Raw genomic sequence first — 54,561 nt, forward strand, 5'->3', positions numbered from 1 at the left:
GCCGAGCGGCCTTCCGCGACCAGGGCCTCGAACTCGGGCGTGACGCGGGCGACGGTGCCCGGTCCCAGCACGATCTGGTACGTGTCGTCCTCGACGACGCCCATCACGGCGGGCAGGGCCTTGAGGGCCTCGTCCTGGACCAGGGAACGGTCGCGCAGCGTGATCCGCAGGCGGGTCATGCAGTGCGCGATGGAGACGATGTTGTCCGGACCGCCGACCAGGGGAAGGATCGCGGCGGCTGTGGCGCGGTTCTTGTCAGTGGACATCTGGTGTTCGCCTTGCTGCTGGGGGTCAGCGGGGGTGGGCAGGGGTGGGTCAGCGCGGGGTCTGGGTGAGGGCGGCCCGGAGGTGGCCCCGGGAGGCGGTGAGCAGTTCGGCGGCCGTGGGGCCGTCGACTCCGCCGAGGATGACGAGGATGGCCTGCTTGACCTCGCCGTCGGCGGCGGTGAGCGCGGCTTCGATCTCGGCGTCGGGGGCGCCGGTCGCCAGCGAGACGATGCGGCGGGCGCGGGCGCGCAGCTTCTCGTTGGAGGAGCGCATGTCGACCATCAGGTTTCCGTACGTCTTGCCGAGCCGGATCATCGTGAGGGTCGAGATGAGGTTGAGGACGAGCTTCTGCGCGGTGCCGGCCTTCAGCCGGGTGGACCCGGTGAGGAGTTCGGGGCCGACGACCACCTCGATGCCGTGGTCGGCGGCCGCGGCGAGCGCGGAGCCGGCGTTGCAGGACAGGCCGACGGTGAGGGCGCCGCGGTCGCGGGCGAACTCGACGGCGCCGATCGCGTACGGGGTGCGGCCGGAGGCGGAGATCCCGATGACGGTGTCGTCGGCGGTCAGGGCCAGCGCGGTCAGGTCCTCGCGGGCCAGTTCCTTGGAGTCCTCGGCGCCTTCGACGGCCTTGACCATGGCGGAGGGGCCGCCCGCGATCAGGCCGACGACCTCGGTGGGGTCGGTGTTGAAGGTGGGCGGGCACTCGCTGGCGTCCAGTACGCCCATCCGGCCGGCGGTGCCGGCGCCCGCGTAGATCAGGCGCCCGCCGCGGGCCATCCGCTCGGAGATCCCGTCGATGGCGGCGGCGATCGTCTCCAGCTCGCCGGCGACGGCGGCCGGGACGGTGGCGTCCTCGGCGTTCATCAGGCGGGCGATCTCCAGGGTGGGCAGCCGGTCGATCTCGGCCAGCTCGGGGCGGAAGGCCTCGGTGGTCAAGGTGGCGAGCTGGGCGCGGAGTTCGGCGTACGCGGTCATGGGCTTCGGCTCCTGGGCTACTGGATGCTGCTGCTAGCGGGTGGTGCTGTTGCGCTTGGCGGTGGGTACGGGGGTGTGGTGGCGGGGCGCGAGCGCCTCGTACGAGGCTGCGAGCGCGGGCGCCGCCGTCTCGTAGGTCTGCTGGGCGACGCCCACGAACAGGCAGTCCACGACGAGGAGCTGGCTGGTCCGGCTCGACATGGCCGCCGGGCGCAGCTGGGTCTCGCGCGCGGCGGAGGTGGCCAGTACGAGGTCGGCGTAGTGGACGACGGGGGAGTTGGCGCGGGCCGTGAGCGCGAGGGTGGTGGCTCCGTGCTCGAAGGCGGTCCGCAGGGGTTCGATGACGTCGCCGGTGCCGCCGGAGTGGGTGATGGCGACGGCCACGTCGCCGGGGCGCAGCAGCACGGCGGTGGTGACGGCCAGGTGCGGGTCGTTGTGCGCGTGGGCGATCAGGCCGATGCGCGACAGCTTCTGCGCGAGGTCCTGGGCGACGAGGCCGGAGGCGCCGACCCCGTAGATCTCGATGCGGCGGGCGCCCGCGAGGGCGGCGACGGCCGAGCCGAGGGCGGCGACGTCGAGTCCGGCGGCGGTGTCGGCGAGGGTCTGCGCCTCCTCCTGGGCCAGCTTGGCGACCACGTCCGCGAGGGAGTCGTCCACGGCTATGTCCACGGTGACGGCCGGGGCCGCGCCGGACTCCTGCTGGGCGGCGAGCGCGGCGAGCGCGAGGCGCAGGTCGCGGTAGCCGGGGTAGCCGAGGAGGCGGGCGGTGCGGACGACGGTGGCCTCGCTGGTGCCGGTGCGGGCGGCGAGGTCGCTGACGGTGAGCGCGGCGCAGGCCGCGGGGTCCTCGGCGACGGCCTCGGCGACGGCCTGCATGGAGCGGGTCATCGAGGGACCGAGGCTGCGGACGCGGGCCCGCAGGGCGGCGGGGGCGGGGACGGGGACGGCCGCGTCCGCCGCTCCGCTGAAGGTTTCTTTCACGTTCTGACTCACCCTTGAAACTTATTTTCAGAGGGGTGGGAACGTCAAGACGCCATAAGTCACCGGTGGAAGGGGACCTTCGCCACGGGGCCGGTCCGGGTCCACAATGTGTCCATGGACCACGCGACCCCCCTTGAACAGGCGCTGCACGCCGCACGCGCCCTGGTACTCGCCGATCTCGTCGCGGGCGAGGTCGCAGAGGCCGATGTCGTCTCGCTCGTCGAGGACGCGGTCACGCACCGCCGCTGGTGGGTGGAGGAGTGGCCGGAGGGCGTCGACTACCTCGCCGGACTCGTCGCCCAGGACGTGAAGGACGCGCTGCTGGAGAAGTACGGACGCTGGCCGCTGTGCCCGGTCTGCGGCCATGGCGAGCCGCACGCGCTGGACGTGGAGCCCGAGCTCGGACCGGACCCGATGTGGGTGTGCTCGGAGGCCGGCGTGCGGGTGGCGCCGGTGGGCGGCCTCGGACCGGTGCTCGGCGGCTCCGGCTCCGGCTCGGGCTCCGGCTCAGGCTTCGGCGAATGAGCCGACGGTGACGGTGTACATCGACCCGCCCGACTGGCCGGGTCACGGCCGCATGTGGTCGCACCTGGTCAGCGACAGCTCGTTCGAGGAACTGCACGCCTTCGCGGCGTCGATCGGCTGTCCGCCGAAGGCCTTCGAACGCGACCACTACGACGTCCCGGAGCAGCGCTACGCCGACGCGGTGGCCGCGGGCGCCGTGGAGATCGGCAGCAAGGAACTGGTCCGCAGACTCACGACGGCCGGCCTGCGGCGCCCGAAGGGGCGGCCGGCGGCTTAGCCGGCTCTGCGGTGGGATTTTGCAACGACGATTCAGTGATGTAGATCACAGAATCGGGAGGGGGTAACCCCCTGACTGCGGGACGGCGAGGTTGGCAAGCTGTCCGCACCCCGCTGCGCGGGGACGGGGACGGGGAGAGCGGGCGATGGCATTAGTCATGCTGAACGGTGCACCCTTGAACGAGGAAGGCGGCGACGCCGGCAGCGGCAAAGGCCGTGGCGCGCGTGGCAGGCGGCGTGCGCTCGGCCTGACTGCTGCCGCGGCCGTGCTGTTGGGCGGCGCGGGTCTGGCGGCGGCGCAGTTGATCAAGTCGCCGGGGGAGCGCGCTGCGGAGGCGGATCCGCCGGCGCGGTCGGTGATCACTGCGCCGGTGGAGTTACGGCGGCTCGCGGACACTGTGGTGTTGCGCGGGCAGGTATCGGCCGCACAGTCCATCGATGTCGCGCCGCAGGTCGGGGCGGGTGATCCGGACGGCGGGGGCGGCAAGCCGGTGGTGACCGCGGTTCGGGTGAAGCCGGGGGATGTGCTGGAGTCCGGGCAGGTGCTGCTGGAGGTCTCCGGCCGGCCGGTGTTCGTGCTGGCGGGTGAGGTTCCTGTGTACCGGGACCTGAAACCGGGCGCGGAGGGCCGCGATGTCGCGCAGTTGCAGAACGCGCTGGCGGGGCTGGGGCTGAAGTCCGGCACGGACGAGTCCGGCACGTACGGTCCGGGGACGCGCGAGGCGGTCGAGGACTTCTACGAGAAGATCGGCTACGAGGCGTCGAAGACGCCGGATGGGGGTGCGGGGCAGATCATTGCCGCGCAGCAGCAGGTGACCCAGGGCGAGCGGGCGGCCAAGGCGGCGAAGGACGCGTTGGCGGCGGCGCATCAGGCGAAGAAGGACGCGCTGTCCGCCGGGTCGGGCGGTGGGTCCGGCGGTGGCGGCGGGACGGCCGGTCTGGACGCCGCGGTGAAGCAGGCCGAGCAGCAACTGACGTATGCGAATGAGGACGTGGCGCAGGCGAAGAAGGGCCTCGCCGACCTTCAGGCGAAGTCGGGGGCCATGCTGCCGGCCGGTGAGGTGGTATTCCTGCGCGGGTTCCCGGGCCGGGTCGACGCGGTCGCGGCGAAGCTGGGCGGCGAGGTGAAGGAGAAGGCCCTCGCCATCTCGGCGGGTGCGCTGGTGGTCAAGGGAGCGCTGGCGCCGCACGAGAAGGACCTGGTGCGGGCCGGTATGAAGGTGAAGATCCTGTCCGAGTTATCGGGGGTGGACGCGGAGGCGACGGTCACCTCGGTGGCGGACGCACCGGCGGCCCCGACCGGGGGCGACGGGGGGCAGCCCGGCGGCGGGTCGGCCGGCGGCGGGCGGGCGTTCGAACTGGTGGTGACGCCGCTGACGCCGTTGGACCCGAAGCTGGCGGGGCAGGATGTGCGGTTGACGGTGGAGGCGGCATCGTCGGACGGCGAGGTGCTGGTGGTGCCGCTGTCGGCGGTCTCCGCGGGAGCCGACGGGCGGACCGTGGTGACAGTGCGGGCCGCCGAGGGGGTGCAGCGCCGGGTCGAGGTGCGGCCGGGGACGAGCGGTGACGGGTACGTGCAGGTCACCCCGGTCGGTGGTGGGCAACTGGCGCCGGGGGAGCAGGTGATGGTCGGAGTGGCCCGGGGCGGCAGCGGCTCCGGGGGCGATGCCGCTGCGGGAACGGCCGACCGCGGGCGTCCCCCCGTGACCGGGGGTTCGTGATGGAGCCCGCGTACGCGGGCGGGCCTGCGGCCGTGGCCGGTCCTGCGGGTTCCGGGGGCGGCGGCGTGGGCGGTGGGGCAGTCCCGGTGATCGCTTTGCGAGGTGTGGGGCTGACGTATCCGGGGCCGCCGCCCGTACGAGCGTTGAATCCGGTGGATCTGACTGTCAGTCAGGGAGAGTTCGTCACGATCGTGGGTCCGTCGGGATCGGGGAAGTCGACGTTCTTGAACGTGGCGGGCCTGCTGGACCGTCCCACCTGCGGGCGGTACGTCCTGGACGCCGTGAACACCGGTGAGCTGAAGGAGGCGCAGCGCTCCGCGTTACGCGGGACGCGGATCGGGTTCGTGTTCCAGGCGTTCCATCTCCTGCCGCATCGCAGTGCGTTGGAGAACGTCGAGCTGTCGATGCTCTACCAGGGCATCGGGCGCCGGGAGCGAACCGCGCGGGCTCGCGCGGCGCTGGTGCAGGTCGGGCTCGGCCACCGGATCCACGCCCTGCCGTCGACGCTTTCCGGTGGTGAGCGGCAACGGGTGGCGATTGCCAGGGCGTTGGCGGGGGAGCCCGCGTTGCTGTTGTGCGACGAGCCGACCGGGAACCTGGACACCGCGACCGCGGAAGGGGTGCTGGAGCTGCTGGACGAGTTGCACGGCCGGGGCATGACGATCATGCTGATCACCCACGACCCGCAGGTCGCCGCCCGCGGTACCCGCACCCTGACCATCCGCGACGGCGTCCTGACCGAACAGCCCCGCGGTGTTCGCACGGCCGGCTCGACCGGTCCCGAAGGCCTGGGCGTGGACGGCCACCGTGCCCACGGCGCAGCCCACGTCCCGTCCCGGGACGCCGGGCACGGGGCGACGTACGGCACGGACCGCGACGACGGCACCTCGGACCTTCTCCCCGACCGGCCGTCCCGGGATCTGCGCGGCGGTTCCGGATTCAGCCGCATCCGTAGCCGCAGCGGTATCCCCAGCCTCATCCGCCGCACCGTGCAGGCCCCCCGTCCGGATGCCGCACCCGCCCTGCCGCGCACGAAGTTCCGTCCCAGGGCCCTGCTCGCCGAGGCGGTCGCCGGGATGATGCAGCGCCCGGCCCGATCGGTACTGACGGCGCTGGGCACCGTCCTGGGGGTCGGTACGTTCGTCGCCGTCCTCGGCCTGACCGCGACCGCGGCCGGGCAGATCGGGGACCGGTTCAACGCGCTCACCGCGACCGAGGTCACCGTCGAGGACACCGGCGGCCCGGACGCCGACACCGTCCCGCTCTCCTTTCCGCCCGACGCGGACAGCCGTGTGCGCGCACTGAACGGGGTCACTGGCGCCGGGGTGTTCTGGCCGGTGGAACTCCCCTCGCGCGGCACGGTTCACGCCGCCCCCGTCGGCGGCCGCTCCGGTGGCCAGTCGATCCAGGTGGTCGCGGTGTCCTCCGGCCTGATCCCGGCCGTCGGTGCCACCTTCGCCGAAGGCCGCGCCTGGGACACGTTCCATGACGCGCGCGCCGAACGCGTCGCGGTCATCGGCGAGGGCGTGGCCGACCGCCTGGGCATCACCACCTTGCAGACCCAGCCCGCGGTCTTCCTCGGCGACGTCCCCTTCACCATCGTCGGGATCCTCGCCGGCACCGAGCGCAAACCCGACCTGCTGCTGTCCGTCCTGGTCCCGCGCAGCACCGCCGAGACCACGTGGGGTCCGCCCGGCGGCGGCCAGCGCGCCGCCATGCTGGTCACCACCCGTACCGGCGCCGCCGTCCAGGTCGCCGACGAAACCCCCTACGCGCTGCGCCCGGACCAGCCCGGCTACTTCAAGCCCGTCCCGCCGCCCGACCCGCGCACTCTGCGCGACAACGTCACCTCCGACCTGAGCACCCTCTTCCTCCTCCTGGCCGGCATCTGCCTGGTCATCGGGGCCGTCGGCATCGCCAACACCACGCTCGTCGCGGTCATGGAACGCACCGGTGAGATCGGCCTGCGCCGCGCCCTCGGAGCCCGCGGACGCCACATCGCCGGCCAGTTCATCGCCGAATCCGCAGCCCTCGGCGCCCTCGGTGGCCTGATCGGCACCAGCCTGGGCATCATCGCCGTCGCGGCCACCAGCGCCGCCCGCGAGTGGACGCCCGTGATCCATCCCGCCACCGTCGCCGCCGCACCCCTGGCGGGCCTGGTCACCGGACTGATCGCCGGCCTCTACCCCTCTTGGCGCGCCGCGCGCATCGAACCGGTCGAAGCACTCCGGCGATGAGCCGGCCGAATCCGGCATTCTCTGGAAAATGCGCCTGCAGCACATTCTCGCCATTCCGGTGAATTGGAATAGTGAATTCCATGCCGTGGAATCGGTCAAGTGTCTTGAATTTGATTGAGGAAGGCCTTGTGGAAACCCGGTCGAGTGGATAGCGTTGCGAGGCCAATTCGAAAATTGGATAGGCGTACGTGAAGCAAGCATCCTCGTTCTGAATCCACACGTTTCATGGAGGGGAATCATGCCCGTGCGTAAAGCAAGACTTGCTGCTGCCCTTGCGATGGCCGGCGCCCTTGTCGCGATGGTGTCCACGCCCGCGACGGCGGCGGATCAAAACGGGTCCTGCGAGACCGGAGATGTCTGCATCTACCTGGACTTCGGCTACGTGGGAGCAAAGCTGGACAGCTACTACGACATGACGAGCTACGTGAGCCGGAAGTACTACAACTCCGGCGTCTGGCTGGACAACAGTGCGTCCTCGATGAACAGCTTCGCGAAGAGGCAGACGGTCGCGTTCTATGCCGATCCGTTCTACGGCGGATACCGGCAGGCCGTGCCTGCATGGTCGAAGCGGAACGCCGAGGACGACAACTCGTACAGCTCCCACCGCTGGGAGTGATCGGCCCCCGAGGCTGATCCACTAGAACGCGGGGCAGCCCCTGCAGGCGCCACTGCATCAGGGGCTGCCCCGCGCGAACCGGCCCTCGTTTGTCATCCCTGGAGGGCGAGACTCATCGCGGGATTTGGTAGGGGGATTCCTGTGCGGTTGCACTTTCGCTGGATCGCTGTCGGTGCCGTCACGGTGACCATGCTTACGGCGGGCGCCTGTTCGTCCGAAAAGGGGCCGCGCAACGAGGTGTCGTCCCGAGGGGGTAAGTCGCATGCCGGCCCCGAGCCACAACTCGGGGTGGTGTCCACGCCCAAGAGCTTTCGCGAGGTGACGTCCCCTTTGGACGCGTACGTCAGAAACGCTCAGCAGGTGGCTCTGGTCGACCGTGCGGAGGACGGGCGCGTGCGCGCGTGCATGGCGGAATTCGGATTCGACATGCCGGTTCCGGATCGGAGTGCGGTGGTGCAGGGGCGGTGGCCCTCGGCTCGCCTCTTCACGGTGTTCGACATGGAGCATGCGGCCCAGTACGGGTACAAGCCGTCGCCGGACGAGATTCCGAACGCAGGCAGGCCGCGGGTGCCGGAGGGGCAGATTTCGGACGCCGCGATGGCCGTCTTCTCAGGGGAAGGCTCGTCTCGTGTCAACGGAAAGGATGTCCCCAAGGGAGGGTGCATCGGAAGGGCCCGGAGCGAGCTCTCCGGCGGTGCCGAGCTGGCGAACACGCCGATCGCGCACCGGTTCGGGTCATCCGCCTACCAGTGGTCCTTGCAGGACAGCAGGACGAGGGAGGTGTTCGCCCGGTGGAGCACCTGCATGCGGGAGGCGGGCCACGACTACGCGACGCCTCGGGACGCCGCCGGCGATCCCGCATGGGCGGTCGGCGCGGTGCCCGGCAGCGAGAACGGGATGCCGCCTGTGTCCGATCGGGAGACCACCGTGGCGAAGGCGGATGTCGCATGCAAGCTCCGGACCAACCTCGTGGGCATCTGGTCTGCGGTGTTCTCTGCCTACCAGAAGGAGCTGATCGAGAAGAACGCCGAGATACTGCAGGACGAGAAGAACAAGCTCGACAGCCTCCTTGCCCAAGTCGGCAAGTAGCCTGATTCAGTCCGCCCGGGACCGGGTCAGCGGCCCGAGGCGTACGTCACGAAGCCCGACCGTGCGGCCGGGGCGAGCGCGAGCTGGGGGCCGTCGGGGATGCCGGTGATCACCGACCCGGCCGAGGGCATCTTCGATGGCGAGTGACATGGCCGACCCGATCCGGTCCCCTGTGCCCGTACGCGGTGCTACGTGCCCACGGGGGCCACGGCCGGAGCGGACGCGGATGTGGACGTGGACGTGGCCACGACGCGGGTCGGGGAGCCCGTACGGCGGTCCAGGCGGAGGGCTACGAGGCCCAGGGCGATGGCGGTGACGGTCATCGCGCCGCCCGCCCAGGCGGTGGCCGAGTAGCCGTACCCGGCGTCGATGACGGTGCCGCCGAGCCAGGGGCCGCCGGTGTTGCCGAGGTTGAAGGCGGCCGTGGTGGTCGCGCCGGCCAGGGTCGGGGCGGCGCCGGCGACGTTGAACATGCGGGCGTTGAGCGCCGGGGCCGTGAAGAACGCCGAGAAGCCGAGCAGGAACGCGAGGGCGATCGCGGCCGCCGCGGTGGAGGCCAGCAGGGCCAGTGCCGCCAGGAAGACGGTGGAGGCGGTGATGCCCCACAGCATCACCCCGAACAGGTGCGCGTCGGCGATCCGCCCGCCCACCGTGGTGCCCGCCAGCGCGCCGACCCCGAAGAGCCCGAGGATCCACGGGACCCACTGCGAATCGAGCCCGGCCACGTCCGTGAGCAGCGGGGACAAGTAGCTGAAGGCGCAGAAGACCCCGCCCGCGGCGAGCGCCGTGATGCCGATCGACAGCCACACCTGCCGGTCGCGGTAGATGCGCAGCTCGCGCGCGAGCGTCGGCTTCTCGGCGGGCAGCGGGATCTTGGGGATCAGCGCGAGGATGCCGACCAGTGCGACGGCGGAGGCGGCGCCCACCGCCCAGAACGCGGACCGCCAGCCCAGGTGCTCACCCAGGAAGGCGCCCGCCGGGACGCCGAGGACGTTGGCGATGGAGAGGCCGCCGATCATGACGGCCATCGCGCGGGCCCGCTGGTGCTGCTCGACCATGGCGATGGCCACGGCGGCGCCGACCGCCCAGAAGCCGGCGCAGGCGAGCGCGGAGACGATGCGGGAGGCGAAGAGCAGCTCGTACGAGGGGGCCAGCGCGCCCGCGACCTGCCCGAGGCCGAAGAGGGTGATCAGCGAGAGCAGCGTGGTGCGCCGGGGCAGCCGCAGCGTGGCGACGGCGAGCAGGGGCGCACCGACGACCATGCCGATCGCGAAGGCGGATATGAGCAGGCCCGCCTGGGGGATGGTGACGCCCATGTCCTCGGCGATGGGTGGCAGCAGCCCGGAGAGCATGAACTCGCTGGTGCCGAGTGCGAAGACGGAGAGGCCGAGGATGTAGACGGCAACGGGCATACGGGTGCGTTCGGCTGCGGCGGGCATGAACTATCTCAACCGCGACGAACCGGATCACATTCCCGGGGGCCGGGTGGCTTCCGTCTCGTCGCTGTCGCGGGTCTCGTTGGTCCCGCCCGTCTCGCTGAGGTCCGCCAGCTCGGCGGCCAGGTTCGCGCGGGCCGGGGCCTCCCAGTGCGCAGCCCCGTAGGCGGTGCGGAAGAGGCGGGGCAGCTCCAGCAGCTGGCGCAGCACGGCGGCCCGGCCTGCGCGGAAGGCCTCGTCGGGGACGAAGCCGTACTCGGCGCGCACGGCTGCCGCGTAGGCGGCGTACTCCTCGGCCGTGCTGGCCAGGACGCCCAGGTCGGCGTCGCAGAGCAGCTCGCCGTTGGCGTCGCCGGGTGCGGGGTCGTGGGTGACGGTGAGGCGGACGAGGCGGGCCACCTCGGCGGTGCGGGCCCCGTCGATGCCGAGCTCGGGCAGGGCGCGCTCGGCGAGGGCGGCGCTGCGCTCCTCGTTCTCGGAGCGGTCGGGCCGGTAGACGGCGTCGTGGAACCAGGCGGCGAGCTCTACGGCGGCGAGGTCCGCCGCCTCTCCGCCTTCCTCCTCGCCTGCGAGTACGTCGATGCGTGCGAGTACGTCGGCCAGGTGTGCGGTGGTGTGGTACCTGCGCTGCGGCTCCGCCCAGGCGGTGAGGAGTCGGTCGGCGTAGGGGGCGGGGTCGCGGTCGGGGGCGGCTCCGGCGGCGGCGGTGGTGGCGTGCCAGCGGGCGCGGAGCTTTTGCCCGGGGTGCGTGTCGGAAGTCATGGCGGATGTCATGCGCACATTGTGGTGGTGGCGTGATTGTGCTGGTGGAGGGTGGGCGGAGGCCCGTACCCTGAATATTGGACTAGACCTATTTTCCAATGCGGGACGAAGGATGGGATTACATGAGCAACCGTGCGCTCCTGGAGGTGATCGCCCTCGACGTGGAGGACGCGGTCGCGGCCCAGGCCGGTGGGGCGGACCGACTCGAGCTGGTCACCGACATGGCCGCCGACGGGCTCACCCCGCCGCGCGAGACCTTCGCGGCGATCCGGGCGGCGGTCGACATCAGGCTGCGCGTGATGCTCCGGAAGGCCGACGGCTTCTCGGCGGGCTCCGCGCAGGACGTGGAACGCCTGGTGGCGGAGGCGCGGGCGCTGCGGGCGGAGGGGGCCGAGGAGTTCGTGCTGGGCTTCCTGAACCCGGACGGCAGCCCCGACCTCACCGCCGTCGAGGCGGTCGTGGCGGAGCTCGGCGGCTGCGGGTGGACGTTCCACCGGGCGATCGACCGTGCGGCGGACCGTGACCAGCTCCGCAAGGCGGTCGCGGACCTGCCCGGGCTCGACACCTACCTGACCGCGGGCGCGGCGGGCGGGGTCGACGAGGGGCTGCCGACGCTGCTGGCGGAGGCGGCGAAGTCCGGCACCCCCGGCTACGAGCCGCGCATCCTGGTCGGCGGCGGCCTCGCCCTCTCCCACCTGCCGGTGCTCCGCGAAGCGGGCATCGACGCCTTCCACATCGGCGGCGCGGCCCGCCCCGACGGCTGGGCCCGGCCGGTGTCCCCGGCGGCGGTGGAGTCCTGGCGGGTCTCCTTGAGCTGACCGCTTGTGCTGCGGGGGGTCGGTGCCGGGGCCGGGGTGGGGTGTCGGCCTGGACTGCATGATTTAGGCGCCCCCTGCCCTACTCCGACAGGCCGCGGCCTGTTTCCGCGCCACACATCACGCTCTACGTCCAGGCCAACACCCCACCCCGTCCCCGACCCCGCCCCGGGCGCAGCCAAACTCAGCCGTCCGGCGTTTGAGGACCGGGTCCGGGCAGCGCCCGGGGAACGGTGGAAGGGCGGGTAGGGGACTGCCCCGCAGGGCTACGCCAGAGCCTCGGGCAGCGGTGCGGCGTGCAGGACGGTGAGCCCGGAGACGGCTCGGGTGAGGCAGACGTACAGGCGGCGCAGCCCGGTCCGTTCGTCGGGCTCGCCCGAGACCACCTCCGCCGGCTCGTGCAGCACGACGTAGTCGTACTCCAGACCCTTGGCCAGCGAGGCCGGCACCAGCGTCAGCCGCGACTCCGCGGTCGTCTCCTCGCCGGGCGAGAGGTAGGGCAGGCCCGCGCCCACCAACGCCTCCCCGAGCTCCGCGATCCGCGCGTCCGGTGCGATCAGCCCGATCGACCCCTCGTGCACGAGCGAGGCCCGGCAGGCCGCGATCACCGCCGCCGGCAGGCCGGAGTCCGAGTCGACCTCGGAGATGACCAGCGAGCCCGGGGTCTCGCGGACCGAGGAGACGGGCGACAGGCCCGGCGAGATCGCCGGCAGCAGCCGCGAGGCGTAGGCGATCACCTCGCGCGGCACGCGGAAGCCCGCCGTCAGTTCCTCCAGCACCGCACCCGGCTTGCCCAGATGCCCCAGCGCCTCGTCCCAGCTGCGCGTCGCCCACGGGGTCGTGCCCTGCGCGAGGTCCCCGAGGACCGTCGCCGAACCGGTCGTGCAGCGCCGCCCGACCGCCCGGTACTGCATCGGGGACAGGTCCTGCGCTTCGTCGATGACGACGTGGCCGAGCGAGTGCGTGCGCTCCACCAGGTCCGTGGCCTCGTCGATGAGGACCAGGTCCGCCGCCGACCACTTCACCGACTTCACGCTGCGCGCCGGCTTCGCCCACCGCAGCAGTTCCTGCTCCTGCGCCGACAGGATCCCCTCCGCGTGCGCCGCGAGGAACTCCGCGTCCGAGAGCAGCCGCAGCACCAGCTTGGCCGGCTCCACGAGTGGCCACACCGTCTTGACCACGGCCTTCACGGCGGGATTGCGCGCCACCGCGTCCTGGACCCGGTCGTCGGGCGCCTCGCCCGCCTGCTCCATCCGTACGAGGACCGCGTGCGCGATCCGCTGCGGGAGGGCGTCGCGGGCGGCGCCGTAGCGGATGTCGCGGTTCTGGAGCTCGGCGACGATCTCGGCGATCTCGTACGCGGGCACCCGCCAGCGGCGCGAGCCGCGGACCACCATCAGCGGTTCGACGGGCTCCGACACGTGCGAGTGGACCGCGCGGCGCAGTACCTCCGCCATCCGGGCGTCGCCCTTGATCACGGCGGTTTCGGCGGCGTCCGCGCCGCGTACCTCCAGGTCCGCGCGGGCGACCAGGTCGTCGACCGTGGCCTGCTTGACCTCCAGCTCGCCGAGGGCGGGCAGGACCTGCTCGATGTAGTGCAGGAAGGAACGGTTCGGCCCGATGACCAGGGTGCCGGTACGGGCGAGGCGGTCGCGGTGTGCGTAGAGGAGGTACGCGACACGGTGCAGGCCGACGGCCGTCTTTCCGGTGCCGGGGCCGCCCTGGACGCAGACGGAGCCCGACAGGCCGGAACGGACGATCTCGTCCTGCTCGGGCTGGATCGTCGCCACGATGTCGCGCATGGGACCCACGCGCGGGCGCTCGATCTCCTGCTGGAGCAGCTTGCTGACGGCCGCGGCCTCGGCGGGGTCGGAGAGGTGCTCGTCCTCGTACGCGGTCAGCTCGCCGCCCGTGTAACCGAAGCGGCGGCGCAGCCCGATGTCCTGCGGGTCGTTCTTGGAGGCCCGGTAGAAGGGCTGGGAGACCGGGGCGCGCCAGTCGATGACCATCGGATCGCCGCCGGCGTCGTGGACGTGGCGGCGGCCGATGTAGAACTGCTCGCCCTCCGCGCCCTCGGCGAGCTCCGCGCCGGGCGAGTGCAGGTAGTTGAGGCGGCCGAAGAAGAGGGGGGTGTGGGCGAGGTCCGCGAGGGCCTTGATCCGGTCGTCGATCTGGGCTTGCAGGACGACCGCGTTGACCCAGTTCGCGGTGACGTCGCGGATGTCGAGGTTCTCGACGTCCTCGCGCATCGCGCGGAGCGCGGACCGGGAGGCGGCGAGGTGGGCCCGCTCGCGGCCCAGGGGGTCGGTGGCGGCTGCGTCGGCGTAAGGGTCGGCGTCGGGGTCGGTGACGTGGGCGTGCGCGGGCACGGAACTGCCTCCATCTGCTGAGGACCTGCGTGATGCGGGCGGACGGGCCCGCCGGTTTCCGAGCGGCGGGCGGCGCTCCCGGTGACGCGGCGGGAGGCGGCAAGAGCGGAGATTCTAGTCATCGCGAAGGCACAGCGCGAATGGATAAGGGACGGATGAAGGAAGGGATGAAGGAAGGGATGGAGGGATGAAGGGGGGGGACGAAAGTCCTTTGGGGCGGTGGCCCCGTACGGGGGGTGTTCGGTCCGTGTCCTCCTTCGGACAGAGCCCGTAGGGGGAGGCATGGGCCGGGAGGAGGATGCCGGAGAGCCCGAGGTTCAGCCCTCAGGGCGATGTGACAACCCGGTCGAAAACCGACCATGGATACATGAGCACCGCAACCTACACCCCGGTCCAGGGTCGCCGCCCTCGCGGCGCCACCGCCACCTCCGAGTCCCGCCGCCCGCGCCACAGCGCCGGCAGCGTCCTGCGCGCCGCCAAGGTCTTCGCGGCGACCGCCGTGAGCGTCGTCGTCCTGGGTGAATACGCCGAGGACGCGGGCGTCATACGCCGCTGAGCCACCTCCGCGCGGGTGCCGGGGCGTTGATCCACTAGGGTCGCGCCGTGACCCGGAGTTCCGAGCCCAGCCGCTCTCCGTCGCCCCGCGCCGGTGTGCTGCTCGCGGGCCTGCTGCTCGTGCTCGGCGTGCTCTGCGTCGCCCTGCGCATCCCGGTGGCCGATGCCCTCGCCCCCGGTCTCTCCGCCGCCGAGTGGAGCCCGCCCGCCGCGTATCCGCCCTTCGCGGCCATCCTCTTCGCCCCGGCCGCCTGGCTGCCGACGGGCGTACTGAAGGCCGTCCTGGTGGGGGGCAGCGCGGGCCTGTTCGCCCTGCTGATCCTGCTGTCGTGCCGGCTGGCGGGACTGCGGGCCCGGCCGGGCGCGGTGCTGGCCGCCACCGTCGCCGGGGTGTGGCTGGAGCCGCTGTTCCAGAGCCCGCTGTCCGGCCAGATCGCCCTGGCGCTGGCCTGCCTCGTCCTGTGGGACCTGCACCGGCCGCGCGGCGCGCTCGGCAAGGGCTTCGCGCTGGGCACGGCCGCCGGGATCACCCTGACCCCGGCGCTGCTGATCCCGTACCTCCTGCTGACCGGCCGGGTCCGGGCCGGGCTGACCGCGCTGGGTGCCTTCGCGGGCAGCGGCCTGCTCGGGCTGCTGGTCCTCCCCGGGGCCTCTGCCGAGTTCTGGTCCCGGCACCCGCCCACGGGCGGCCGCTCGCTCCTGCTCGACTGGCCCCACCTGTGGGTCTGGACGGTCCCCCTGCTCACGGCCCTGCTGGCCGCCGCCCTGCGCCGCCGGTCACCCTTCGGGCAGCAAGATGTCCGCGTCGTCGAAGACCCGCAGCACCACGAGCAGCAGCCGCCCGCGCGACACCATGTACTCGGCCACGATCTGTGAGGTGAGCCGGATCTCGCGGTCCTGCTCGCCCGCTCCTATCGGCCGGGACAGCTCCGTGTACGGATCGCGGGCCAGGATTTCGAGCGCCTTGTCGAAGGAGGCGCGGCGCACGGGTTCCAGCCGGTCCCGGTCGCGGCCCGCCGACTCCGTGAAGAGGACCTCGTAGATCTCCTGGTGCGTCATACGACCAGCGTAGTGCTCGCCACCCCGTCCGTCAGTCCCCGGCCAGCAGCTCGTCGGCGTCCATGATCCGGTAGGCGTAGCCCTGTTCGGCCAGGAAGCGCTGGCGGTGCGCGGCGAAGTCCTGGTCGATGGTGTCGCGGGCGACGACCGAATAGAAGCGCGCCTCGTGGCCGTCCGCCTTCGGGCGCAGCACGCGGCCCAGTCGCTGTGCTTCCTCCTGGCGGGAGCCGAAGGTGCCGGACACCTGGATGGCGACCGTGGCCTCGGGCAGGTCGATGGAGAAGTTGGCGACCTTCGAGACGACCAGCACGCTGATCTCGCCCTCGCGGAAGGCGTTGAAGAGCTTCTCGCGCTGCGCGTTGGAGGTCTCGCCCTTGATGACGGGCGCGTCCAGGTGCTCGCCGAGCTCGTCGAGCTGGTCGATGTACTGCCCGATGACCAGCGTCTGCTCGCCCGCGTGCTTGGCGACCAGAGCCTCGGTGACCTTCCGCTTGGTGGCGGTGGTCGCGCAGAAGCGGTACTTCTCCTCCGTCTCGGCGGTCGCGTAGGCGAGCCGCTCCGACTCGGTCAGGTTGACCCGTACCTCGACGCAGTCGGCCGGCGCGATGTAGCCCTGCGCCTCGATCTCCTTCCACGGGGCGTCGAACCGCTTGGGCCCGATCAGCGAGAACACGTCCGACTCGCGCCCGTCCTCGCGCACCAGCGTCGCCGTCAGCCCGAGCCGCCGCCGCGCTTGCAGATCCGCGGTGAACTTGAACACCGGAGCCGGCAGCAGGTGCACCTCGTCGTAGAGGATCAGGCCCCAGTCCCGGGAGTCGAAGAGCTCCAGGTGCGGGTAGATGCCCTTCCGCTTCGTCGTCAGGACCTGGTACGTGGCGATCGTGACGGGCCGGATCTCCTTGCGCGTACCGGAGTACTCGCCGATCTCCTCCTCCGTCAGCGAGGTCCGCTTGATCAGCTCGTGCTTCCACTGGCGGGCGGAGACGGTGTTCGTGACGAGGATCAGCGTGGTCGCCTTGGCCTTCGCCATCGCGCCCGCGCCGACCAGCGTCTTGCCGGCGCCGCAGGGCAGGACGACCACGCCGGAGCCGCCGTGCCAGAAGCCCTCGACGGCCTGCTGCTGGTAGGGGCGCAGCGCCCAGCCGGTCTCGTCGAGCTCGATCGGGTGCGCTTCGCCGTCCACGTACCCGGCGAGGTCCTCGGCGGGCCAGCCCAGCTTGAGCAGGGTCTGCTTGATCTGCCCGCGCTCGGAGGGGTGCACGGCGACGGTGTCGGCGTCGAGGCGCGCGCCGACCAGCGGGGCGACCCGCTTCGACCGCAGGATCTCCTCCAGCACCGGCCGGTCGGTGCTGGTCAGGACCAGCCCGTGGACGGGGTGCTTGGAGAGGGTGAGCCGGCCGTAGCGGGCCATGGTCTCGGCGACGTCGACGAGCAGCGCGTGCGGGACGGGGTAGCGGGAGAACTCCACGAGCGCGTCGACGACCTGCTCGGCGTCGTGCCCGGCGGCCCGGGCGTTCCACAGCCCGAGCGGCGTGATCCGGTAGGTGTGGATGTGCTCGGGAGCACGCTCCAGCTCGGCGAAGGGCGCGATGGCGCGCCGCGCGGCCGCGGAGAGCTCGTGGTCGATTTCGAGGAGGAGTGTTTTGTCGCTCTGGACGATCAATGGACCATTCACGCGCAGCGCCCCGTTTCACTCTGGCCAAACCTCCAGTGTGCCGTATCGCCGCATGTTCAGGAACATGGCGCTCGGAGAGCCCCGGGCGGCGCCGGGTCCCCGTGGTCAGGGCGTTTCCCCGACGCGGGTGGTGAGGCGGCCGGCTGCTTCGCGTCGGGACAGGCGGTCGTGTTCCCGGTCGGCCCAGCGCCGGACCCGGTCGGGTTCCAGGGGGGAGCCGTGGCCGACGTGGAGGCGCGTGGGGTTCAGGGCGAGCATCTCGCGGAGGCTGGTGAGGTTGCGCCGCGGGTCGTCGTGGAACGGCGGATTGGCCGGCTTGCCCGGGATGAGGCCCATGAAGGAGTTGGCCACCAGGTCGCCCGCGACGAGGTCTCCGCCATCCGTGAGGACGGAGACCGATCCGGCGGTGTGTCCGGGGGTGGGCATGATGCGGGCGGCGATCCCGAAGTCCTCCAGGGGGGTCTCGCCGCGGATCAGGACATCGGGTTCGAGGGGTTCGGCCTGGGCGTGCAGGTCCTTGCTCCGGTCCATGACGCGGCCCATCGGGCCGGTGGGCAGGTACGGCTCGCGGACCCGGCCGGAGCGGTACGGCCCGAGGTCCGCGATGTGGCCGGCGACGGGCGCACCGGTGAGCCGGTGCAGTTCGGCGGCGGAGCCGAAGTGGTCGATGTGCCCGTGGGTGATGACGATCAGCGAGACGTCGCGGGGGTCCACGCCGTGCTCGGTGATCCGGTCGTAGATCTTCTGGCCGCTGCCGGGTGTCCCGGCGTCGACGATCACGGGCCGGCGGCCCAGGAGCAGGTACGCGTTGATGGCCGTGCGGCCCATGACGGGGATCGGGATGACCTTCGTACGGGACATGGCGTCCTCCATGAAGTGACGGACATGAGGTGACGGCCGGCTGCTGCCCGTGCGGGCATGCCGGGGATCCGCCGGGCTGCCGGCGGATGGGCGGGGTGCGGGTCGGGATGCGTTGGGCAGGGCCGGGCCGGGCAGGGCTTAGCGGAACCGGCGGCGGTATTCGGCGGGAGTGGTCCCGAGCCGTCGCTGGAAGGAGCGGTGCAGGGTTTCCACGGAGCCGAGGCCGCTGGCCGCGGCGATGTCCGGCAGGCTGCCGTCGCCCTCCTCCAGCAGCCGGCGGGCGGCTTCGAGGCGGGCGGACTCCACGTAGGCGGCGGGCGTGCCGTGGGTGCGCAGCCGGAACAGCCGGGAGAAGTGGCGCACGCTCAGGTGCAGCCGTGCGGCCAGGGCCTCCGCGGTGAGGTCCTCGGTGAGGTGGTCGGCGATCCACACGCGCAGGTCGTCGATCCGGTCGCCCGACGTGGCCGGGGCGGAGAGCGGAACGCTGAACTGGCTCTGCCCGCCGGAGCGCTTGACGTACATGACCATCATCCGCGCGGTGGCCAGGGCAAGGGCCTGGCCGTGGTCCTCGGCGACCATCGCCAGCGCCATGTCCAGCCCCGAGGTGACACCGGCGCAGGTCCACACGCTCCCGGACCGGATGAAGATCGGGTCCGGATCGACGGCGACCCGGGGATGGTCGGCCGCCAGCCGGGCGGCCGTGAGCCAGTGGGTGGTGGCGGAACGGCCGTCCAGCAGGCCCGCCGCGGCCAGCAGGTGCGCTCCCGCGCAGATCGACCCGGTCCTGCGCGCCACCGGCGCCGCTTCGCGCAGCCAGCGGGTGACCTCGCCGTCGATGACGGGCTCCACCCCGTCGCCGGCCAACTCGACGGCGCCGGCCACGAGCAGGGTGTCGACCCGGCCCCGCACCTCGTCGAGGGCCAGGTCCGCCAGCAGCCGGACGCCGCTGGAGGTGGCCACCGGCCCGCCGTCGGCCGTGGCGATCCGGACGAGGTAGCCGGGGTGGCCGACGTGGCCGGCGTGGCTCGTCCCGGCGACCCGGGTGGCGACCGAGAACACCTCGGCCGGGCCGGTGACGTCGAGCAGTTCCACACCGGAGAAGGCCACGATGACGACCCGGTGCGGCGCGGGCGCGGGTCCTGCTGCGGCTGCGGGCATACGCAGATCATTTCGCCCCGCCGACATGGCCGCAATGACGAGGTTCTGTCAGATCCGGCCACCCCGGGAGCCCGGCCTGAACGGCAAGACGCCCCCTACGCCCGCCCGGTGGTGAAGGCGAGGATTTCGGGGGCGGCCTCGGCGAGGGTGGGGAAGTGGCGGTGGGCTTCGGGGTGGGGTGCGGGGGTGTTGACCGTCCAGACCGTCATGCCCGCCGCGAGGCCCGAGCGGACGCCCGAGGGGGCGTCCTCGATGACCAGGCAGTGGGCGGGGTCGGCGCCGAGGAGGGCCGCGCCGCGCAGGTACGGGACCGGCGAGGGCTTGCCCTCCGTGACGGCGGCGGCGTCCACGAGCACCCGCGGCACGGGCAGCCCGGTGCGGTCGAAGCGGCCGCGCACCCGGTGTTCGTAGTTGGAGGTGACCAGGCCCCAGCTCCCCGCGGGCAGGGCGGCCAACAGCCCGGCCGCGCCGGCGAAGGCGGCGTAGGTGCCGGAGCGCACGTCCTCGTCCTCCAGCTCGTGCAGCGCGGCCAGGCACGCGTGCGGGTCCCGGTCCGGGGCGACGGCCGCGAAGGTTTCCATCGGGCGGGTCCGCAGGGCCACGGCGTGGACGGCGTCCGGGTCCAGCCCGTGGCGGGCGGCCCAGGTCGCCCAGACCCGGCGCTGGTTGGCGACGGCGTCGACGAGGGTGCCGTCTACGTCGAACAGGACGTGGCGGGCGGGCGGCACGGGCGGCGGGGGCGGGACGGGAGCGGTGGCCGTGGTGGCTGCGGTGGTCACCGGCGGATCATGCCAGGCCGCGCAGGAGCAGCGTCAGGCCGCCCTCGAACTCCCGGTCCGGGGTGACCGCGCGGGCGTCGCGGGCGGTGGCCGACATGTACGGGAACTCGTGCGGGGGGAGACCGGCGATGGCGGTGGTTCCGGGGCCGGCCAGCGGGCCGAGGTGTTCCAGCTGGGTGGCGCCGATCACGTAGGCGACGAGTGCGCGCAGCGCGATCACCCGCTCCTCGGCCTCGACGCCGGCCTCGGTGAGGACGCCGAGCACGGTTTCCGACCAGCGCAGCCCGCTCGGCGAGCGGTGCCGGTGCGTCAGGGAGAGGGGCAGGGCGGCCGGGTGGGCGCCCATGGTGTCGCGCAGGCGGCGGGCCAGGACGGTGATCCGGCCGGGCCAGGGGCCCGGGGGCGGTGGGGTGGTGTCGACGCGGCTGAGGACGAGTTCGACGACGAGCGCTTCGAGTTCCTCGCGGCCCGGGACGTAGCGGTACAGGGCCATGGGGCTGGTGCCGAGCTCGGTGGCGACGGCGCGCATGGAGAGGCCGGGGAGCCCGTCGCGGTCGATGACGGCGAGGGCGGCGGCGGCCAGTTGGTCCGGGGTGTGCGAGCGGGGGCGCGGCATGACGGTTGACAGCGTACGCCATACGCCTACGCTGGGGAGGTAGGCGTACGTCATACGCTTACGCCTGTCGAGGGAGGGTTTCCCATGTTCGAACCCGGTTCCGTGGTGCCCGCACGCCTGCTCACACCCGTCACGTCCGTCGCATCCGCCGCCGCGTCCGTCACGTCCGTCGCATCCGCCGCCGCATCCGCCGCCGCGTCCGCCGCGTCCGCCGCGTCCGCCGCGGGAGGGCCCGTCCCCGTGCCCGACCCCGAGCGGCTCGTCCATCTGCAGTTCCGGCGCTTCGCCGGCTGCCCCGTCTGCCACCTCCACCTGCGCTCCGTCGTCCGGCGGCACGCGGAGATCGAGGCCGCCGGGGTCCGCGAGGTCGTGCTCTTCCACTCCTCCGCGGAGGAACTGCGCCCGCACACAGCCGACTTCCCCTTCGCCGTGATCGCCGATCCGTGGCAGCGGCTGTACCGGGAGTTCGGCGTCGAGTCCTCCCCGCGCTCCCTCCTGGACCCGCGCGCCTGGGGCCCGGTGCTGTGGGCGGTTGCCCGGTCGGCCGTCGAGGTGGCGCGCGGGCGGGAGCGGCTGCCCGCGCCGCGGCAGCCGGGTGGCCGGCTCGGGCTGCCCGCCGACCTGCTGATCGGGCCGGACGGGAGGGTGCTGGCCGCCAAGTACGGGGAACACGTCTACGACCAGTGGTCCGTCGACGAGTTGCTCCGGCTGGCGGCGGCCGCCCGAAATCCCGTGGGCGGCCGGGTGGCGCCTGCGTAGGGTCGCGGTATGACCAGTGATCAGCAGACCTTCGTACCGCCGGCGGACGTCTTCGAAGTGCCCGTCCGGCTCGTCGGGGAGGGTTTCCGGCTGGAGCCCCTCGGGCCCGAGCACAACGAGGGGGACCTCGCCGCCTGGAGCGGGAGCATCGAGCACGTGCGCGCGACGCCCGGCTTCCTGGGCGACTGGCCCCCGGAGGAGGGGATGAGCCCGGAAGCCAACCTCGCCGACCTCGTGCGCCACGCGCGGGACTTCGCCGAGCGGCGCGGATTCACGTACAGCGTCCTGGACGGGGAGCGGGACGGTACGGGCGAGGTCATCGGGTGCCTCTACATCTATCCCGCGAAGGCGGACCCGGGGCGCGTGCACGTCACCTCCTGGGTGCGCGCCGACCGGGCCGCGTTCGACAAGACGGTGTACGAGGCCGTCATGCGCTGGTTCGCCGAGGTCTGGCCGTTCGACGCGGAGCGGATCGCCTACGCGGCGAGGTGAGCAACGCCGGAGGGGCCCGGCCCACGCAGTGCGTGGAACGGGCCCCTCCGGGTCGTCGTGCGGGGTGACTAGCCGCGGACGGTGCGCCGACGGCGGGCGAACCAGGCGGCCGCGCCGCCGAGGCCGATGAGGACGGCGGCCAGGCCGGAGTACAGGGCGGTGTTGGAGTCCGAGCCGGTGTGCGCGAGGGAGCCGGTCGGCTTGGGGCTGTTGCCCGTGGCCGGGGTCGTCGCGGTCACCGGAGCGGTGGTCGCGGAGCCGGTCGGGGCCGGGGCGGTGGGCGCCGGGGTGGTCGGCGCGGGCGAGGTCGGGGCCGGCGGGGTGGGCGTCGGGTAGGTGGGCGGGGTGGTGGCGGTCTTCGGGCCGAGCTCGAAGTGCTGCTCGCTCCCCTCGAAGGGGTAGGTGTTGCCCTCGGCCAGCCCGATCATCGTGGTCGCCTTGACCCCGGTGAGCTTCTTCAGCTGCGACTTGGGGCCGAGCTTGACCTGCACGTGCGTGATGACGTCGCCGGAGGCGGCGCCGAAGCCCTTCGCGATGACCGGCAGCTTGCGCTCGCCGTTGCCGCCCGTCAGGTCCTTCCACTCGCCGCCGACCTTGACGCGGGTCTGGATGTCGGCCTCGGCCCCGCCGTCCACGTCGATGTCGAGGAAGGTGTTGAGCGCGGTGTTGAACTCGCCGTCACCGGTGACCCGGTAGCGCACGTTCATCTCGTGGCAGTCGGGAGCCTCGCTGCCCGCGCAGGGCCCCACCATGTCGAACCAGGTCTCCAGCGCACCGGGCTTGGCGGCGGGGCTGGTCTTGAAGGCCAGGGAGCCCTCGCCGCCCTCGGCGATCTCGTTCGCGAAGGTCGACGCCCGCAGGGTGAAGTCGCCGTTGAGGGTCGGGTAGCTCTTGCCGAGGCCGATGGTGATCTTCCAGACCATCTTGCCGCCGGCCGGGATCTGGAAGCCGTCCGAGGCCTTGTCGCCCGCCGGGTGGAACAGGCCCTGCCACTCGCCGTCCTGCTGACCGATCGCGAACTCGGTCGCCGGGGCGTTCACCGCTTCGACCTTGTAGACCACGTCGCTCTGCTGGAGCGGGCTGGCGCCGGTGTGGTCGAGGAGCATCCACGGGTGGTACGAGGAGGACTTGTCCGTCGTGTTCGTCACCGTCAGGTCGAAGGTCTCCGTCGCACCACCGCGGGTCAGCGGGCCGCTCGGGACCGGCGCGCTCATCGTGGTCTTCAGCGCCTTCGGGTTGCCCTCGTCGGCGGAGGCCGTCATCGGCATCAGGACCGTACCGGCGATGGCGGCGGCGACGACGGCGGCGGAGGCGGTGCGGAGGGCGGCGGTGCGAGCGGACATGGTGGACTCCCCCAGGAATCAAAGATCAGACGGCAGCGGCGGCCGAGTGGCCGAGAGGTGGTGCAGAGGTCGAGCAGAGGTCGAGCAGCCGAGCGAGGCGGTGGCCGGCGTCGAACGCCGGTCCGGTGGTGCTTTGTTCTCGCCGGCGACCCGGTGTGTGTTTCCCCCGGTCGCTGCTGCGATGAACTGATCTTCACACGGGCCGCATCCCCAATCAGTCGCCGGAATGTCACCGCCGTGCAACAGGCAAAAAAGGGCCTCCGACTACGGCCTGACCTGCGGAGATAGCGGAATGCTCCTGACCTGTTTCACGCCGGCCGCTACGCGCCCAAGTGCTCCAGCGGTCCCGCCGGATAGGGGGTCTCCACCGGGAGCAGGGCCCGCGCCGCCTCCGGTTCGCCGGAGCGCAGCAGGCCGTGGATCTCCCGGGCCAGCGGGGTCACATCGCGGATGGCGACCGTCCACTCGTCGGCGTAGGCGCGCGACGCCGTTCCGGCCAGGCCCAGTTGGAGCGAGCGGTACGGCAGCGGGTTCAGGTGCAGGTCGCGCTCCGGGTCCCACTGCACCCGGGCCGGAGCGGTGCGCAGCGCCTGCGTCCAGGCCTCGCGGTCGGCGTGCACGCCGGGGACGTAGTGCGACAGGAAGGCGCCGCTCAGCGCCCGGTCGAAGCCGGCGCGGGTGATCTCGACGGCGAGGACCGTTTCCTGATCGGCCTTGGTGGCCCAGCCGCAGCGGTACATCATCCACAGGAACGAGGGCTTGACCCAGGTCATCCGCTCCCGCTTCCAGGCGGGCGGGAAGCGGCCCTCACGGGCCGCCGGCACCCCGATCCGGGGGTGGTAGGCCTGGTACACGGTGACGGTGTCGGCGGTGTGCGCGGCGCGGATCTGATGGCGCGGGACCTGGGGTGTGTCGGACATGGCCCCAGGGTGCGGGCCCGCACCCCGTGCGGGCCAGGGGATTTCCCTCCGGCTAGATCTGGTCCTCCGCCAGTTCCGCGACGCCCGTGATCCGGTGCAGGGCGAACGTCCGTACCTCGTCCGCCGTGTGGTCGTAGCCGGTGACGAAGCCGCCCTCCACCCGCACCGGGGCGATGACCCGCTGGCTGGCCGCCCCGTCGGCGTTGACGTAGCCGATCCACACCGCCGACCCGGTGAGGGCGGCCGCCTGCACGGTCGCCAGGGTCTCCGCCGCGCTGGTGCGCGGGAGTTCGCCCGGGCCCGCGGGGCCGCCGCCCGTCGCGGCGGAGCCGCCGGCCGGCTCCTTGCGGACCGCCGTCGCCGCCAGGTCGCCCGCGCGGATGGCCCGTACGGCCGCCCCCAGCAGCGTCGCGTCCGGTACCGGCGGCCCGTCCGGGACCGGTACGGGCAGCGCCCGGGCCGGGGTGCGGTGGGCGTCGGCGCGGGAGACCAGGACGTCCCCCGTACGGGATTCCGCGGCCGGGGCGTAGCCCATGGCCCGCAACCCGTCGAGCAGCGAGTTCGGTTCGGCCTGCGCGGCCAGAACGGTCGGGGCGAGGCGGCGCAGCCCGAGGCCCGCCGAGCGCTTGTCGGCGAGGATCTCGTTCAGCATGCCGTCGTCGTCGCAGCGCACGTACGAGGAGGCCGCGCCGACCCGGAGGTGTCCGTGCCGCCGGGCCACGTCGTCGATGAGGTACGACAGCGGCTGCGGTACCGGGGTCCGGCTGTGCTCGGTGAGGAAGGACTGCAGGTCGACGGCGGTGTGGCCGGCGTCCAGGGCGCGGCGTACCGACCCGGGCGTGAAGCGGTACACGGTGGCCCCGCCCTTGGACTCCACCTCCGCCAGCACGGCCAGCACCTCGGCGAGCGCCCGCCGCAGCGGCCCCGGAGCCACCGCCGTCAGGTCGGCCTGGAGCAGTACGTGGTCCACGGGCTCGGGCAGCAGCGGCGCGAGCAGCGGCGCGGGGTCGCGCCCCTCCAGCAGGGCCCGGCCGGGCGCGGCGAGCGCACCCCGGCCGGTGACGCCGAGGACCTCCGCCTCGGTCAGGGTCCAGCGGGCGAGGCGCCCGCGCAGTTCGCTCGTACCGCGCACCGGCCGCTCCCAGTCCAGGCGGGCGAGGAGCGCGGCCGGGTCGGGGGAGCCGCCTTCGGGGAGGGCGGCGAGCAGGCCGAGGATGCGGCGGCGGACCTCGGGGGCGGCGGAGCGGTCCAGTTCCGCGCCGAGCGCCGACAGGGTGCGGCCCTTCGCGTCCTGTTCGCCGACCAGGCCCGGGGTGCGGGTGGCGGTGAGCCAGGCCGCCGCCAGCACCGACCAGCGCTCGGCGGGCGGGAGTTCGAGCCAGCCGTCGAAGGCGGGGGTCGGGGCGTACCGCTCGTCGGCCTCGCCGTCGCTGGCCAGCAGGCCGGCCGCGTAGGACAGTTCGATCCAGAACGCCGCCGACGGCTCGTCGGTGTCGAGGGTGGCCGCCGTCCGCTTCAGGTCGCGTACGGAGAGCCCGCCCGCCCGGAGCACGGCCGGACCGGCGTGCTCCCAGGACTTCACCAGCTCCTCGACCGTCGACAGCGCCGCCAGTGCCTGGCCGGCCGCGTTCGCGTCCACAAGGTGTGGACGGTGCTCGCGGTGTACGGGAACCTCCGGGGCCAGCGGCTCCGTCAGCCGGTGCGCGAGCCCGCCGCGCAGGTACAGCGCCACCTCGCGCGGCAGCAGCACCGTGCGCGCCGAGGCCGGCAGCAGCAGGCCGCGGTCGCGCAGCCAGCGCACCGGAGGCGTCGGATGGGGCGTCACTTCCCCGTACGGAGGACCCCACACGAGCCGGCCCAGCACCTGGTGGGCCTCCGCCGGAGCCTCGTCGAGCAGCGCCGACATCCGTTCCGGGTCGGTGAACAGGCCCGTCAGCGCGGTCACCGCCGACACCGGGTCGTGCGTCGCGGGCAGCCCGACGGCCGCCACGATCTCCTGGATCCGGGTCGGCGACATGCCGGCGGTGGCCTCGGCGACGGTGGGGCCGAGCCCGGTGGGGGAGGGCCGCGTGGCGGAGGGGGCGAGCAGTTCGCGGGCGGTGCGCACCAGGCGCAGCCGCTCGTCGTCGCCCCAGACGAGGGCCTGCTCGCGCAGGGTGGCCAGGGCCCGGGGGAGTTCGGCGCGGGCCCCGTTGTCGACGCCGGAGGTGGTGCCGGTGTCACCGCTGAGCAGGGACTCCAGCACCGCGTACGGGCAGGGCTCCGGGCCCACCGCGAGGGCCTCGGCGGCCTGCAGGGCGAACCGGTCCAGGCGGTCCAGCGCGCGCACCACCGAAGCCCGCGTCCCGGCCCGCGTGGCGAGCTGCGTCACGTCTCCGGGGACCGGGCTCAGCAGGTCCGGCCGGGCGCGCAGCAGGGCGCCGAGCCCGTCGTCGTCGCGGGCGCGCAGCGCTTCGGCGAGGGAGCGCGGAGCGCTTCCCGAGGTGCTCGGGTCAGGCACGGTCGTCGCCTCCTGGTCGCGTCGGCCGGTCAGTCGGCCGGTCCCCATCCGGTCAACGGTATCCGCTGCGCCCCCGGCCGCTCCACGGGCGCACGCGCTACCTTCGCTGGAGGTGGCACGGGAGGAGCCGGGGCGTGGGGATCGAGAGCGACCATCTGGTCTACGAATATCTGAGCCGGGTCGGGGACTTGGCGCACCGCAGGCACCTGTCGTCGGGGGACCGGATGCGGCTGGTCGCGGGGTTGCGGGACGAGATCGACCGGCGGCGGGCCAAGTACGAACCGGAGACGCCGGCGGCGGTGCGGCGCATTCTGGAGCGGATCGGTACGCCGGAGGAGGTCCTGGATACGTTGCCGGCGGCGGGCGCGTCTGATGCTCCCGCCTCTGCGTCCGGTCCCTCCGGTTCCGCGGTGCCGGTGCAGCGGGGGGCGGCGCCGCCGCATCTCGCGGGGCTCGACGAACTGGGGGCGGGTGAGCGGCTGGAGCCCGACTGGTGGACGGTCGGGGCGGGGCCGACGGTGGAGGGCTTCGCGGGTGGCATCGAGATCCCGGAGCTCCTGAAGGGGCCGGGCCGGGGGGACCCGGAGTCGAAGTCGAAGTCGGATTCGGACCCGGAGTCGGAGTCGGAGTCGGAGGGGTCCGCGGGTTCCGCCGGTGCCCCGGCGGGGGGCAAGCGCACGCTCCTGGGCTACCTGCGGGAGCGGCGGCGCCTGGCGAAGGCGGAGGCGGCGGCCGCCACCGCCGCTCCGGTGGCTGCCGCCCCGGCCAGGCCGAAGCCGTACGCCTTCCTGCTGCTCGCGGCGGTGGCCCTGTTCGCGGGGGCCGTCTCCGGGTACTGGATGCTGCTCGCCGCGGGCTGGCTGCTCGCGTATGCCTCGCGCGTACTGGGTCCTGCGGAGCGGAAGTGGGTGGTCTTCGGGCTGCCCGGGGCGGTTTTCGCGGGGGCGGTGGTGTGGCTGTGGGGGCGCCTGAACGGGCGCTGGGGTGCTCCGCTGGTGGACGGGGCCCTGAGTGGTGCCTTCCAGGACCTGCTGCCCTGGCTGGTGCGGGCCGCGGCGGTGTCCTCGGCGCTCTATCTCCTCTGGCGCTCCCGCCGCCGCTGATCCCCTCCGGCGCCGTTCCTGGGGCTCCGCCCCAGACCCCTGCGCCTCAAACGCCGGCGGGGCTGTGTTGTGGCCGGCGTCGGCCTGTGCGTGGCGGGTCGTGTCGGGTGGCTGCGGGGGGTCGGTGCCGGGGCCGGGGTGGGGTGTTGGCCTGGACTGCATGATTTAGGCGCCCTGTGCCTTACTCCGACAGGCCGCGGCCTGTTTCCGCGCCACACATCACGCTCTACGTCCAGGCCAACACCCCACCCCGTCCCCGACCCCGCCCCGGCCGCCTCCACGTTCCCCGCCCAACTCCAGCCGCCCACGCCAATTCAGCCGCCCGCGCCAATTCAGCCGTCCGGCGTTTGAGGACCGGGGTCTGGGGCGGAGCCCCAGGGGGCCCGGGCGCAGCCCGGCACCCCTCCCCAGCCCGTCCGGCGCTTGAGGACCGGGTCAGGGCAGAGCCCTGGGAACGGTGGAAGGGCGGGTAGGGGAATTCCGCCCCGTGCAGCGGTAAGGGTTGCAGCGGGGACTTCGCCCGCAGGGCAGCCCACCTGTAGCCGCCCACGGGGCCCCGCGCCGGGACGGCGGTGGCGCTGCGCTGCGCGAGGGGTGCGTCAAGAAGGGGGCGGGGCCGTCCACGGCGACGTCGGGACGATCAGGGGGGAGCCCGTCACCGGGTCGGGGATGACGAGGGAGTCGAGGCCGAAGACCTCGCGGACCAGGTCGGCCGTGACGACCTCCGCCGGAGGGCCCTCCGCCACCACCCGGCCCGATTTCATCGCCACGAGGTGGTCCGCGTACCGCGCGGCCTGGTTGAGGTCGTGGAGGACGGCGACGACCGTGCGGCCCCGTTCGTGGTTCAGGCGCCGGACCAGGTCCAGCACCTCCACCTGGTGGGCGATGTCCAGGAAGGTCGTCGGCTCGTCCAGGAGCAGGATGTCGGTGTCCTGGGCGAGGGCCATCGCGATCCAGACCCGCTGCCGCTGCCCGCCGGACAGCGCGTCGACGGGCCGGTCCGCGAGGTCCGCGACCGAGGTTCGGGCCATCGCGTCGACGACCGCCCGCTCGTCCGCCTCCGACCACTGCTGCCACCAGTGCTGGTGCGGCTGCCGCCCCCGCGCCACCAGGTCCGCGACGGTGATCGCCTCCGGGGCCGAGGGGGACTGCGGGAGCAGCCCGACGGCCTGGGCGATCCGCCGGGTGGGGAGGGAGGAGAGGGCTTCGCCGTCCAGGACCACCGATCCGGACCGGGGACGGAGCAGCCGGCCCAGGGCCCGTAGCGTCGTCGACTTGCCGCAGGCGTTCGGGCCGACGATCACCGTGACCTTGCCGTCCGGGACGGACAGGTCCAGGTCGTCCACGACGACCCGGTCTTCGTAGGCCAAGGTCAGTTCCCGCGCGGCCAGACGGCTCACGGCTTGCCTCCACTACGGCTGCGCATGATCAGCCAGATCAGGTACGGGGCTCCGACGGCGGCCGTCAGGACGCCCACCGGGAGTTCGGTCGGGGAGAGGAGTTTGCGGGCGAGGAGGTCGCCCAGGACGACGATCACCGCACCCGTCAGGGCGGAGCAGAGCAGGGGGATCTGGGCGGTGCGGGTCATCCGGCGGGCGATCTGGGGGGCGAGCAGCGCCACGAAGTCGACCGGGCCGGCCGCGCCCGTGGCCACGGAGGCGAGGATCACGCCGAGGGCGACGAGGCCGAGGCGGACCCGGCCGAGCCGGATGCCCAGGGCGGTGGCCGTGTCGTCGTCGAGGGAGACCGTGCGCTGGGCGCGGGCCGCCCACAGGGTGGCGGGGAGGAGGGCGAGCAGGACCCAGGCGAGGGGGGTCGCCACGTCCCAGCCGCGGCCGTTGAGGGAGCCCGTCATCCAGATCTGCGCCTGCTGGGCGACCAGGTAGTCGCCCTTGGTCATCAGGAGGGTGGTCACCGAGCGCAGGGCGATGGCGAAGCCGATGCCGATGAGGACGAAGCGGGTGGCGTGCAGGCCGCCCCGCCAGGCGAAGACGTAGACGAGCGCCGCCGCGGTCATCCCGCCGAGCACCGAGAGGTACGGGAGGACCGTGTACGAGGTGACGCCGAAGGTCAGGGCCGCCACCGTGACGGCGCTCGCGCCCTGGCTGATGCCGATGATGTCGGGGGAGGCGAGCGGGTTGCGGGCGACGGTCTGGATCAGTGCGCCGGCCACCCCGAAGGCCAGGCCGACGAGCAGGCCCACCGTCATGCGGGGCAGCCGGAGGGTGCCGACGACCAGGTCGTCGGGGGAGGGCTGTCCGAGGAGGACCTTCACCACCTCGGCGGGGGCCACGAAGGACTCGCCGATGGAGAGGTACGCGACGCAGACCGCGGTGAGGAGTGCGGCCAGGCCGAGTGCCACGGCCGCCGCCCGGCGGTGCAGGAGGAAGGAGCCCCGGCCCGAGCGGGGGCGGAGGAGTGCGTAGCCGGCCGGGAGGACCCGGGTGTCGCCGCTCATGCCGCCACCGTCTTGCGGCGGACCAGCGTGACCAGGAAGGGCACGCCGATCAGTGCGGTCATGACTCCGGCCGGGACCTCGCCGGGCGGCACCACGATGCGGCCGAGCACGTCGGCGACGAGCAGCATCACCGGCCCGATCAGGGCCGCCATCGGCAGCACCCAGCGGTGGTCGCTGCCGACGAGGGCCCGCGCGAGGTGCGGTACGGCCAGCCCGATGAAGGCGATCGGCCCGGCCGCGGCGACGGCGGCGCCCGTGAGGACGGTGGCGCCGAGGCCGCCGACGATCCGTACGGCCGCGACGTTCTGCCCGAGCCCCTTCGCGAGGTCCTCGCCCAGCGCGAGCGCGTCCAGGCCGCGGGCCACGGAGACCACCAGGACGGCGCCGACGAGGAGGAACGGCCAGATCTGGTGGACGACGGAGGCGTCGCGCCCGGCGATCGAGCCGACCTGCCAGAAGCGGAACTCGTCCAGCGCCGAGGCCTTCGTCGTGAGGACGCCCATGGTGACCGACACCAGCAGGGCGTTGATCGCGGCCCCGGCCAGCGCCAGCTTGACGGGGGTCGCCCCGCCGCGGCCGCCGGAGGCGACGGCGTACACGGCCACCGAGGCGATCCCGGCGCCCGCGAAGGCGAACCACACGTAGCCGCTCAGGGTGTGCACCCCGGCGAAAGCGATGGCGCAGACGACCGCGACCCCGGCTCCCTGGCTGATGCCGAGGATGCCGGGGTCGGCGATCGGGTTGCGGGTGATGCCCTGGAGGGCGGTCCCGGCGAGGGCGAGGCCCGCGCCGACCATCACGGCTATGAGGGTGCGCGGTACGCGCAGCGTGCGGACGACCTCGGCGTTCGGCCCGGTCGCGCCCCGGAAGAGCGCGTCGAAGACCTCTCCGGGAGGGACGGCGCGGGCGCCGACGGCGAGGCTGAGGAGCACCGCGCACAGCAGCGCGGCGAGGCCGGCCGCCGTCCAGGCGATGCGACGGGTCGTCAGGGCGCGCCGGACCACGGCGGGGGCCGCGGGGAGGGGATGCGCGGGAGCCGCGGGGGCGGGGGCTGACATGTCACCAAATTTCACTGTCTGGTAAGGCGAGGATCAGTCTACGTTCCCGGTCACGGTGCCCGGATCGGCACAATGGGGGCATGAGCCCCGAGACGCAGCTGACCGTCGGATTCGACCTCGACATGACCCTCATCGACTCCCGGCCGGGCATCAAGGCGGCCTTCGAGGCGCTGTCGGCCGAGACGGGGACGTACATCGACACCGCGCAGACCGTTTCGCGCCTCGGGCCGCCGCTGGACCAGGAGCTCGCGTACTGGTTCCCGGAGGCGGAGATCCCCGCCATGGCCGACCGCTACCGGGAGATGTATCCCACATACGCCATCGGCCCGACCCCGGCGATGCCCGGCGCCCGCGAGGCGGTCGAAGCCGTCCGGGCCCTCGGCGGCCGCGCGATCGTCGTCACCGCCAAGCACGAGCCCAACGCCCGCCTGCACCTGGACCACCTGGGCATCGAGCCCGACGCGGTCGTCGGCTCGCTGTGGGCGGAGGCCAAGGCGGTCGCCCTGCGCGAGTACGCCGCCCAGGTCTACGTCGGCGACCACGTCGGCGACGTCCGCGGCGCCCGTACCGCCGGAGCGGTGTCGGTGACGGTCCCGACCGGCCCGTGCCCGGAGCGGGAACTGCGCGAGGCGGGCGCGGACGTGGTCCTGAAGGACCTCACGGAGCTGCCGGCCTGGCTCGCGGAGTACGAGCGCACGCGGACCGCGTAACCGGGCGGGCCGCAGGACGTACTACGCCTGCGAGGCGCGGGCCGCCGTGCGCTGCGCGGCGGCCGAGCGCAGCACGCCCGCCGCCGAGATCATGAAGCCGACGCCCATGAGCATGCACACGGCCCACGCGTACGAGGGGAACGGGTCCATGTCGAGGAAGAGCGGGGCCATCGTGGCGAGCGTGGCGACGGCGCCGACGATGAAGACGATGCCGCCGGCCTTGACGAGCGCGTCGCCGGGGCGGGCGTCGTCGTCGGCAGCGTGGTCGGCAGCGTGGTCGGGCTGAGGAGTAACAGTCACCGGACCAGGGTAGTTCCCTCACCCCTCACCCCTCACGTAGCGGGCATCCTCGTGGGCGAAGCGCGAGGACGGCCTGCGATCGCCCTCGAAATCAGCGGGAGAAGGAGCGCGATCGATACCGGCCAGTGCCACTGGCCGGTATGGGTGGAGCGGCTTGACGAGGGGTAGATAGACGGAGAGGCTTCGGGCAATGGCAGGCAAGAGTAAGCGCTGGATAGCCTGACCTGCGGGAACAGTGGTTTGGCTGACTGGTGGAATGGGGTGCTCGCTTTGCCTACCGGCAAGGTCAAATGGTTCAACAGTGAGAAGGGCTTCGGCTTCCTCTCCCGCGACGACGGCGGCGACGTCTTCGTCCACTCGTCGGTGCTCCCCGACGGGTTGGACGCGCTCAAGCCCGGCCAGCGCGTCGAGTTCGGTGTCGTCGCAGGACAACGCGGCGACCAGGCGCTTTCGGTGATCGTCCTGGAACCTGCCCCCTCCGTCGCGGCCGCGCAGCGGCGCAAGCCGGACGAGCTCGCGTCCATCGTGCAGGACCTCACGACCCTGCTGGAGAACGTCACGCAGCAACTGGAGCGGGGCCGTTACCCCGACAAGGCGCACGGCGGGAAGATCGCCGGCATGCTGCGCGCGGTGGCCGACCAGCTCGACGTCTGATCCTTGCGCATGACCGTGCCCCGCCGCCCGTCAGGGCCGCGGGGCACGGTCATGCCTGTGGGGAAGGGTCTACGGGAAGGCCAGCGCGTCGGCTGCGATGGCCGGAACGAGACCCTCCGCGGCCGCCCGGGTCAGCAGCCCGCGCACCGCCGCGTAGCCGGCTTCGCCGAGGTCGGCGGTGAACTCGTTGACGTACAGCCCGATGTGCTGGTCGGCGACGGCCGGGTCCAGCTCCTGCGCGTGCGCCCGTACGTAGGGGCGGGACGCCTCCGGGTCCTCCCAGGCCATCCGGACGGAGGTGCGGGCGGACTCGGCGAGGGCGCGCAGCGCGTCCGCGCCCAGGGAGCGCTTGGCGATGATCGCGCCGAGCGGGATCGGCAGACCGGTCGTGGACTCCCAGTGCTCGCCCATGTCGGCCAGGCAGTGCAGTCCGTAGTCCCGGTAGGTGAACCGGGCCTCGTGGATGACCAGTCCGGCGTCCACCCGGCCGTCGCGCACGGCGGGCATGATCTCGTGGAAGGGGAGCACGACCACCTTGCCGACGCCCTCGGGCAGCACGTCCGCGGCCCACAGGCGGAACAGCAGGTAGGCGGTGGAGCGTTCGCTGGGGACCGCGACCGTCTTGCCGGTCAGGTCCAGGCCCGGCTCCCGCGTCAGCACGAGCGGTCCGCAGCCCCGACCCAGCGCGCCGCCGCAGGGGAGCAGCGCGTACTCCTCCAGGACCCACGGCAGGACGGCGTAGGACACCTTCAGCACGTCGAGCTCGCCGCGCTCGGCCATGCCGTTGGTGAGGTCGATGTCGGCGAAGGTGACGTCGAGGGCGGGCGCGCCGGGGATCCGGCCGTGGGCCCAGGCGTCGAAGACGAAGGTGTCGTTCGGGCAGGGCGAGTACGCGATCCGCACGGGCGGCACGGGCGTCCGTGCACGGGCGGCGTCGGTTCCGGTCATGAGGGTCCTCCCCAGGAAGCGAGTACGGGTCCCAGTGCCCGGAAGCCGTCGGCCAGCGCGGTCAGCGCCTCGCCGATCCGCCAGGCGTCGCGGTCCCGCGGGCCCACGGCGTTGGAGACGGCACGGACCTCCAGCACGGGCAGCCCGTGGGCGGCGGCGGCCTCCGCGACCCCGAAGCCCTCCATCGCCTCGGCCCCGGCGAGCGGGTGCCGGGCGGCGAGGGCGGTCGTACGGGCGGCGGTGCCGGTGACGGTGGAGACGGTCAGGACGGGCGCGAGCAGCGCCCCGGTCGCCTCGGCGGCGCGCGCGGCGAGCTCTGCGGGAGGCAGGTGCACGCTGCGGCCGAAGCCCAGTTCGGTGACGGTCAGGAACCCCTGCGGGGTCTCGGCGCCCAGGTCGGCGGCGACGATCGCGTCGGCGACCACGAGGGAGCCGATCGGGGCGGCGGGCGCGAACCCGCCGCCGATGCCGGCGGAGACGACGAGGCCGTAGCCGTCCGGGGCGGGCGCGAGCGCCAGGGCGGTCGCCGTACCGGCGGCCGCGGCGGCCGGGCCGACACCGGCGACCAGCACGTCGAAGGCTCCCCGGCGGTGGATGAGGTAACCGCCGGGGAGGGTGCGCGGCCCGGGAGCGTGATCGGGACCGGGGGCGTGGTCCGGGGCGTGGTCCGGGCCGGGGGTGTGGTCCGGATGAGGGACCGGACCGGACAGGCCTCGGACGACGGAGTCGGCCTCCGCCGTCACCGCGGTCACGATGAGCGCGCGCATGGTGGGGACGTGACTACTTGAGCTTGACGTTGAAGGCCCAGACGGCGAGGGGCTTGCCGTCCTCGGAGACCTGGACGATGTTCAGCTTCTTGGAGGCCGGGGCCTCGCCCTGGCCGCCGGTGGCGAACAGGTCGGCGCCGGGGAAGCTGCGGTAGGTGTTCGAGGAGGGCTCGGTGATCGGCTGTCCGTCGAGGACCGCCTGCCACTTCTTGCCGTCCTCGACGACGTCCGGCTCGACACCGAGGCGCAGCGTGTCGCCGCGGCCGTAGTCGATGTTCTTGGCGTGCTTGAGGTCGGCGAAGCACTCCTGGACCTTGTCGGCCGTGAGCTCCTTGCCGTCGCTGCAGGCGGCTTCGGCGGACACCGACGAGGTGCCGACCGTCACGGTCGCCAGCGGCGTCGGCTTGTCACAGGCGGAGAGGAGGAGGAGGCCGGCGGAAACGGCTCCGAGGGCCGCGACGCTGCGGCGGGCCCTACCCGAGAAAAGCGGTGCGGTCATGAGCCGAAGGCTATCGGGCGGGTGGCGTGCCTTGCTGCACGGGGTCCTGTGGTGCGGCGCCGTGGCGCAAGCGCCCCCGGCTGCGCCGGGCCTTCCGGGGCTCCGCCCCGGACCCCGCTCCTCAAACGCCGGAAGGGCTGGATTTTCCAACCCCGGGCGTTCACGTGCAGGCCGGCGCCGGCCAAACCCAGCCTCGCCGGCGTTGGAGGCGCGGGTCCGGGCAGCGCCCTGGGAACGGTGGAAGGGCGGGTAGGGGACGGCCCCGCAGGGCAGCGGCTACGCCACCCGTGGGCGTGACGACGTGTGCTGTTGGTGCCGAGGGGACGTCAGGAACCCGCGCAGGGCCATCGCCGTGCCCAGGGCGACCACCGTCGCGGCCACCGACATGCCGAGGGCGCCGTTCAGGGGGAGGGCGATGCCGATCGAGCCGCCCAGGACCCAGGCCACCTGGAGGACGGTCTCCGAGCGGGCGAAGGCCGACGTACGGACGGCCTCGGGCACGTCGCGCTGGATCATCGCGTCCAGCGAGAGCTTCGCGAGGGCCTGGCAGAAGCCGGCCGTCGCGCCCAGGACGGCCATGAACACCCCGCTGAAGAAGACCGCCGCGAGGACGGCCACCGCGAGGGTCAGGGACAGGACGGCGGCGATGATCGCCTCGGGCGCGCGGGCCCGGAGCCAGGCCCCGACGGCGGTCCCGCAGGCGTTGCCGACGCCCGCCGAGACGCCGACGATGCCCAGTGACACCGCCGCGCTCTGCCCGGCGAGCGGGTGCTCGCGCAGCAGGAACGCCAGGAAGAAGATCAGGAACCCGGACAGCCCGCGCATGGAGGCGTTCGCCAGCAGCCCGCAGAGCACCGGCCGGCTGACCGTCCGCAGCCCCGGCCGCTTCGAGTGCGCCTCGTGGGTGGAGAGCCGGGCCCGGCGCTCGCCCTTCGCCTCGTCGACCTTGTGCGGCAGCGTGAACGCCGCGAAGGTGCCCCAGATGAAGATCGCGCACGCCCCGTAGAGCGGCCACGGCGGACCGATCGTGTGCAGGGCGGCACCCACGGGCGCGGCGGCGCCGGTGGCCAGCAGACCGGCCAGGGTGACCCGGGAGTTCGCCTTGACCAGGGAGAACCCCGGTGGGAGGAGTCGGGGGACCACCGCGCTGCGGACCACCCCGTAGGCCTTGGAGGCGACGAGGACCCCGAGGGCGGCCGGGTACAGCTCCAGGCCGCCCGTGGCCACCGCGCCCGACATCATCACGGCCAGCAGGGCCCGGGTGAGCATCGCGCCGGCCATCGCGGCCCGCCGCCCGTGCGGCAGCCGGTCCAGCAGGGGGCCGATCACCGGGGCCAGCAGGGTGAAGGGGGCCATCGTGATGGCGAGGTACAGGGCCACTCGGCCGCGTGCCTCGTCCGTGGGGACGGAGAAGAAGACGGTGGAGGCCAGCGCGACTGTGATCATCACATCACCGGCGCCGTTGATCGCGTGCAGCTCGATCAGCTTGCCGAGGCCCGATTCGCCCGCGCCGTGCGCGTGCGTGGCCCGCCGGATTCCGCGCGCCGTACCGGTGAACGGCAGGTGCAGGGCACGCCCGATGGCCCGGCCGGCCCGCCTGGCCGGTCCCGAGCCGTCATCGGACGACCGTACGGGTGCCACGTGGCCATAGTGCCCCACTCGGCCCCCCGGGACCCTTCCCGGCGCGTCGCGGGGACCCGGCCGGGGCACGCGTCGGCCGTGGGTGTCCGCGAATCGGACCTTGCATGTGGGCCGAAGGCGCCGGAGGAGGTAGCGTGCGTAGCGCGCCACCGGCGGTTGCTCCTGGCCGCGCGCCTCTTCGCGATCCCTCAGAATGGATCGCAGGTAGGTGCGCCCTGGAACCCGATCGGGCGCGGACGTCGACGCGGCCCCCTGGTCCGCTCCGCCCGCGCTACGTAGGGACAGCCGACGGGTCGTTGTGGACGACAAGTACGGACGGCGCACTCGTGAGACGGCGTAGGAGAGAACGAGACCTGTGAGTGCTGCGACGACGCGAAGCCGTACCCCCGACCGCCTGTGCGTCGAGGCGGTAGACCTCGCCCGAGCGGCGGCCGAAGAGGCCGCCTTCCCCGGAGTGGTGGGCGAGCACACCGCCGCCATCGCGGAAGGTGACCGGGTCGTCACGCACTTCTTCGAGTGCAAGGACCCCGGCTACCGCGGCTGGCGCTGGGCCGTGACGGTGACGCGTGCGTCCCGTGCGAAGAACGTCACCCTCGACGAAACGGTGCTGCTTCCGGGCGAGGACGCACTGCTCGCGCCCGAGTGGGTGCCGTGGAGCGAGCGGCTGCGGCCGGGCGACATGGGGCCGGGCGACCTGCTCCCCACGGACGCCGAGGACCTGCGCCTGGAGGCCGGCTGGTCGGGCGAGGACGCCCCGCCGCCGAACTCGGTGGTGTCCACCGAGATGGCCGAACTGGTCGAGGCGGAGGACGCCGACGTCACCGACCGCGCGGTCGTCCCCGTACGCGGCTCCATCACCTCCGTCGCGGAGGAACTGGGCATGCGCCGGGCGCGCGTCCTCTCCCGCTACGGGCTGCACAGCGCGGCCGACCGCTGGGACGAGTCCTTCGGCGCGAAGACCCCGATGGCGCAGGCGGCCCCGGCCTCGTGCGTCTCCTGCGGCTTCCTCGTCGCGATCGGCGGCTCGCTGGGCCAGGCCTTCGGCATCTGCGCGAACGAGTTCGGACCGGCCGACGGCCGGCTGGTCTCCCTGTCCTACGGCTGCGGCGGCCACTCGGAAGCCGCGGTCATGCCGAAGCCCCCGCGGCCGGCGCCGCCCGTCCTGGACTCGATGGCCTCGGACGAGTTCCACCTCCGCCCGTCCGCGGACACGGGTTCGGTCCCGACGGCGGACGAGCTGGCCCCGGACCTCGGCCACTCGTAGCGGGCCGGCCGCGGCCGATCCAGCCGCGGCCACATCCAGCCCCTCCGGCGTTTGCGGAGCGGGGTCTGGGGCTGAGCCCCAGGGAACGGGCGAAGGGCGGGTAGGGGACAGCCCCGCAGGGCACGTCCCCGCCGGTCCGGTCCGGCCCCGTGACCTCGCCCGGTTGGGTGGCCCGGAGGGCGACGGGCCGTCAGGCGTGATCCGCTGGGCGGGATGAAGACCTCCGCGCGCCCCGAGACCCACACCGGCCAGGCGGCCCCCACCCGTACCCGCCTGTCCTGGGTGGACTTCGCCGTGGCGGCGGCCTTCCTCGTGCTCGGGTACGCGATCCTCCAGGTCGGCAAGGGCACCACGGTCAACTTCGACCCCGCCGACGTCCCCGACGTGGACACGGACCCGGCGAAGCTCCCGTACTACGCCGCCCGCAGCGTCCTGCGGATGTTCATCGCGCTGATCGCCTCCGTGGTCTTCACCTTCGGCTACGCCTACGCCGCCGCGCGCAGCCGCCGCCTGGAACGGGTGCTGATCCCGGCCCTGGACATCCTCCAGTCCGTCCCCGTCCTCGGCTTCCTCTCGGTCCTCGTCACCTTCTTCGTCGCCCTGTTCCCCGGCTCGCTCCTCGGCCTCGAATGCGCCGTCATCTTCGCCATCTTCACCTCGCAGGCCTGGAACATGACCTTCGGGTTCTACGCCACCCTGACCTCCCTGCCCCGCGAACTCGACGAGGTCTCCCGCTCGTTCGGCTTCACCCGCTGGATGCGCTTCTGGCGCGTGGAGGTCCCCGCCGGGGTCATCGACCTGGTGTGGAACGGCATGATGAGCTTCGCCGGCGGCTGGTTCATGCTCGTCGCCTCCGAGGCCGTCTCCGTCTCCGGGCAGGAGTACGCCGTCCCCGGCCTCGGCTCGTACGCGGGCACGGCGATCGGCGAGGGGGACCTCGGGAAGGTCGGCTGGGTCATCCTCGCGATGACCGTCACCATCGTCACCGTCAACTTCTTCTTCTGGCGGCCCCTCACCGCCTGGGCGGAGAAGTACAAGAACGAGCAGTCGGAGTCCACCGACATCCAGCGCAGCTACGTACTGGACTTCCTGCGCCGCTCCCACTGGCCCCGGCTGCTCGGCCGCGCCACCGCCCCCGCCCGCGACGCCACCGGCCGGGCCGCCCGCGTACTGGGCCGTGACGACATGGCGCTGTCCGTGGACCCGGCCCGCCGCCGGACCGGCGACGTGGTCTTCACCGTCGTCGCCGGAGCCGTCATCCTGTGGGGCCTGTACGACCTGGTGCGCTACCTCCAGCGCGAAACCGGACTCGGGGTGTTCGGGGAGCCGCTGCTGCTCGGGCTGATCACCTTCGTCCGGGTGATCGTGCTCGTCGCCGCCGCCACCGTCGTGTGGGTGCCCGTGGGCGTGTGGATCGGCTCCTCGCCCCGGCTCACGAAGATCGCCCAGCCGGTGGTGCAGGTCCTGGCGAGCTTCCCCGCCAACCTGCTCTTCCCGGTGGCCGTCTGGTTCTTCCTCAGGACCGGGCTGAACATCAACATCGGCTGCATCCTGCTGATGGCCCTGGGCGCGCAGTGGTACATCCTCTTCAACGCCATCGCCGGAGCCATGGCCATCCCCTCGGACCTCAAGGAGGCCATGGACGACCTCGGCGTCCGCGGGCTCCAACGCTGGAAGCGCCTGATCATCCCGGCCGTGTTCCCCTCGTACGTCACCGGCGGCATCACCGCCTCGGGCGGCGCCTGGAACGCCTCCATCGTCGGCGAGGTCGTCACCTTCGCCGGGACGACCCTGTCCGCGACCGGCCTGGGCGCGTACATCTTCCACGCCACCGAGGCCGGGGACTTCCCGAAGCTGATCGCCGGCATCGCCGTCATGAGCATGTACGTCGTCGGCCTCAACCGGCTGTTCTGGCGGCCCCTGTACCGGCTCGCGGAGCGCCGCTACTCCCTCTGAAGCCCGCCCGCCCGACCGATCCGAGGAGCCCGCCCCGATGACCGCGATCCCGACCGCGACCACGATCCTCCAGGCAGCCGCCCTCACCAAGTCCTACGCCGGCGCCGACGGGGAACTGCCCGTGCTCGGCGGCATCGACCTGGAGATCCGCGAGGGCGAGATCGTCGCCCTCCTCGGGAAGTCCGGCAGCGGCAAGTCCACCCTGCTGCGCTGCCTCGCCGGGCTGATCCCCGCCAGCTCCGGCTCGGTCACCTACCGGGGCGAGGAGCTGCGCGGGGCGAACCCGGGCACCGCGATGGTGTTCCAGACCTTCGCGCTGCTGCCCTGGCTGACGGTGCAGCAGAACGTGGAACTGGGCCTGGAGGCCAAGGGCATGGACCGCGAGGCGCGGGCCCGGCAGGCGGTGGAGGCCATCGACCTGATCGGCCTGGACGGCTTCGAGTCGGCCTACCCGAAGGAGCTCAGCGGCGGGATGCGCCAGCGCGTCGGCTTCGCCCGGGCCCTGGTCGTGGAGCCGGACGTGCTGATGATGGACGAGCCGTTCTCCGCCCTGGACGTGCTCACCGCCGAGAACCTGCGCGGTGAGCTGATGGAGCTGTGGGCCTCCGACCGCTTCCCCGCCAAGGCGGTGGTGCTGGTCACGCACAACATCGAGGAGGCGGTGCTGATGGCCGACCGGGTGGTGGTGCTGGGCTCGCGGCCCTACGGAACCATCAAGGAGACCTTCGCGGTGGACCTGGCCCGCCCCCGGGACCGCAGCGCCGCCGACTTCGAGCGGATCGTGGACGCCGTGTACGCGGTGATGACCGGCCGCACCGCCAAGACCCCGGCCGCGGCCCCGCCGGCCAAGCGCACCCCGGCCAACACTCCGCTCCCGGCGGCCAGCGTCGACGGGATGGCGGGCCTCGCCGAGATCGTGCTCCAGCGGGGCACCGGCGACGGCAGCGTGGACCTCGCCGACCTCGCCGAGGAACTGGGCCTGGAGGTGGACGACGTACTGCCCCAGGTGGACGGGCTGGAACTGCTGGGCCTGGCCGAGGTACGGGACCTGCACCTGGTGCTGACCGCGCGCGGCACCGCCTTCGCGGGGGCCGACGTACAGGAGTCGAAGGAGCTGTTCGCGCAGGGGGCCATGGAGGTTCCGCTGGTCCACCTGATCCACACCACCCTGCAGCGCTCGCGGGGCGGCACGCAGCGGGCCGGATTCTTCCGCGACCTGCTCTCGCACCACTACACGAGCGAGCAGCTGGAGCAGCAGCTGGAGACGGCGACGGACTGGGGCCGCTACGGGGAGCTGTACGGCTATCACGCGGACGGCGAGGAATACCGGCTCGACGAGGATCCCGCACGGGGATAGCCCCGTACGCTCGGTGCATGGGGGAATCGGACATGGTGGGACTGGACGGCCGGGTCACCGGAACGGTCGGGCCGGGGCTGGTCGGCGAGGTCATCGTGCGCATCCGGGGCGGAGCCGAGCACTTCCTCGCGCACCCGGCGCCGGGGACGGGCCGGCTGGCGGTCGGGACGGTGGTCACGGTGGTCGAGTACCTGCCGCCGCGGACGGTCTACGTGATGGCCGCGTACGGCGACTGACCAGGGGCCGCGCCCTCTCGTATCAAGATGGCGACAAGATGCGGCAGCCGTCTTCACGCCGCCTTGACGCGGGCGCACACTCGCCTTCCCGGTGGCGAACGCCGCCGCGTACGAGGGGGAGTTGCCGATGTCTGTCGGCGTACTGGCAGGGATTGTCGTGGGTGCGATCGCGGCCGTGATCGGCCTGTTCAAGCTCATGTGGCGGGTGGCCGAGCCCAACGAGGCGCTGGTCATCTCCGGCTCCGCGCACAAGACCGAGGGCATCGCGGAGGGCATGGGCTTCCGCATCGTCACCGGGCGGGGAACGATGGTGATGCCCGGCGTACAGGCCGTGCGCAAGCTGTCGCTGGACCTCAACGAGACCCAGCTGAACGTGGACTGCGTGACCCACCAGGGCATTCCGCTGCGGGTCAAGGGCGTGGTCATCTTCAAGATCGGCGACGACTTCGTGTCCATCGCCAACGCGGCCCGCCGCTTCCTGGACCAGCAGAAGATGATGCCCGAGCGGGTGCACATCGTCTTCGCCGGTCATCTGCGGTCCATCGTCGGCGGCCTGACGGTCGAGGACATGATCCGCGACCGGGAGAAGCTGACCGGGCAGACCCGGGCGGCGTGCGGCACGGAGATGGAGAAGCTCGGCCTGATCGTCGACTCCCTCCAGATCCACGAGATCGAGGACCCGACGGGCTACATCAAGAACCTGGCGATGCCGCACGCGGCGGCCGTCCAGCGGGACGCGCGGATCGCCCAGGCGGACGCCAACCTGCGGGCCACCGAGGCCGAACAGGCTGCCTTCGCGCGGATGTCGGAGGCCACCCGGGACAGCGAGATCCTCCAGGCCGGCTACCAGGCCGAACGGGACAAGGCGGCCGCGACGGCCCGGCAGGCGGGACCGCTGTCGGAGGCGGCGGCGCGGCAGGAGGTCGTGGTCCAGGAGACCCGGGTGGCGGAGCTGGAGGCGCAGCGGCGCGAGCAGCAGCTCCAGGCGGACGTGCGCAAGCCGGCGGACGCGGCGGCGTACGAGACCCGGACCCGGGCCGAGGCGGACCGCGACGCGCGGATCTCGGCGGCGCAGGCCAAGGCGAAGGAGACGGAGCTGGCGGCCGCGGCCGAGGCGACCCGGGTGACGACGGCCGCGGCGGCCGACGCGAAGGCCACGGAGGCACGGGGCCTGGCCGCGGCGACGGCCACCCGCGCGACCGGTGAGGCGGAGGCGGCGGCGACCCAGGCCAAGGGCCTCGCGGAGGCGGCGTCGGCCCAGGCGAACGGTCTGGCGCAGGCGGAGTCCGCCAAGGCGAAGGGCCTCGCGGAGGCGACGGCCATCAAGGCGCGGGCCGCCGCGCTGGCGGAGAACCAGGAGGCGGTGGTCGCGCAGCAGCTCGCCGAGAACTGGCCGGCGATCGTGGAGGCGGGGGCGGGTGCCTTCGGCAACGTCGAGCACATGATCCTCCTCAACGGGGCGGAGGGCATGTCGGAGATGTTCGCGAAGGCTCTGACGATGGGCGGCACGGGCCTGGGCCTGGCCCGCCAACTCCTGTCGACGATGTCCCAGCCGACACCTCCGGCGGAAGCCCCGGCCAATGGATCCTCTCCCGCGACCTCCCACCAGATCCCGATCCAGGGAGCCTGATCGCAGCGACGCGGCGCCGTTCCCGGGTCCGGTGTGGGCTGGATGGCGCGGAGCGCCATTTCAGCCGTCCGGCGTTTGAGGACCGGGGTCTGGGGCGGAGCCCCAGGACGGGTCCGGGCGGAGCCCGGCTGGGGGTCCCCCCGGACGGAGTCCGGGGGATGGTGGAAGGGCGGGTAGGGGACCCAGCCCCGCAGGGCCCACCCACGCGCACCCGGACCCGGGCCCCGACCCGGAGGGTCAGGCCTTGGGGCGGCGGCGGAGGAGCCGCTTCGCGGCCAGGGTGAGGGCGAGGGCAGCGACCAGGACGAGCGCGCCCTTCGTGAAGCTCCCGCCCTCGGGGGCACCGGGCGCGCCCGGCGAAGGCGCGGGAGCGGCGGAGCCGGGGCCGGAGGCCGAGGTCGAGGCCGAGGGCTTCGCGGCGCCCGCCACCGGGACGGCGACGACCCGGCTGTCGGCCCCCTCCGCCCCGAACATCAGCGTCGACCCGTCCGCCGTGTACGTCACGGACTCCGCCTGCCCCTGCCACGGCGCGGCCACCGCCTCCCCGTCCCCGGCCGGCCGCCCGTCCTTCCACGGGTACGTCTTCGCCCACAAGTAGCCCCGCAGCGCGAGCCGCCCCCCGTCCGGGGAGAACGCCCCGTCCGTGACCCAGGGGACGTCCCCGATCCGCCGGAAGGTGTTCGTGCCGGAGGCGGACAGCGCCTCCGGGCCCTCGTAGAGCCCGCCGGCCTTTTCGTCCTTGCTGGCGATGTACACCCGCCCCGTCACCGGATGCACCATCAGCGCCTCCGCGTTCCGCGGCCCGTCGGCGTACTTCACGGTGAACTGCTCGGCCTTGAGCGTGGCGTCCCCGAGCGTCTTGGGCTCGGCGAAGCGGTAGATCCACACGTGGTTCCAGGAGCCGTTCAGGTTGTCCCCGATGTCGCCGACGTAGAGCCGCCCGTCCGGGCCCAGCGAGATCCCCTCGATGTCCCGGGGTTTGCCGATGCCGGTCAGGGTGATCCGCGCGACGGTCTTCCCGGTCGCGGAGTCCACGGCGTACACGTACGGGCCGTCGTCGCTGTCGTTGTGCGTCCAGTAGACGCCGGGGTGGATCCGGCTGGCCGCGAGCCCGCTCGACTCCGTGATCCGCGGGTCGGTGATCGTGAACCCGGACGCGGCGGACGCGGCGGCGGCGGACCCGGCGGCGGCCACCGAGGGCATCAGCACGAGGGCAGCGGCGGCGGCGGCGGTCAGGGGCAGCAGGTGCGGGCGCATCCCCCTACCCTGCCAGCCCGCCCCGCGTGTCCGGCATCACAGGGGCCGCGGCCCGGTGATCCGCGAAGATGACCGGATGCATTTCATGTTCGTCGGGGATTCCATGACCGTCGGATGCGCCGGCGACTACACCTGGCGCTATCGGATGTGGCAGCACCTCGACACCACCTTCGGCGGCCCGTACGAGATCGTCGGCCCGCGCAGCGGCCTCTACGACGCCCTCGCGGACGCGCCGACCAGCGAGGCCTACGCCGACCCGGGCTTCCCCGCCGACGCCCGCCGCCACCTGGCCGGCTGGGGCGAGGGCTGGCAGCACATGGCCCCGCTCATCGGGCCCGCCGTCCGCTCCTGCGGGGCCGACGTGCTGCTGGTCTCCCTCGGGCTGATCGACCTGGGCTTCTACACCGCCGCCGAGGGCACCGCCGAGAACGCCCGCCGGTTCATCGCGGAGGCCCGCGCCGCCCGGCCCGGGATACGGATGGTCCTGCTGCCCGTCATACCCAACGTCCGGGCCCGGGACGACGCGCCCTTCGCACAACAGGTCGAGCTCTTCAACGAGCTGCTCGCCAAGGCCGTGGCCGACCTGTCGACCCCGGCCTCGCCGATCCTGCTGGCCGCGCGCCCGGAGGCGTACGAGATCGACCGGGACACCTACGACGGCACGCACCCCAACGCCTCCGGCGAGCACCGCCTCGCGGGTGAGTTCGCGGCGGTGCTCCACCAGGCCTGGGGCCTGGGCGGCCCCTACCGGCCCCGACAGGACACGTAACACGCCCTTCACGAGCGGGTCTTGCTTCGAGCGCACTCCAGGCAGTTGGCTAGTGGCCCATGGAGTACACGCAGCTCGGACGCACCGGTCTCAAGGTCAGCCGACTTGTCCTCGGCACCATGAACTTCGGCCCCCAGACGGGCGAGCCGGAGAGCCACGCCCTCATGGACACGGCCCTCGACGCCGGTATCAACTACTTCGACACGGCCAACGTGTACGGGTGGGGCGCGAACAAGGGCCGTACCGAGGAGATCATCGGTACCTGGTTCGGCCAGGGCGGCGGCCGCCGGGAGAAGACGGTCCTCGCCACCAAGGTCTACGGGAGCATGGCCGCCGAGGGTGACCCGTGGCCCAACTACGACCGCCTGTCGGCGCTGAACATCCGGCGGGCCGTCGACGCCAGCCTCAAGCGCCTGAACACCGACTACATCGACATCTACCAGTTCCACCACGTGGACCGGCTGACGCCCTTCGAGGAGATCTGGCAGGCCGTCGAGGTCCTGATCCAGCAGGGCAAGGTCCTCTACGCCGGCTCCTCGAACTTCCCCGGCTGGAAGATCGCGCAGGCCAACGAGGCCGCGGCGCGCTCGGGCCGGCTCGGCCTGGTCAGCGAGCAGTGCCTCTACAACCTCGCCGAGCGGCGGGCGGAGCTGGAGATCATCCCGGCGGCCGAGGCGTACGGGCTCGGCGTCATCCCGTGGTCCCCGCTGCACGGCGGGCTGCTGGGCGGGGCCATCCGCAAGGCGTCGGAGTCGGGGCGCACGGCGACCGGCCGCTCGGCGGACGCGCTCGCGAACAGTTCCGTACGGGCGCAGGTGCAGGCGTACGAGGACCTGCTGGACAAGCACGGCCTGGAGCCCGGCGAGGTGGCCCTGGCCTGGCTGCTGACGCGTCCCGGGGTCACGGGCCCGATCGTCGGACCGCGTACGCCGGAGCAGCTCGCGTCCGCGCTGCGGGCGGTGGAGCTGGAGCTGTCGCCGGAGGTGCTGGCGGGACTGGACGAGGTCTTCCCGGGGCCGGGGCCGGCTCCGGAGGCGTTCGCCTGGTAGGCCGCCGCGCTACGGGGCCGGGGGCCTGCGGGCCTACTGGCCCACTGCGGCGGCCACCGCCACCACGACGAACATCAGTACGAGCACACCGGCCATGACGCGGTTTCTGGTCTTGGGATCCACCCGTCGAGCCTAACGCGAACGGGCCCGCCCTTCGGACGGAGGGGCGGGCTCTCCCAGTTCCCAGGAGCCGACGACCTCGTAGCGGGGCTGTTCGCCGGGGACGCCGGAGTCGGGCAGGTTGCTGCGGACCAGGCTGAGCTCGCCGACCTGCCAGCCGGTGCCCTCGAAGGAGGCGAGGGCCGCGCAGTACGGGCGGACGTCGTCCCGCTCGTCGCGGAGCCGGCCCAGGGTGAGGTGGGGGGTGTAGCGGTGGTGCTGGTCCATCGGCACCCCGGAGCGCCGGGCGGCGGCGTCGGCGCGCTCGGCGAGCATGCGCAGGGCGTCGAGGTCCCCGGCGGCACCGGCCCACAGGGCGCGGTGGCCGAAGTGGCCGGAGCCGTGGATCCGGAGCGGGAAGGGCGCGCTCCGCGCCGCGGCGCGGGCCAGCCGCGCGTGGAGCTCGGGGAGCAGCTCCTCCCGCACCTCGCCCATGAAGGCGAGCGTGAAGTGCCAGCCCGCTTCCGCGGTCCAGCGCAGGCGGTCGTCGTGGAGGCCGCGGACGGCCCCGGCCAGTTCCGAGATGGCCGCCTCGGGCGGGATGACGGCTGCGAACAGTCTCATGGTGCCGAGCCTAGCCAGGGAGCGGCCGTGCGGCGCCGTTGCCGGGGACCAGTCCCCGGGCCCCCTGCTCCTCAAACGCCGGAGGGGCTGGATTCGGGCGGCGCCGGCCCGCACGTGAACGCCGGCGGAGCTGAAATTGCCCTCCGGGCAATCCAGCTCCGCCGGCGTGTGAGGCGTTACGCCGCCGCGACCAGCTGGCGGCGGCGGTCCGAGGGGACGAAGGTGACGCCGTGGCGGTTCACGCTGAGGCGGAGGTTGCCGATGCGCGAGAGGACGAGGCCGATCGTGACGGCGGCGGCCAGCGAGACGATCCCGCCCGCGGCCATGCCGATCCGTGCGCCGTAGGTGTCCGTGACCCATCCGACCAGCGGGGCCCCGATCGGGGTGCCGCCGGTGAAGACCATCATGAACAGGGCCATCACCCGGCCCCGCATCTCGGGGTCGGTGGCCATCTGGACGCTGGAGTTGGCGGTGACGTTCACCGTCAGGCCGAAGACCCCGATGGGCACGAGGAGGGCCGCGAACAGCCAGAAGCTCGGTGCGAAGGCCGTCACCAGCAGGAGGACGGAGAAGAGCACCGCCGCCGCGACCAGCAGCCGCAGGCGGGAGAGGCCCCGGCGGGCCGCCAGCAGCGCGCCCACCAGGGAGCCCGCCGCGATCAGGGTGTTGAAGAGCCCGTAGGTGCCCGCGTCGCCGTGGAAGACCTTGCTGACGAAGGCCGACAGCCAGATCGGGAAGTTGAAGCCGAAGGTGCCGATGAATCCGACGAGCACGATCGGCCAGATCAGCTCGGGCCGTCCGGCGACGTACCGCAGGCCTTCCCGGAGCTGGCCCTTGGCGCGGGGCTGGACCTCGACCTGGTGCAGGTCGCGGGTCCGCATCAGCAGCAGGGCCGCGATCGGCGCCGCGAAGGACAGGCCGTTGAGAAGGAAGGCCCAGCCGGAGCCGACGGCGGTGATGAGGACGCCGGCGATGGCCGGGCCGACCAGTCGCGCGGACTGGAAGTTGGCGGAGTTCAGGCTGACCGCGTTGGCGACCTGGTCCTTGCCGACCATCTCGGAGACGAAGGTCTGGCGGGCCGGGTTGTCCACGACGGTGACCAGGCCGAGGAGGAAGGCGGCGAGGTAGACGTGCCAGACGTTGACGTGACCGGCGAGGGTGAGGACACCGAGCGCGAGGCCGGTGAGGCCCATGGCGGCCTGCGTGCAGAGCAGCAGCGGCCGCTTGGGGAGCCGGTCGGCGAGTACGCCGCCGTAGAGCCCGAACAGCATCATCGGCAGGAACTGCAGCGCGATGGTGATGCCGACCGCGGAGGCGGATCCGGTCAGCGACAGGACGAGCCAGTCCTGGGCGATGCGCTGCATCCAGGTGCCGGTGTTCGAGACGGCCTGGCCCGAGGCGAAGAGCCGGTAGTTCCGGATCTTCAGCGAGCTGAACATCGAGTTCTTGGAGTTCTTGGAGTTCTTGACGTTCTTGGCGTTCTTTGTGCCCGGCGTGCGCGTAGTGGTGGGTGTGTGGCCGGGGGCGGAGTCTGCTCCGGGTCCCGTACTCAAAAGGGTTCGCCTCCTGGCGTCGTTCCTATAGGTGCGCGAGCTTGTCCAGGACGGGCGCGGCTTCGCGCAGCTTCGCCCATTCGTCCTCGGTCAGCTCGGCCGCGAGCCCGGCGAGGAAGGCGTTGCGCTTGCGACGGCTCTCTTCGAGCATCGCTTCGGCCTCCTCCGTCTGGCGGACCACCTTTTGGCGGCGGTCGTCGGGGTGCGGTTCCAGCGTGACCAGTCCCTTGGCTTCCAGCAACGCGACGATGCGCGTCATGGACGGCGGCTGCACGTGCTCGCGGCGGGCCAGCTCACCGGGGGTGGCCTGGCCGCAGCGGGCGAGGGTGCCCAGGACCGACATCTCGGTCGGGCTCAGCGATTCGTCGACGCGCTGGTGCTTGAGGCGCCGGCCCAGCCGCATGACGGCGGAGCGGAGGTCGTTCACGGCGGCTGCGTCGTCACCATGGGAAAGGTCATGCATGTCTTTAGAGTAACTCATTACTCTGCCTAAGGAACACCACTTAACTGGTGTCACTCGTACGGGTGAGTCGGCTCCGGAAAGTGACACGCGTCCATGCCCTGTGCCCCGACTCTTTCGGCATGGGGACACATGTGCTGAGCATGCGCATAGACGGGGAGCTCCTCGACAGGCTCCGGACTCATGCCGCCAAACGCGGAATGAGCGTCCAGGACTATGTGGTCCGGACGCTCATTCGCGACGATTTCGACGAACGCTTCAAGGCGGCCGTCGACGAGACGGAGAAGTTCTACGGCCTGACGTGAGGCCGCCTTACGTGAGGCCGCCTTACGTGAGGCCCAGGGCAGGCATCGCGTAGTAGAAGACGAAGACCGCCGACACGACGTACATGGCCACCGGGACCTCGCGGCCCCGGCCGGTCGCCAGCCGCAGCACGGAGAAGGCCACGAAGCCGATGCCGATGCCGTTGGTGATCGAGTACGTGAACGGCATCATCACCATGGCCAGGAAGGCCGGGACGGCGATGGTGAAGTCGTTCCAGTCGATGTCCCTGACCGAGCCGGCCATGATCAGGAAGCCGACCGCGACGAGAGCCGGGGTGGCCGCCTGCGAGGGGACCATCGTGGCGAGCGGCGTGAGGAACAGCGACACGGTGAACAGGCCGCCCGTCACGATGTTCGCCAGGCCCGTCCTGGCCCCCTCGCCGACGCCCGCCGTGGACTCCACGAAGCAGGTGGTGGCAGAGGAGGAGGAGGCGCCGCCCGCGGCGACGGCCATGCCGTCCACGAACAGCACCCGGTTGATGCCGGGGAAGGAGCCGTCGGGCTTCGTCAGCTTCGCCTCGTCGCCGACGCCGAGGATGGTGCCCATCGCGTCGAAGAAGCAGGACAGCAGCACGGTGAAGACGAACAGGATGCCGGTCAGCATGCCGACCTTGCCGAAGCCGCCGAACAGGCTGACCTGACCGATGAGGCCGAAGTCGGGGGCGGCCACCGGGTTGCCCGGCCACTCCGGGACGGTCAGGCCCCAGGCGGCGTCCGGGAGCTTGGTGATCAGCTGGATCACCAGGGCGGCGACCGTCATGGCCACGATGGAGATCAGGATCGCGCCGGGGGTCTTGCGGATGATCAGGGTCAGCGTCAGCAGGACGCCCACCACGAAGATCAGGACGGGCCAGCCGTGCAGGTGGCCGTTGCTGCCGAGCTGGATCGGGACCGTGGTGTGCGCGAGGTCCGGGATGCGGGTGACGAAGCCCGAGTCGACCAGGCCGATCAGCAGGATGAACAGGCCGATGCCGATCGCGATGCCCTTGCGCAGGCCGAGCGGCACGGCGTTCATGACCCGCTCGCGCAGGCCGGTGGCGACCAGCAGCATCACCACGAAGCCGGCCAGGACCACCATGCCCATGGCGTCGGGCCAGCTCATGCGCGGGGCGAGCTGGAGGGCGACGACGGTGTTGACGCCGAGCCCGGCCGCGAGCGCGATCGGGACGTTGCCGATCACGCCCATGAGGAGGGTGGTGAAGGCGGCGGTCAGCACGGTGGCGGTGACCAGCTGGCCGCCGTCGAGCTGGTTCCCGTACATGTCCTTCGCGCTGCCCAGGATGATCGGGTTCAGCACGATGATGTAGGCCATCGCGAAGAAGGTGGCGAAGCCGCCGCGGACCTCGCGGCCGATGGTCGAGCCGCGCTCGGAGATCTTGAAATAGCGGTCCACAGGGGCCGTCGTGCTCATGGGGGTCCTGGTCCTCAGTGGTGGTTTCATACAGCGAAAACGGGCCAAGCCCAAACCGTTTCAGTATGAACACATGAACGAGAGGCCGTCTATCTCCGCGCGTAGACCCTCCGCCGACCGGCCTAGACTTGTCCCCATGGCGAAATGGACTGCGCAGCACGAGGCCCCCGAGCCCCTCGAGGGTCCGATCGTCGGCACCGTCGCGGGCGGCACGATCATCTGGTTCGCCCTCTTCCTCTTCCAGCTCCCCTTCTACGGGTGGTTCGCCGACCGGGGCATGCTGTGGTGGGTCTGGACCTGCGCGGTCGGCGGCGTCCTCGGCCTGATCGGCCTCTGGTACGTCCGCGGCCGCGATGCCGCTCTGAAGCGGCATGCGGCCGAGCTGGCCGCGGCTGCGCCGAACGGATCCGACCGGTCGGGCCCGTCCGCCCAGGCGGGCTAGACCGCGCGGCGCCGTTGCCGGGGGCTCCGCCCCCGGGCCCCCGCGCCTCAAACGCCGGCGGGGCTGGACGAGGCGAACGCCGACGAGGCCGGATTTCTCCTGCGGAAGGGCTACCAGGGGAGGATTCGGCTCATCCCGAAGTCGGATCTTCGGACTTTTCGGCGGGTGAACCGTTGGATCCCCCTTTACCGTCGAAACCATGACGGAGCGGGCACAGATCGAATCAGAGGGACCGGAGCCGCGCGCCAGCGCCGCCCCCGCCGGGACCGCCATCGACGCGGGGGCCGAGCTCGATCCCGTACACCCGGTCCGGCCGCCCGCACCCCGGTTCAAGCCGGCCGGGCTGACCACGGCCGAAGTCGCCGAGCGCGTCGCCCGCGGAGCCGTCAACGACGTCCCCGTCCGCAGCAGCCGCTCCACGTCCGAGATCGTCCGCGGCAACGTCTTCACCCGCTTCAACGCCATCATCGGCGTCCTCTGGGTGATCATGTTCTTCGTCGCGCCGATCCAGGACAGCCTCTTCGGCTTCGTGATCATCGCGAACACCGGCATCGGCATCATCCAGGAGATGCGCGCCAAGAAGACCCTCGACGGCCTCGCCGTCATCGGCGAGGCCAAACCCAGCGTCCGCCGCGACGGCCGCACCGCCGAGATCTCCACCTCCGAGATCGTCCTCGACGACGTCATCGAGCTCGGCCCCGGCGACAAGGTCGTCGTGGACGGGCTCGTCGGCGAGGCCGACGGCCTGGAGATCGACGAATCCCTCCTCACCGGCGAGGCCGACCCCGTCCTGAAGAAGCCCGGCGACCCGGTCATGTCCGGCTCGTTCGTCGTCGCCGGCGGCGGCGCCTTCACCGCCACCAAGGTCGGCCGCGAGGCCTACGCCGCCCAGCTCGCCGAAGAGGCCTCCCGCTTCACGCTCGTCCACTCCGAGCTGCGCTCCGGCATCTCCACCATCCTCAAGTACGTCACCTGGATGATGATCCCGACCTCCGTCGGCCTGATCATCAGCCAGCTGATCGTCAAGGACAACAACCTCAAGGACGCCATCGCCCGCACCGTCGGCGGCATCGTCCCGATGATCCCCGAAGGCCTCGTCCTCCTGACCTCCGTCGCCTTCGCCATCGGCGTCATCCGGCTCGGCCGCAAGCAGTGCCTGGTCCAGGAGCTGCCCGCCATCGAGGGGCTCGCCCGCGTGGACGTGGTCTGCCTCGACAAGACCGGCACCCTCACCGAGGGCGGCATGGACGTCACCGAGTGCCGCCCGCTCGGCGGCGCGGACGCCGCGTACGTCAAGAAGGTGCTCGGCGCGCTCGGCGAGAGCGACCCGCGCCCCAACGCCAGCCTCCAGGCGATCATCGACGCCTACCCCGACAGCGCCGAGTGGCGCTGCACCGAATCGCTGCCGTTCTCCTCCGCCCGCAAGTACAGCGGCGCCAGCTTCAGCGAGGGAGACGGCGAGAACAACACCTGGCTGCTCGGCGCCCCCGACGTGCTGCTCCCGGCCGGGGACCCGGCCCTGGAGGAGATCAACGAGCTCAACGAGCAGGGCCTGCGGGTCCTCCTGCTGGGGCGGGCCGCCGGTGAACTCGACGACCCGGCCGTGGCCACCGGGGTCAAGCCGACCGCCCTCGTCGTCCTGGAGCAGCGGCTGCGCCCCGACGCCGCCGACACCCTGCGCTACTTCGAGGACCAGGACGTCAAGGCCAAGGTCATCTCCGGGGACAACGCCGTCTCGGTCGGCGCGGTCGCCGGGAAGCTGGGCCTGCCCGGCGCCGAGAACACCGTGGACGCGCGCACGCTCCCCACCGATCAGGGGGAGATGGCCGAGGTCCTCGACGGGAACGCCGTCTTCGGGCGGGTCACCCCGCAGCAGAAGCGCGACATGGTCGCCGCCCTCCAGTCCCGGGGCCACACGGTCGCGATGACCGGCGACGGGGTCAACGACGTGCTCGCGCTCAAGGACGCCGACATCGGCGTCAGCATGGGCTCCGGCTCGGAGGCCACCCGGGCGGTCGCGCAGATCGTCCTGCTCAACAACAGCTTCTCCACCCTGCCCTCGGTGGTCGCCGAAGGCCGCCGGGTCATCGGCAACATCACCCGCGTCGCCACCCTCTTCCTCACGAAGACGGTCTACTCGGTGCTGCTGGCCGTCCTGGTGGTCTGCTCCCAGGTCGAGTACCCGTTCCTGCCGCGCCACCTGACGCTGCTGTCCACGCTGACCATCGGCATCCCGGCCTTCTTCCTGGCGCTGGCGCCCAACAAGGAGCGGGCCAAGCCGCACTTCGTGAAACGCGTGATGCGGTACGCGATCCCGGGCGGGGTCATCGCCGCCGTCGCCTGCTTCGTCACGTACGTGATCGCCCGCCACTACTACTCCGGCCCCGACGCCCTCAAGGCCGAGACCAGCGCCGCGACGCTCGCGCTGTTCCTGACCTCGATGTGGGTGCTGGCGATCATCGCCCGTCCCTACACCTGGTGGCGGGTCGGCCTGGTCGGCGCGATGGGCGGGGCGTTCCTGATCGTGCTCGTCGTGCCCTGGCTCCAGGACTTCTTCCAGCTGAAGCTGGAGGGCGCCGTGATGCCGTGGACCGCCGTGGGCATCGCGGCCGTCGCGGCCACCCTCATCGAGTTCACCTTCCGGTGGGTGGACCGGAGGTTCCCGGCGTAGCAGTTTGACCCTTGTGGGTGATGACAGCGCCCGCGAGCCGTGGCCATACTCGGTTTATGGCAACTAAGAAGGTCACGATCACCTTGCCTGACGAGGTGCTGGAATACATCAAGGCGTCGGTGGACGAGCGCGGCGTTTCCGCGTACGTGACCGCCGCTGTGGAGCACAAGGTGGCCATGGACAAGCTGCGCGGGCTGTCGGACCTCTTGGACGAGGAGTACGGGCCGCTCACCGATGAGGAGCTCCGTGCCGCGGACGCCCGTCTGGATGCCATGGACGCCTGGCACGCAGGTAGAGGCGAAGGTGGACACGAGGGCGAGGTGGACCCGCTCGAGAGGAAGGCGGCCGCATGACGCCGCGCACCGCACCGGGGTCGATTTCGCAGCCACGGATCCTCGTACTCGACGCCGAAGCGCTGTCAAAGGCCGCCCGAGGTGATCGCGAGGTACGGGGCATGATCAGGCGAGCGCCCCACCGCGAGATGCGCGTGGTCACCTCGTCGCTCACGACGCTGGAGGCGTGGGACCCCCGGGCCG

The 54,561-nt window shown here is 72.6% G+C and carries 54 protein-coding genes and 1 pseudogene (2 of these 55 running past the window's edge); 27 read left to right on the forward strand and 28 right to left on the reverse strand.

The features are described from left to right. The 3 genes in view from AC3IX6_RS20505 to AC3IX6_RS20515 are tightly spaced (at most 49 nt apart) and all read right to left on the reverse strand, a layout consistent with a single transcriptional unit that may run on beyond the window. Positions 1-266 carry the 5' end (the start) of a PTS transporter subunit EIIC gene (locus AC3IX6_RS20505; RefSeq protein WP_489363376.1) on the reverse strand. 1,273 nt of this gene lie to the left of the window's left edge, so 266 of the gene's 1,539 nt are visible here — the first part of the coding sequence; the start codon lies at positions 264-266; its stop codon lies beyond the left edge, outside the window. A gap of 49 nt (positions 267-315) precedes the next feature. After that, a complete protein-coding gene (murQ, locus tag AC3IX6_RS20510; RefSeq protein WP_489363378.1) occupies positions 316-1,242 on the reverse strand; it encodes an N-acetylmuramic acid 6-phosphate etherase in 927 nt (308 codons plus the stop codon). 33 nt (positions 1,243-1,275) lie between these two features. Continuing rightward, entirely contained in the window at positions 1,276-2,235 is a 960-nt protein-coding gene (locus AC3IX6_RS20515; RefSeq protein WP_489363380.1) for a MurR/RpiR family transcriptional regulator, read from the reverse strand. Between the two features lie 102 nt (positions 2,236-2,337). Between AC3IX6_RS20515 and AC3IX6_RS20520 the strand changes: the two genes are divergently transcribed. The 7 genes and pseudogenes from AC3IX6_RS20520 (at position 2,338) to AC3IX6_RS20550 (ending at position 8,687) form a co-directional block, all read left to right on the forward strand. Beyond that, on the forward strand, positions 2,338-2,748 hold the full coding sequence (locus AC3IX6_RS20520) for a DUF8819 family protein (protein ID WP_489363381.1): 411 nt from the start codon (positions 2,338-2,340) through the stop codon (positions 2,746-2,748). 7 nt (positions 2,749-2,755) lie between these two features. After that, on the forward strand, positions 2,756-3,025 hold the full coding sequence (locus AC3IX6_RS20525) for a DUF4031 domain-containing protein (protein WP_489363383.1): 270 nt from the start codon (positions 2,756-2,758) through the stop codon (positions 3,023-3,025). Between the two features lie 145 nt (positions 3,026-3,170). Further along, a complete protein-coding gene (locus tag AC3IX6_RS20530) occupies positions 3,171-4,745 on the forward strand; it encodes a peptidoglycan-binding protein (protein ID WP_489363385.1) in 1,575 nt (524 codons plus the stop codon). Continuing rightward, a pseudogene (locus tag AC3IX6_RS20535) lies at positions 4,745-5,491 on the forward strand (ABC transporter ATP-binding protein); the annotation flags it as partial. The gene AC3IX6_RS20530 and the pseudogene AC3IX6_RS20535, both read left to right, overlap by 1 nt. A gap of 219 nt (positions 5,492-5,710) precedes the next feature. Then, entirely contained in the window at positions 5,711-6,982 is a 1,272-nt protein-coding gene (locus AC3IX6_RS20540; protein WP_489371506.1) for an ABC transporter permease, read from the forward strand. 238 nt (positions 6,983-7,220) lie between these two features. After that, positions 7,221-7,598, forward strand: coding sequence for a peptidase inhibitor family I36 protein (locus tag AC3IX6_RS20545; RefSeq protein ID WP_489363387.1), 378 nt, complete (start codon positions 7,221-7,223; stop codon positions 7,596-7,598). 360 nt (positions 7,599-7,958) lie between these two features. Next, positions 7,959-8,687 (forward strand): hypothetical protein, encoded by a 729-nt coding sequence (locus AC3IX6_RS20550; RefSeq protein WP_489363389.1) that lies wholly within the window; start codon positions 7,959-7,961, stop codon positions 8,685-8,687. A gap of 188 nt (positions 8,688-8,875) precedes the next feature. Here AC3IX6_RS20550 and AC3IX6_RS20555 read toward each other — a convergent pair whose 3' ends face one another. Together AC3IX6_RS20555 and AC3IX6_RS20560 are read right to left on the reverse strand one after the other, a co-directional pair. Then, a complete protein-coding gene (locus AC3IX6_RS20555) occupies positions 8,876-10,099 on the reverse strand; it encodes a Cmx/CmrA family chloramphenicol efflux MFS transporter (RefSeq protein WP_489371507.1) in 1,224 nt (407 codons plus the stop codon). Between the two features lie 54 nt (positions 10,100-10,153). Further along, the gene (locus AC3IX6_RS20560; RefSeq protein ID WP_489363391.1) at positions 10,154-10,897 is read right to left on the reverse strand and encodes an HD domain-containing protein; all 744 of its coding nucleotides are present in this window, start codon (positions 10,895-10,897) and stop codon (positions 10,154-10,156) included. Positions 10,898-11,007: 110 nt separating this feature from the next. Here AC3IX6_RS20560 and AC3IX6_RS20565 point away from each other — a divergent pair, with 110 nt between their 5' ends. Beyond that, complete coding sequence (locus tag AC3IX6_RS20565; RefSeq protein WP_489363392.1) at positions 11,008-11,703, forward strand: copper homeostasis protein CutC; 696 nt, start codon at positions 11,008-11,010, stop codon at positions 11,701-11,703. 263 nt (positions 11,704-11,966) lie between these two features. On the opposite strand, the gene AC3IX6_RS20570 is transcribed toward AC3IX6_RS20565, so the two are convergent. Further along, positions 11,967-14,069 carry a HelD family protein gene (locus tag AC3IX6_RS20570; RefSeq protein ID WP_489363394.1) on the reverse strand — a complete coding sequence of 701 codons (2,103 nt, stop codon included), beginning with the start codon at positions 14,067-14,069 and terminating at the stop codon, positions 11,967-11,969. Positions 14,070-14,436: 367 nt separating this feature from the next. On the opposite strand from AC3IX6_RS20570, the gene AC3IX6_RS20575 reads away from it, so the two are divergent. Together AC3IX6_RS20575 and AC3IX6_RS20580 are read left to right on the forward strand one after the other, a co-directional pair. Continuing rightward, positions 14,437-14,625: a hypothetical protein gene (locus AC3IX6_RS20575; protein ID WP_489363396.1), complete on the forward strand. Its 189-nt coding sequence runs from the start codon at positions 14,437-14,439 to the stop codon at positions 14,623-14,625. Between the two features lie 47 nt (positions 14,626-14,672). Continuing rightward, a complete protein-coding gene (locus AC3IX6_RS20580) occupies positions 14,673-15,500 on the forward strand; it encodes a glycosyltransferase family 87 protein (protein ID WP_489363398.1) in 828 nt (275 codons plus the stop codon). Here the strand turns inward: AC3IX6_RS20580 and AC3IX6_RS20585 are convergent. From AC3IX6_RS20585 to AC3IX6_RS20610, 6 genes are all read right to left on the reverse strand, one after another. Then, positions 15,402-15,683, reverse strand: a complete 282-nt coding sequence (locus tag AC3IX6_RS20585) for a hypothetical protein (protein ID WP_351595494.1) — start codon at positions 15,681-15,683, stop codon at positions 15,402-15,404. The genes AC3IX6_RS20580 and AC3IX6_RS20585 overlap by 99 nt on opposite strands. Positions 15,684-15,714: 31 nt before the next feature. After that, on the reverse strand, positions 15,715-17,358 hold the full coding sequence (locus AC3IX6_RS20590) for a DNA repair helicase XPB (protein WP_489363400.1): 1,644 nt from the start codon (positions 17,356-17,358) through the stop codon (positions 15,715-15,717). 105 nt (positions 17,359-17,463) lie between these two features. Further along, positions 17,464-18,219, reverse strand: a complete 756-nt coding sequence (locus AC3IX6_RS20595) for an MBL fold metallo-hydrolase (protein WP_489363401.1) — start codon at positions 18,217-18,219, stop codon at positions 17,464-17,466. A 138-nt stretch (positions 18,220-18,357) separates the two neighbouring features. Continuing rightward, a complete protein-coding gene (locus AC3IX6_RS20600) occupies positions 18,358-19,377 on the reverse strand; it encodes a GlxA family transcriptional regulator (RefSeq protein WP_489363402.1) in 1,020 nt (339 codons plus the stop codon). Positions 19,378-19,472: 95 nt separating this feature from the next. Then, positions 19,473-20,105, reverse strand: a complete 633-nt coding sequence (locus AC3IX6_RS20605) for an HAD-IA family hydrolase (RefSeq protein ID WP_489371508.1) — start codon at positions 20,103-20,105, stop codon at positions 19,473-19,475. 58 nt (positions 20,106-20,163) lie between these two features. Then, the gene (locus AC3IX6_RS20610) at positions 20,164-20,772 is read right to left on the reverse strand and encodes a TetR/AcrR family transcriptional regulator (protein ID WP_489363404.1); all 609 of its coding nucleotides are present in this window, start codon (positions 20,770-20,772) and stop codon (positions 20,164-20,166) included. A gap of 84 nt (positions 20,773-20,856) precedes the next feature. On the opposite strand from AC3IX6_RS20610, the gene AC3IX6_RS20615 reads away from it, so the two are divergent. Beyond that, entirely contained in the window at positions 20,857-21,531 is a 675-nt protein-coding gene (locus tag AC3IX6_RS20615) for a peroxiredoxin-like family protein (protein WP_489363406.1), read from the forward strand. Positions 21,532-21,540: 9 nt separating this feature from the next. Beyond that, entirely contained in the window at positions 21,541-22,023 is a 483-nt protein-coding gene (locus tag AC3IX6_RS20620) for a GNAT family N-acetyltransferase (RefSeq protein ID WP_489363407.1), read from the forward strand. Positions 22,024-22,091: 68 nt separating this feature from the next. On the opposite strand, the gene AC3IX6_RS20625 is transcribed toward AC3IX6_RS20620, so the two are convergent. The 3 genes from AC3IX6_RS20625 to AC3IX6_RS20635 all read right to left on the reverse strand — a co-directional run bounded on the left by AC3IX6_RS20625 (position 22,092) and on the right by AC3IX6_RS20635 (position 26,834). Next, positions 22,092-23,366 carry an LAETG motif-containing sortase-dependent surface protein gene (locus AC3IX6_RS20625; protein WP_489363409.1) on the reverse strand — a complete coding sequence of 425 codons (1,275 nt, stop codon included), beginning with the start codon at positions 23,364-23,366 and terminating at the stop codon, positions 22,092-22,094. Between the two features lie 320 nt (positions 23,367-23,686). Then, a complete protein-coding gene (locus AC3IX6_RS20630; RefSeq protein ID WP_489363411.1) occupies positions 23,687-24,286 on the reverse strand; it encodes a DUF4291 domain-containing protein in 600 nt (199 codons plus the stop codon). Positions 24,287-24,338: 52 nt separating this feature from the next. After that, a complete protein-coding gene (locus AC3IX6_RS20635) occupies positions 24,339-26,834 on the reverse strand; it encodes a helicase C-terminal domain-containing protein (RefSeq protein WP_489363412.1) in 2,496 nt (831 codons plus the stop codon). Between the two features lie 86 nt (positions 26,835-26,920). Between AC3IX6_RS20635 and AC3IX6_RS20640 the strand changes: the two genes are divergently transcribed. Further along, positions 26,921-27,889 carry a hypothetical protein gene (locus AC3IX6_RS20640; RefSeq protein ID WP_489363414.1) on the forward strand — a complete coding sequence of 323 codons (969 nt, stop codon included), beginning with the start codon at positions 26,921-26,923 and terminating at the stop codon, positions 27,887-27,889. Positions 27,890-28,488: 599 nt separating this feature from the next. Here AC3IX6_RS20640 and AC3IX6_RS20645 read toward each other — a convergent pair. The 3 genes from AC3IX6_RS20645 to AC3IX6_RS20655 are packed head-to-tail and all read right to left on the reverse strand — an operon-like array spanning position 28,489 to position 31,405. Beyond that, the gene (locus tag AC3IX6_RS20645; protein WP_489363415.1) at positions 28,489-29,289 is read right to left on the reverse strand and encodes an ABC transporter ATP-binding protein; all 801 of its coding nucleotides are present in this window, start codon (positions 29,287-29,289) and stop codon (positions 28,489-28,491) included. Further along, the gene (locus AC3IX6_RS20650; RefSeq protein ID WP_489363416.1) at positions 29,286-30,347 is read right to left on the reverse strand and encodes a FecCD family ABC transporter permease; all 1,062 of its coding nucleotides are present in this window, start codon (positions 30,345-30,347) and stop codon (positions 29,286-29,288) included. The genes AC3IX6_RS20645 and AC3IX6_RS20650 overlap by 4 nt, the downstream gene beginning before the upstream one ends. Next, positions 30,344-31,405, reverse strand: coding sequence for a FecCD family ABC transporter permease (locus tag AC3IX6_RS20655; RefSeq protein ID WP_489363418.1), 1,062 nt, complete (start codon positions 31,403-31,405; stop codon positions 30,344-30,346). Before AC3IX6_RS20655 ends, AC3IX6_RS20650 begins: the two co-directional genes overlap by 4 nt. A gap of 80 nt (positions 31,406-31,485) precedes the next feature. Here AC3IX6_RS20655 and AC3IX6_RS20660 point away from each other — a divergent pair, with 80 nt between their 5' ends. Continuing rightward, positions 31,486-32,115, forward strand: coding sequence for an HAD family hydrolase (locus AC3IX6_RS20660; RefSeq protein WP_489363419.1), 630 nt, complete (start codon positions 31,486-31,488; stop codon positions 32,113-32,115). Between the two features lie 21 nt (positions 32,116-32,136). On the opposite strand, the gene AC3IX6_RS20665 is transcribed toward AC3IX6_RS20660, so the two are convergent. After that, on the reverse strand, positions 32,137-32,415 hold the full coding sequence (locus AC3IX6_RS20665) for a hypothetical protein (RefSeq protein ID WP_489363421.1): 279 nt from the start codon (positions 32,413-32,415) through the stop codon (positions 32,137-32,139). Between the two features lie 270 nt (positions 32,416-32,685). Here AC3IX6_RS20665 and AC3IX6_RS20670 point away from each other — a divergent pair, with 270 nt between their 5' ends. Further along, positions 32,686-33,069, forward strand: a complete 384-nt coding sequence (locus AC3IX6_RS20670) for a cold-shock protein (protein WP_274548238.1) — start codon at positions 32,686-32,688, stop codon at positions 33,067-33,069. Between the two features lie 69 nt (positions 33,070-33,138). Here the strand turns inward: AC3IX6_RS20670 and AC3IX6_RS20675 are convergent, their stop codons facing one another. The 4 genes from AC3IX6_RS20675 to AC3IX6_RS20690 all read right to left on the reverse strand — a co-directional run bounded on the left by AC3IX6_RS20675 (position 33,139) and on the right by AC3IX6_RS20690 (position 36,942). Continuing rightward, positions 33,139-34,017, reverse strand: a complete 879-nt coding sequence (locus tag AC3IX6_RS20675; RefSeq protein ID WP_489363423.1) for a 1,4-dihydroxy-6-naphtoate synthase — start codon at positions 34,015-34,017, stop codon at positions 33,139-33,141. Next, complete coding sequence (locus AC3IX6_RS20680; protein ID WP_489363424.1) at positions 34,014-34,784, reverse strand: futalosine hydrolase; 771 nt, start codon at positions 34,782-34,784, stop codon at positions 34,014-34,016. Before AC3IX6_RS20680 ends, AC3IX6_RS20675 begins: the two co-directional genes overlap by 4 nt. A 13-nt stretch (positions 34,785-34,797) precedes the next feature. After that, positions 34,798-35,283 carry a DUF2771 domain-containing protein gene (locus AC3IX6_RS20685; protein WP_399384704.1) on the reverse strand — a complete coding sequence of 162 codons (486 nt, stop codon included), beginning with the start codon at positions 35,281-35,283 and terminating at the stop codon, positions 34,798-34,800. Between the two features lie 276 nt (positions 35,284-35,559). Next, a complete protein-coding gene (locus AC3IX6_RS20690) occupies positions 35,560-36,942 on the reverse strand; it encodes an MFS transporter (RefSeq protein WP_489363426.1) in 1,383 nt (460 codons plus the stop codon). 337 nt (positions 36,943-37,279) lie between these two features. Between AC3IX6_RS20690 and AC3IX6_RS20695 the strand changes: the two genes are divergently transcribed. The 5 genes from AC3IX6_RS20695 to AC3IX6_RS20715 all read left to right on the forward strand — a co-directional run bounded on the left by AC3IX6_RS20695 (position 37,280) and on the right by AC3IX6_RS20715 (position 43,367). Further along, positions 37,280-38,188: a DUF3027 domain-containing protein gene (locus tag AC3IX6_RS20695; protein ID WP_489363427.1), complete on the forward strand. Its 909-nt coding sequence runs from the start codon at positions 37,280-37,282 to the stop codon at positions 38,186-38,188. A 213-nt stretch (positions 38,189-38,401) separates the two neighbouring features. Continuing rightward, the gene (locus AC3IX6_RS20700) at positions 38,402-40,144 is read left to right on the forward strand and encodes an ABC transporter permease (protein ID WP_489363428.1); all 1,743 of its coding nucleotides are present in this window, start codon (positions 38,402-38,404) and stop codon (positions 40,142-40,144) included. A gap of 37 nt (positions 40,145-40,181) precedes the next feature. Continuing rightward, the gene (locus AC3IX6_RS20705; RefSeq protein WP_489363430.1) at positions 40,182-41,501 is read left to right on the forward strand and encodes an ABC transporter ATP-binding protein; all 1,320 of its coding nucleotides are present in this window, start codon (positions 40,182-40,184) and stop codon (positions 41,499-41,501) included. A 17-nt stretch (positions 41,502-41,518) separates the two neighbouring features. Continuing rightward, complete coding sequence (locus tag AC3IX6_RS20710; protein WP_266878693.1) at positions 41,519-41,737, forward strand: hypothetical protein; 219 nt, start codon at positions 41,519-41,521, stop codon at positions 41,735-41,737. Positions 41,738-41,864: 127 nt separating this feature from the next. Then, positions 41,865-43,367, forward strand: a complete 1,503-nt coding sequence (locus AC3IX6_RS20715; RefSeq protein ID WP_489363432.1) for an SPFH domain-containing protein — start codon at positions 41,865-41,867, stop codon at positions 43,365-43,367. A gap of 237 nt (positions 43,368-43,604) precedes the next feature. Here the strand turns inward: AC3IX6_RS20715 and AC3IX6_RS20720 are convergent, their stop codons facing one another. Beyond that, entirely contained in the window at positions 43,605-44,624 is a 1,020-nt protein-coding gene (locus AC3IX6_RS20720; protein WP_489363434.1) for a WD40 repeat domain-containing protein, read from the reverse strand. A gap of 76 nt (positions 44,625-44,700) precedes the next feature. On the opposite strand from AC3IX6_RS20720, the gene AC3IX6_RS20725 reads away from it, so the two are divergent. Beyond that, complete coding sequence (locus AC3IX6_RS20725; RefSeq protein WP_489363435.1) at positions 44,701-45,393, forward strand: GDSL-type esterase/lipase family protein; 693 nt, start codon at positions 44,701-44,703, stop codon at positions 45,391-45,393. Between the two features lie 59 nt (positions 45,394-45,452). Beyond that, positions 45,453-46,442, forward strand: coding sequence for an aldo/keto reductase (locus AC3IX6_RS20730; RefSeq protein WP_489363437.1), 990 nt, complete (start codon positions 45,453-45,455; stop codon positions 46,440-46,442). Positions 46,443-46,574: 132 nt separating this feature from the next. Here AC3IX6_RS20730 and thpR read toward each other — a convergent pair whose 3' ends face one another. From thpR to AC3IX6_RS20745, 3 genes are all read right to left on the reverse strand, one after another. Beyond that, positions 46,575-47,165, reverse strand: a complete 591-nt coding sequence (thpR, locus tag AC3IX6_RS20735; RefSeq protein ID WP_489363439.1) for an RNA 2',3'-cyclic phosphodiesterase — start codon at positions 47,163-47,165, stop codon at positions 46,575-46,577. A gap of 176 nt (positions 47,166-47,341) precedes the next feature. Further along, entirely contained in the window at positions 47,342-48,718 is a 1,377-nt protein-coding gene (locus AC3IX6_RS20740) for an MFS transporter (protein WP_489363441.1), read from the reverse strand. 25 nt (positions 48,719-48,743) lie between these two features. Further along, a complete protein-coding gene (locus AC3IX6_RS20745; RefSeq protein WP_214954723.1) occupies positions 48,744-49,181 on the reverse strand; it encodes a MarR family winged helix-turn-helix transcriptional regulator in 438 nt (145 codons plus the stop codon). 119 nt (positions 49,182-49,300) lie between these two features. Between AC3IX6_RS20745 and AC3IX6_RS20750 the strand changes: the two genes are divergently transcribed. Beyond that, positions 49,301-49,483: a hypothetical protein gene (locus tag AC3IX6_RS20750; protein WP_030156886.1), complete on the forward strand. Its 183-nt coding sequence runs from the start codon at positions 49,301-49,303 to the stop codon at positions 49,481-49,483. A gap of 22 nt (positions 49,484-49,505) precedes the next feature. Here the strand turns inward: AC3IX6_RS20750 and AC3IX6_RS20755 are convergent, their stop codons facing one another. Beyond that, positions 49,506-50,912, reverse strand: a complete 1,407-nt coding sequence (locus AC3IX6_RS20755; RefSeq protein WP_489363444.1) for an NCS2 family permease — start codon at positions 50,910-50,912, stop codon at positions 49,506-49,508. A 136-nt stretch (positions 50,913-51,048) separates the two neighbouring features. Between AC3IX6_RS20755 and AC3IX6_RS20760 the strand changes: the two genes are divergently transcribed. The 4 genes from AC3IX6_RS20760 to AC3IX6_RS20775 form a co-directional block, all read left to right on the forward strand. Then, positions 51,049-51,354: a DUF2530 domain-containing protein gene (locus AC3IX6_RS20760; protein ID WP_489363446.1), complete on the forward strand. Its 306-nt coding sequence runs from the start codon at positions 51,049-51,051 to the stop codon at positions 51,352-51,354. Between the two features lie 199 nt (positions 51,355-51,553). Continuing rightward, positions 51,554-54,025, forward strand: a complete 2,472-nt coding sequence (locus AC3IX6_RS20765) for a cation-translocating P-type ATPase (protein ID WP_489363448.1) — start codon at positions 51,554-51,556, stop codon at positions 54,023-54,025. A 56-nt stretch (positions 54,026-54,081) separates the two neighbouring features. Next, the gene (locus tag AC3IX6_RS20770) at positions 54,082-54,378 is read left to right on the forward strand and encodes a hypothetical protein (RefSeq protein ID WP_489363450.1); all 297 of its coding nucleotides are present in this window, start codon (positions 54,082-54,084) and stop codon (positions 54,376-54,378) included. Beyond that, positions 54,375-54,561: the 5' portion of a hypothetical protein gene (locus AC3IX6_RS20775; protein WP_489363452.1), read on the forward strand. It continues 257 nt past the right edge of the window; 187 of the gene's 444 nt are visible here — the first part of the coding sequence; its start codon is at positions 54,375-54,377; the stop codon falls past the right edge of the window. The genes AC3IX6_RS20770 and AC3IX6_RS20775 overlap by 4 nt, the downstream gene beginning before the upstream one ends.

This window comes from Streptomyces sp. GL_141 (assembly GCF_057834385.1).

What these genes read in the sequence shown, in the direction of transcription:
- AC3IX6_RS20710 (WP_266878693.1), top strand. Translation starts at nt 41,519, where the DNA reads ATGGGGGAATCGGACATGGTGGGACTGGACGGCCGGGTCACCGGAACG.
- AC3IX6_RS20750 (WP_030156886.1), top strand. Translation starts at nt 49,301, where the DNA reads ATGGGGACACATGTGCTGAGCATGCGCATAGACGGGGAGCTCCTCGAC.
- AC3IX6_RS20715 (WP_489363432.1), top strand. Translation starts at nt 41,865, where the DNA reads ATGTCTGTCGGCGTACTGGCAGGGATTGTCGTGGGTGCGATCGCGGCC.
- AC3IX6_RS20610 (WP_489363404.1), bottom strand. Translation starts at nt 20,772, where the DNA reads ATGCCGCGCCCCCGCTCGCACACCCCGGACCAACTGGCCGCCGCCGCC.
- AC3IX6_RS20615 (WP_489363406.1), top strand. Translation starts at nt 20,857, where the DNA reads ATGTTCGAACCCGGTTCCGTGGTGCCCGCACGCCTGCTCACACCCGTC.
- AC3IX6_RS20725 (WP_489363435.1), top strand. Translation starts at nt 44,701, where the DNA reads ATGCATTTCATGTTCGTCGGGGATTCCATGACCGTCGGATGCGCCGGC.
- AC3IX6_RS20565 (WP_489363392.1), top strand. Translation starts at nt 11,008, where the DNA reads ATGAGCAACCGTGCGCTCCTGGAGGTGATCGCCCTCGACGTGGAGGAC.
- AC3IX6_RS20680 (WP_489363424.1), bottom strand. Translation starts at nt 34,784, where the DNA reads ATGCGCGCGCTCATCGTGACCGCGGTGACGGCGGAGGCCGACTCCGTC.
- AC3IX6_RS20545 (WP_489363387.1), top strand. Translation starts at nt 7,221, where the DNA reads ATGCCCGTGCGTAAAGCAAGACTTGCTGCTGCCCTTGCGATGGCCGGC.
- AC3IX6_RS20620 (WP_489363407.1), top strand. Translation starts at nt 21,541, where the DNA reads ATGACCAGTGATCAGCAGACCTTCGTACCGCCGGCGGACGTCTTCGAA.
- AC3IX6_RS20675 (WP_489363423.1), bottom strand. Translation starts at nt 34,017, where the DNA reads ATGACCGGAACCGACGCCGCCCGTGCACGGACGCCCGTGCCGCCCGTG.
- AC3IX6_RS20600 (WP_489363402.1), bottom strand. Translation starts at nt 19,377, where the DNA reads ATGCCCGCAGCCGCAGCAGGACCCGCGCCCGCGCCGCACCGGGTCGTC.
- AC3IX6_RS20770 (WP_489363450.1), top strand. Translation starts at nt 54,082, where the DNA reads ATGGCAACTAAGAAGGTCACGATCACCTTGCCTGACGAGGTGCTGGAA.
- AC3IX6_RS20755 (WP_489363444.1), bottom strand. Translation starts at nt 50,912, where the DNA reads ATGAGCACGACGGCCCCTGTGGACCGCTATTTCAAGATCTCCGAGCGC.
- AC3IX6_RS20685 (WP_399384704.1), bottom strand. Translation starts at nt 35,283, where the DNA reads ATGACCGCACCGCTTTTCTCGGGTAGGGCCCGCCGCAGCGTCGCGGCC.
- AC3IX6_RS20555 (WP_489371507.1), bottom strand. Translation starts at nt 10,099, where the DNA reads ATGCCCGTTGCCGTCTACATCCTCGGCCTCTCCGTCTTCGCACTCGGC.
- AC3IX6_RS20585 (WP_351595494.1), bottom strand. Translation starts at nt 15,683, where the DNA reads ATGACGCACCAGGAGATCTACGAGGTCCTCTTCACGGAGTCGGCGGGC.
- AC3IX6_RS20650 (WP_489363416.1), bottom strand. Translation starts at nt 30,347, where the DNA reads ATGAGCGGCGACACCCGGGTCCTCCCGGCCGGCTACGCACTCCTCCGC.
- AC3IX6_RS20635 (WP_489363412.1), bottom strand. Translation starts at nt 26,834, where the DNA reads ATGGGGACCGGCCGACTGACCGGCCGACGCGACCAGGAGGCGACGACC.
- AC3IX6_RS20655 (WP_489363418.1), bottom strand. Translation starts at nt 31,405, where the DNA reads ATGTCAGCCCCCGCCCCCGCGGCTCCCGCGCATCCCCTCCCCGCGGCC.
- AC3IX6_RS20700 (WP_489363428.1), top strand. Translation starts at nt 38,402, where the DNA reads ATGAAGACCTCCGCGCGCCCCGAGACCCACACCGGCCAGGCGGCCCCC.
- AC3IX6_RS20595 (WP_489363401.1), bottom strand. Translation starts at nt 18,219, where the DNA reads ATGTCCCGTACGAAGGTCATCCCGATCCCCGTCATGGGCCGCACGGCC.
- AC3IX6_RS20630 (WP_489363411.1), bottom strand. Translation starts at nt 24,286, where the DNA reads ATGTCCGACACACCCCAGGTCCCGCGCCATCAGATCCGCGCCGCGCAC.
- AC3IX6_RS20760 (WP_489363446.1), top strand. Translation starts at nt 51,049, where the DNA reads ATGGCGAAATGGACTGCGCAGCACGAGGCCCCCGAGCCCCTCGAGGGT.
- AC3IX6_RS20660 (WP_489363419.1), top strand. Translation starts at nt 31,486, where the DNA reads ATGAGCCCCGAGACGCAGCTGACCGTCGGATTCGACCTCGACATGACC.
- AC3IX6_RS20575 (WP_489363396.1), top strand. Translation starts at nt 14,437, where the DNA reads ATGAGCACCGCAACCTACACCCCGGTCCAGGGTCGCCGCCCTCGCGGC.
- AC3IX6_RS20745 (WP_214954723.1), bottom strand. Translation starts at nt 49,181, where the DNA reads ATGCATGACCTTTCCCATGGTGACGACGCAGCCGCCGTGAACGACCTC.
- AC3IX6_RS20705 (WP_489363430.1), top strand. Translation starts at nt 40,182, where the DNA reads ATGACCGCGATCCCGACCGCGACCACGATCCTCCAGGCAGCCGCCCTC.
- AC3IX6_RS20560 (WP_489363391.1), bottom strand. Translation starts at nt 10,897, where the DNA reads ATGACATCCGCCATGACTTCCGACACGCACCCCGGGCAAAAGCTCCGC.
- AC3IX6_RS20720 (WP_489363434.1), bottom strand. Translation starts at nt 44,624, where the DNA reads ATGCGCCCGCACCTGCTGCCCCTGACCGCCGCCGCCGCCGCTGCCCTC.
- AC3IX6_RS20520 (WP_489363381.1), top strand. Translation starts at nt 2,338, where the DNA reads ATGGACCACGCGACCCCCCTTGAACAGGCGCTGCACGCCGCACGCGCC.
- thpR (WP_489363439.1), bottom strand. Translation starts at nt 47,165, where the DNA reads ATGAGACTGTTCGCAGCCGTCATCCCGCCCGAGGCGGCCATCTCGGAA.
- AC3IX6_RS20625 (WP_489363409.1), bottom strand. Translation starts at nt 23,366, where the DNA reads ATGTCCGCTCGCACCGCCGCCCTCCGCACCGCCTCCGCCGCCGTCGTC.
- murQ (WP_489363378.1), bottom strand. Translation starts at nt 1,242, where the DNA reads ATGACCGCGTACGCCGAACTCCGCGCCCAGCTCGCCACCTTGACCACC.
- AC3IX6_RS20730 (WP_489363437.1), top strand. Translation starts at nt 45,453, where the DNA reads ATGGAGTACACGCAGCTCGGACGCACCGGTCTCAAGGTCAGCCGACTT.
- AC3IX6_RS20765 (WP_489363448.1), top strand. Translation starts at nt 51,554, where the DNA reads ATGACGGAGCGGGCACAGATCGAATCAGAGGGACCGGAGCCGCGCGCC.
- AC3IX6_RS20530 (WP_489363385.1), top strand. Translation starts at nt 3,171, where the DNA reads ATGGCATTAGTCATGCTGAACGGTGCACCCTTGAACGAGGAAGGCGGC.